General features: G+C 43.6%; 53 protein-coding genes and 1 other RNA gene (1 of these 54 running past the window's edge). 6 read left to right on the forward strand and 48 right to left on the reverse strand.

Annotation, left to right across the window (positions count from 1 at the left end; translation table 11 throughout):
• The 18 genes from ruvX to K6T91_05020 form a co-directional block, all read right to left on the reverse strand.
• Positions 1-161: Holliday junction resolvase RuvX (ruvX, locus tag K6T91_04935; GenBank protein ID MCL6472140.1), on the reverse strand; the 161-nt coding region annotated here is incomplete at its 3' end.
• 129 nt (positions 162-290) lie between these two features.
• Positions 291-2930, reverse strand: a complete 2640-nt coding sequence (gene alaS / locus K6T91_04940; protein ID MCL6472141.1) for an alanine--tRNA ligase — start codon at positions 2928-2930, stop codon at positions 291-293.
• A gap of 6 nt (positions 2931-2936) precedes the next feature.
• Positions 2937-4037: an AI-2E family transporter gene (locus K6T91_04945; protein MCL6472142.1), complete on the reverse strand. Its 1101-nt coding sequence runs from the start codon at positions 4035-4037 to the stop codon at positions 2937-2939.
• 4 nt (positions 4038-4041) lie between these two features.
• The gene (locus tag K6T91_04950; GenBank protein ID MCL6472143.1) at positions 4042-4836 is read right to left on the reverse strand and encodes a SigB/SigF/SigG family RNA polymerase sigma factor; all 795 of its coding nucleotides are present in this window, start codon (positions 4834-4836) and stop codon (positions 4042-4044) included.
• Between the two features lie 41 nt (positions 4837-4877).
• Positions 4878-5255 carry a hypothetical protein gene (locus tag K6T91_04955; GenBank protein ID MCL6472144.1) on the reverse strand — a complete coding sequence of 126 codons (378 nt, stop codon included), beginning with the start codon at positions 5253-5255 and terminating at the stop codon, positions 4878-4880.
• A gap of 196 nt (positions 5256-5451) precedes the next feature.
• Entirely contained in the window at positions 5452-5805 is a 354-nt protein-coding gene (locus K6T91_04960; protein ID MCL6472145.1) for a DUF948 domain-containing protein, read from the reverse strand.
• A gap of 685 nt (positions 5806-6490) precedes the next feature.
• Positions 6491-6675: non-coding RNA, 6S RNA (gene ssrS, locus K6T91_04965), on the reverse strand.
• 60 nt (positions 6676-6735) lie between these two features.
• Positions 6736-8481, reverse strand: coding sequence for an aspartate--tRNA ligase (gene aspS / locus K6T91_04970; protein ID MCL6472146.1), 1746 nt, complete (start codon positions 8479-8481; stop codon positions 6736-6738).
• Between the two features lie 352 nt (positions 8482-8833).
• Complete coding sequence (hisS, locus tag K6T91_04975; GenBank protein MCL6472147.1) at positions 8834-10120, reverse strand: histidine--tRNA ligase; 1287 nt, start codon at positions 10118-10120, stop codon at positions 8834-8836.
• Between the two features lie 40 nt (positions 10121-10160).
• Positions 10161-10784, reverse strand: a complete 624-nt coding sequence (locus K6T91_04980; protein MCL6472148.1) for an MBL fold metallo-hydrolase — start codon at positions 10782-10784, stop codon at positions 10161-10163.
• Positions 10785-10912: 128 nt separating this feature from the next.
• Positions 10913-11356 (reverse strand): D-tyrosyl-tRNA(Tyr) deacylase, encoded by a 444-nt coding sequence (gene dtd, locus K6T91_04985; protein ID MCL6472149.1) that lies wholly within the window; start codon positions 11354-11356, stop codon positions 10913-10915.
• 47 nt (positions 11357-11403) lie between these two features.
• The gene (locus tag K6T91_04990; GenBank protein MCL6472150.1) at positions 11404-13665 is read right to left on the reverse strand and encodes a bifunctional (p)ppGpp synthetase/guanosine-3',5'-bis(diphosphate) 3'-pyrophosphohydrolase; all 2262 of its coding nucleotides are present in this window, start codon (positions 13663-13665) and stop codon (positions 11404-11406) included.
• A 298-nt stretch (positions 13666-13963) separates the two neighbouring features.
• The gene (gene secF, locus K6T91_04995; GenBank protein MCL6472151.1) at positions 13964-14908 is read right to left on the reverse strand and encodes a protein translocase subunit SecF; all 945 of its coding nucleotides are present in this window, start codon (positions 14906-14908) and stop codon (positions 13964-13966) included.
• Positions 14901-16220: a protein translocase subunit SecD gene (secD, locus tag K6T91_05000; GenBank protein MCL6472152.1), complete on the reverse strand. Its 1320-nt coding sequence runs from the start codon at positions 16218-16220 to the stop codon at positions 14901-14903. Before secD ends, secF begins: the two co-directional genes overlap by 8 nt.
• Before the next feature lie 11 nt (positions 16221-16231).
• A complete protein-coding gene (locus tag K6T91_05005; GenBank protein ID MCL6472153.1) occupies positions 16232-16894 on the reverse strand; it encodes an HD domain-containing protein in 663 nt (220 codons plus the stop codon).
• Positions 16895-17175: 281 nt separating this feature from the next.
• The gene (gene dprA, locus K6T91_05010; GenBank protein ID MCL6472154.1) at positions 17176-18246 is read right to left on the reverse strand and encodes a DNA-processing protein DprA; all 1071 of its coding nucleotides are present in this window, start codon (positions 18244-18246) and stop codon (positions 17176-17178) included.
• A 176-nt stretch (positions 18247-18422) separates the two neighbouring features.
• Entirely contained in the window at positions 18423-19982 is a 1560-nt protein-coding gene (locus K6T91_05015; protein MCL6472155.1) for a YifB family Mg chelatase-like AAA ATPase, read from the reverse strand.
• Between the two features lie 589 nt (positions 19983-20571).
• Complete coding sequence (locus K6T91_05020) at positions 20572-20850, reverse strand: hypothetical protein (GenBank protein MCL6472156.1); 279 nt, start codon at positions 20848-20850, stop codon at positions 20572-20574.
• 141 nt (positions 20851-20991) lie between these two features.
• Here K6T91_05020 and K6T91_05025 point away from each other — a divergent pair, with 141 nt between their 5' ends.
• Positions 20992-21432, forward strand: a complete 441-nt coding sequence (locus K6T91_05025; GenBank protein MCL6472157.1) for a universal stress protein — start codon at positions 20992-20994, stop codon at positions 21430-21432.
• 219 nt (positions 21433-21651) lie between these two features.
• A complete protein-coding gene (locus tag K6T91_05030; GenBank protein MCL6472158.1) occupies positions 21652-22146 on the forward strand; it encodes a universal stress protein in 495 nt (164 codons plus the stop codon).
• Between the two features lie 179 nt (positions 22147-22325).
• Here the strand turns inward: K6T91_05030 and K6T91_05035 are convergent, their stop codons facing one another.
• The 11 genes from K6T91_05035 to K6T91_05085 all read right to left on the reverse strand — a co-directional run bounded on the left by K6T91_05035 (position 22326) and on the right by K6T91_05085 (position 31589).
• Positions 22326-22673, reverse strand: a complete 348-nt coding sequence (locus tag K6T91_05035) for a YraN family protein (protein ID MCL6472159.1) — start codon at positions 22671-22673, stop codon at positions 22326-22328.
• 148 nt (positions 22674-22821) lie between these two features.
• Positions 22822-23523, reverse strand: a complete 702-nt coding sequence (locus tag K6T91_05040; GenBank protein ID MCL6472160.1) for a MerR family transcriptional regulator — start codon at positions 23521-23523, stop codon at positions 22822-22824.
• A gap of 45 nt (positions 23524-23568) precedes the next feature.
• Entirely contained in the window at positions 23569-24027 is a 459-nt protein-coding gene (locus K6T91_05045) for an FHA domain-containing protein (GenBank protein ID MCL6472161.1), read from the reverse strand.
• Positions 24028-24073: 46 nt separating this feature from the next.
• Positions 24074-24319, reverse strand: coding sequence for a hypothetical protein (locus tag K6T91_05050; protein MCL6472162.1), 246 nt, complete (start codon positions 24317-24319; stop codon positions 24074-24076).
• Between the two features lie 90 nt (positions 24320-24409).
• Positions 24410-24715 (reverse strand): hypothetical protein, encoded by a 306-nt coding sequence (locus tag K6T91_05055; GenBank protein ID MCL6472163.1) that lies wholly within the window; start codon positions 24713-24715, stop codon positions 24410-24412.
• Positions 24716-25141: 426 nt separating this feature from the next.
• The gene (gene gcvPB, locus K6T91_05060) at positions 25142-26593 is read right to left on the reverse strand and encodes an aminomethyl-transferring glycine dehydrogenase subunit GcvPB (GenBank protein ID MCL6472164.1); all 1452 of its coding nucleotides are present in this window, start codon (positions 26591-26593) and stop codon (positions 25142-25144) included.
• Entirely contained in the window at positions 26577-27932 is a 1356-nt protein-coding gene (gcvPA, locus tag K6T91_05065; GenBank protein MCL6472165.1) for an aminomethyl-transferring glycine dehydrogenase subunit GcvPA, read from the reverse strand. Before gcvPA ends, gcvPB begins: the two co-directional genes overlap by 17 nt.
• Before the next feature lie 2 nt (positions 27933-27934).
• On the reverse strand, positions 27935-28315 hold the full coding sequence (gene gcvH, locus K6T91_05070; GenBank protein MCL6472166.1) for a glycine cleavage system protein GcvH: 381 nt from the start codon (positions 28313-28315) through the stop codon (positions 27935-27937).
• Positions 28316-28363: 48 nt separating this feature from the next.
• Positions 28364-29461, reverse strand: a complete 1098-nt coding sequence (gene gcvT, locus K6T91_05075) for a glycine cleavage system aminomethyltransferase GcvT (protein MCL6472167.1) — start codon at positions 29459-29461, stop codon at positions 28364-28366.
• 231 nt (positions 29462-29692) lie between these two features.
• Complete coding sequence (locus tag K6T91_05080) at positions 29693-30964, reverse strand: trypsin-like peptidase domain-containing protein (GenBank protein MCL6472168.1); 1272 nt, start codon at positions 30962-30964, stop codon at positions 29693-29695.
• 385 nt (positions 30965-31349) lie between these two features.
• Complete coding sequence (locus tag K6T91_05085) at positions 31350-31589, reverse strand: carboxylesterase family protein (GenBank protein ID MCL6472169.1); 240 nt, start codon at positions 31587-31589, stop codon at positions 31350-31352.
• Positions 31590-31907: 318 nt separating this feature from the next.
• On the opposite strand from K6T91_05085, the gene K6T91_05090 reads away from it, so the two are divergent.
• The 3 genes from K6T91_05090 (at position 31908) to K6T91_05100 (ending at position 36147) form a co-directional block, all read left to right on the forward strand.
• The gene (locus K6T91_05090) at positions 31908-32270 is read left to right on the forward strand and encodes a MarR family transcriptional regulator (protein MCL6472170.1); all 363 of its coding nucleotides are present in this window, start codon (positions 31908-31910) and stop codon (positions 32268-32270) included.
• 101 nt (positions 32271-32371) lie between these two features.
• The gene (locus K6T91_05095) at positions 32372-34123 is read left to right on the forward strand and encodes an ABC transporter ATP-binding protein/permease (GenBank protein MCL6472171.1); all 1752 of its coding nucleotides are present in this window, start codon (positions 32372-32374) and stop codon (positions 34121-34123) included.
• 119 nt (positions 34124-34242) lie between these two features.
• Positions 34243-36147: an ABC transporter ATP-binding protein/permease gene (locus K6T91_05100; GenBank protein ID MCL6472172.1), complete on the forward strand. Its 1905-nt coding sequence runs from the start codon at positions 34243-34245 to the stop codon at positions 36145-36147.
• Between the two features lie 100 nt (positions 36148-36247).
• Here K6T91_05100 and K6T91_05105 read toward each other — a convergent pair whose 3' ends face one another.
• The 3 genes from K6T91_05105 to K6T91_05115 form a co-directional block, all read right to left on the reverse strand.
• Positions 36248-37414, reverse strand: coding sequence for a D-alanyl-D-alanine carboxypeptidase (locus K6T91_05105; protein ID MCL6472173.1), 1167 nt, complete (start codon positions 37412-37414; stop codon positions 36248-36250).
• 64 nt (positions 37415-37478) lie between these two features.
• Positions 37479-38654 (reverse strand): nicotinate phosphoribosyltransferase, encoded by a 1176-nt coding sequence (locus K6T91_05110; protein ID MCL6472174.1) that lies wholly within the window; start codon positions 38652-38654, stop codon positions 37479-37481.
• A 124-nt stretch (positions 38655-38778) separates the two neighbouring features.
• Complete coding sequence (locus K6T91_05115) at positions 38779-39321, reverse strand: macro domain-containing protein (protein MCL6472175.1); 543 nt, start codon at positions 39319-39321, stop codon at positions 38779-38781.
• Positions 39322-39579: 258 nt separating this feature from the next.
• Here K6T91_05115 and K6T91_05120 point away from each other — a divergent pair, with 258 nt between their 5' ends.
• A complete protein-coding gene (locus K6T91_05120; GenBank protein MCL6472176.1) occupies positions 39580-39891 on the forward strand; it encodes an STAS domain-containing protein in 312 nt (103 codons plus the stop codon).
• 3 nt (positions 39892-39894) lie between these two features.
• Here K6T91_05120 and K6T91_05125 read toward each other — a convergent pair whose 3' ends face one another.
• From K6T91_05125 to dsrA, 16 genes are all read right to left on the reverse strand, one after another.
• Positions 39895-40326: an ACT domain-containing protein gene (locus K6T91_05125; GenBank protein MCL6472177.1), complete on the reverse strand. Its 432-nt coding sequence runs from the start codon at positions 40324-40326 to the stop codon at positions 39895-39897.
• 116 nt (positions 40327-40442) lie between these two features.
• The gene (locus K6T91_05130; protein ID MCL6472178.1) at positions 40443-41744 is read right to left on the reverse strand and encodes a phenylacetate--CoA ligase; all 1302 of its coding nucleotides are present in this window, start codon (positions 41742-41744) and stop codon (positions 40443-40445) included.
• Positions 41745-41919: 175 nt separating this feature from the next.
• Complete coding sequence (locus K6T91_05135) at positions 41920-43734, reverse strand: VanW family protein (GenBank protein MCL6472179.1); 1815 nt, start codon at positions 43732-43734, stop codon at positions 41920-41922.
• Positions 43735-44194: 460 nt separating this feature from the next.
• On the reverse strand, positions 44195-44884 hold the full coding sequence (locus K6T91_05140) for a DUF881 domain-containing protein (GenBank protein MCL6472180.1): 690 nt from the start codon (positions 44882-44884) through the stop codon (positions 44195-44197).
• A gap of 22 nt (positions 44885-44906) precedes the next feature.
• On the reverse strand, positions 44907-45245 hold the full coding sequence (locus K6T91_05145; protein MCL6472181.1) for a small basic family protein: 339 nt from the start codon (positions 45243-45245) through the stop codon (positions 44907-44909).
• Positions 45246-45977: a DUF881 domain-containing protein gene (locus K6T91_05150; GenBank protein ID MCL6472182.1), complete on the reverse strand. Its 732-nt coding sequence runs from the start codon at positions 45975-45977 to the stop codon at positions 45246-45248.
• A gap of 261 nt (positions 45978-46238) precedes the next feature.
• Positions 46239-47639, reverse strand: a complete 1401-nt coding sequence (locus K6T91_05155; GenBank protein MCL6472183.1) for a phosphoglucomutase/phosphomannomutase family protein — start codon at positions 47637-47639, stop codon at positions 46239-46241.
• Positions 47640-47716: 77 nt separating this feature from the next.
• Positions 47717-50221 carry a mannose-1-phosphate guanyltransferase gene (locus K6T91_05160; protein MCL6472184.1) on the reverse strand — a complete coding sequence of 835 codons (2505 nt, stop codon included), beginning with the start codon at positions 50219-50221 and terminating at the stop codon, positions 47717-47719.
• A 26-nt stretch (positions 50222-50247) separates the two neighbouring features.
• Positions 50248-50910 (reverse strand): MBL fold metallo-hydrolase, encoded by a 663-nt coding sequence (locus tag K6T91_05165; protein MCL6472185.1) that lies wholly within the window; start codon positions 50908-50910, stop codon positions 50248-50250.
• Between the two features lie 97 nt (positions 50911-51007).
• Positions 51008-51553, reverse strand: coding sequence for a CDP-diacylglycerol--glycerol-3-phosphate 3-phosphatidyltransferase (gene pgsA, locus K6T91_05170; GenBank protein MCL6472186.1), 546 nt, complete (start codon positions 51551-51553; stop codon positions 51008-51010).
• 47 nt (positions 51554-51600) lie between these two features.
• Complete coding sequence (locus K6T91_05175; protein MCL6472187.1) at positions 51601-52053, reverse strand: SRPBCC family protein; 453 nt, start codon at positions 52051-52053, stop codon at positions 51601-51603.
• Positions 52054-52086: 33 nt separating this feature from the next.
• Positions 52087-53361 carry an aminotransferase class III-fold pyridoxal phosphate-dependent enzyme gene (locus K6T91_05180; GenBank protein MCL6472188.1) on the reverse strand — a complete coding sequence of 425 codons (1275 nt, stop codon included), beginning with the start codon at positions 53359-53361 and terminating at the stop codon, positions 52087-52089.
• A 164-nt stretch (positions 53362-53525) separates the two neighbouring features.
• Positions 53526-55211, reverse strand: a complete 1686-nt coding sequence (locus K6T91_05185; GenBank protein MCL6472189.1) for an FAD-dependent oxidoreductase — start codon at positions 55209-55211, stop codon at positions 53526-53528.
• A gap of 100 nt (positions 55212-55311) precedes the next feature.
• Positions 55312-55563: a hypothetical protein gene (locus K6T91_05190; GenBank protein MCL6472190.1), complete on the reverse strand. Its 252-nt coding sequence runs from the start codon at positions 55561-55563 to the stop codon at positions 55312-55314.
• Positions 55564-55575: 12 nt separating this feature from the next.
• Positions 55576-56652 (reverse strand): dissimilatory-type sulfite reductase subunit beta, encoded by a 1077-nt coding sequence (dsrB, locus tag K6T91_05195; GenBank protein ID MCL6472191.1) that lies wholly within the window; start codon positions 56650-56652, stop codon positions 55576-55578.
• 96 nt (positions 56653-56748) lie between these two features.
• Positions 56749-57671, reverse strand: the 3' portion of a protein-coding gene (gene dsrA, locus K6T91_05200; GenBank protein ID MCL6472192.1) for a dissimilatory-type sulfite reductase subunit alpha. It continues 256 nt past the right edge of the window; the window shows 923 of its 1179 coding nt (coding positions 257-1179); its start codon lies beyond the right edge, outside the window; it ends in the stop codon at positions 56749-56751.

The raw sequence follows: 57671 nt of genomic DNA on the forward strand, positions 1-57671 counted from the left end.
TTTTCGACATCATATTCATCGATGAGTTGCTTTATCTTTTGCACATCGGTGTCTTTTTGAGACTTCTCTATGACTGTCAAAGGCTGTGCCGTGCTACCTGTTGGATCTGATACCGCTACGCCTATGCGGCGAGCACCAAAATCAAGACCAAGTATTCGCATAATAAAAAATTGTTACTCCATGCTACCGTTATTAGTGCTGCGTTTTTGTCGGCAAGTGAAGAGGGGACCCTCAACTATCCTCTCCTCGGTGGAGAGGAGTTAATAAACTGCAGCACCATAGCACGAAACCTACTTCTTAATCATATCCTGGATTAACCTCCAGGCTTCTTCTAGCGCCTGCGGTACTCCTTGCGGTTTTTTGCCACCGGCCTGCGCTAAATCCGGTCGCCCGCCTCCGCCTCCGCCAACTAGCGGTGCGATTTTCTTGATAAGGTTGCCAGCGTTAAAACCGGCCTTAACCATATCTGGTGTAGCAGCGGCTATCACCATGACCTTATTATCGCTGGTGCTAACGAGCATCAGGACAGCGGTCCCCGCCTTTTCCCTTAGCATATCCGCATATGAGCGCAGGCTATCCATGTCAGCTGCCTCTACTTGTTTAACTATAACCTTTGTTCCGTTTACCTGCCTGGCTTCCGCTAAAATCTTGTTTACACTTTCGCTAACAAGCCTCTTTTTTGCAGCCTCAATTTGTTGTGCCTGCTGTTTATTTAATAGCAATAAGCCCTGTACCTTCTCAGCGACCTGGGTCGGGTCGGTCTTTAAAAGCGACGCCGTCTCCATGAGCTCGTCCTCTTCCTTATAAAGATACAACAGTGCGGCGCCGTTTGTGACGCCCTCTATACGCCGGGTATTAGCCCCTACACTGCCTTCACTTGTTATCTTAAAAAGGCCTATCTCGCTCGTGTTGCCAACGTGCGTACCGCCGCAAAGTTCTTTACTGTAGTTGCCCACTTCTACAAGTCTTACAAACTCACCGTATTTCTGGTCAAATAACGCGATCGCGCCTGTCTCACGCGCAAAATCATATGATGTTACAAACGAACGAACTGGATCGCTAGCAAAAATTTTCTCGTTTACAAGCTGTTCTACCTGTCTTAATTGTTCCCTCGAAACAGACGCAAAATGCGTAAAGTCAAATCGGAACCTTTCTGCCTCAACCAGCGACCCCGCTTGCTTTACATGATCTCCCAGTATGCGACGTAGTGCCCAATGGAGTAAATGTGTCGCTGTATGGTTTCTTCTGATCGATTGCCGCCGCCCTACCTCTATTGCAGCCCTCGCGCTTTGATCAATCACAACCTTGCCCGACACAACTTTACCAATATGGGTGATGACTCCATCAAAAGGCTCTTGCGTGTCTTTTATCTCGACCTTTCCGCTCTCGGTCTCAATGATGCCTTTGTCGCCGACCTGGCCACCCTTTTCAGCATAAAACGGAGTCCTGTTGAGAACTATCTCAACTTCATCCCCGGCCACTGCTTCCGTTGCGACTGCATTTTTCTTAATGATCGCTTTAATAGTGGCCTGGACCTCATCGAATTCGTATCCTACAAAATCGCTTTTCCCAAACTCTTCACTTACTTCCTGGTAAACCTCAACGTGCCGCAGCTCGCGTTCACCTGCCCACGCAGCCCTTGCCCTCTCCCTTTGCTCTTCCATCAGATTCTGGAATGTAACCTCATCGACGCCCAGGCCGTGGTCCTGCGCAATCTCTATCGTCAACTCAATTGGAAACCCGAATGTGTCATACAGGCGAAAAACGAAATCTCCGGTAAGATTGCTCCTGCCCTCGCTTTTTGCCAGCGATATCGCCTGGTCTAAAATGTTTAAACCTTGCTTTAAAGTATCCATAAACCTGGTCTCTTCATGGCCGGCAATCCTCTGTATAAATAACCTATTATCCGCTATCTCAGGATAGGCATCCTTCATTGTCTCAATAACGCTGTCTATGATTTGGTTGATAAACGGCCTTTCAATGCCGAGCAGCCTTGCATGAAGCACCGCCCTTCTTAGAATCCTTCTTAGCACATAGCCGCGTCCTTCATTTGAGGGCAGAACACCATCACTGATCATAAATGTAACCGCCCTGGTGTGGTCCGCTATAACTTTAAGCGATACATCTCGTTCGGGATTTTCGTTATAGGTTACACCGGCAACATCGACGACTCTCTGCACTATTGGCCACAGAACATCTGTTTCAAAGTTTGTCCTCGCTCCCTGCATGATTCTTGCGATTCTTTCGAGCCCGGCTCCTGTGTCGATATTCTTCTTTGGAAGCGGGTTAAGATTGCCCTCTTCGTCCCTGTTATACTGCATGAAGACCAGATTCCAGACTTCAAGATAGCGGTCGCAATCGCAACCTACAGTGCAGGTAGGTTTTCCGCAGCCAAATTCTTTTCCAAGGTCGTACATTATCTCTGAGCTAGGCCCGCATGGTCCAGTTGGTCCCGCCGACCAGAAGTTATCTTCTCCCATGCGGAATATGCGGTCATTACTTAATCCTATATCATTCTTCCATAAATAAAACGCTTCGTCGTCGTCTTCAAAGATGGTCGCGTAAAGCCTTTCAACCGGTAGTTCAAGATATTTTGTTACGAATTCCCAGGCCCAGCTTATGGCTTCCTTCTTAAAGTAGTCGCCGAATGAGAAATTACCGAGCATTTCAAAGAATGTTTGGTGCCTGGCAGTTTTGCCAACGTTCTCTATGTCGGTAGTTCTTAGGCATTTCTGTACGGTTGCTGCCCTCGTAAAGTCTACCTTCTTCTCGCCTAAAAATATAGGCTTAAACTGCACCATTCCCGCTGCAGTCAAAAGAAGCGTTGGGTCATCCGGCACTAGCGAAGAGCTAGGCAAAATTTTATGGCCTCTTTCCGCAAAAAAATCAAGCCAGATTTTTCTTATTTCAGCTGAACTTAACCTTTTCATAACTCCTCATACCTTTGATGCTTCCAGGTCGCAGACATCCGGTTCTTCAGTTCTTTTATTGTTGCGCTCCCTAAAATGCAGATAGAGAGCCTTTCCTACCGCCGCCAACGGTATGGCTATAAGCATCCCTATCACGCCAAGTAATGTCTCCCCCGCAAGCAGGGCAAATATCACAACTGCCGGATGCAGGTTCACCTGGCTACTCATTATACGGGGTGATATAAACATACTGTCAATTTGTTGCACAATTAGCAATATAACAATTACTACGACTGCCAGCTGCCATGATGTCCCAAGGGCAATTATAACTGCTGGGGCTCCTCCAAGAATAGGCCCTAGGTATGGGATAATATTAAATATACCGATTATAAAACCGAGAAGCACTGCATAATCGACGCCAAGAGCTGCGAGCGCAATGCCAGAAAGAATCGCGACACTCAGGGCCACGAGCGCCTGTCCTTTTAAAAAGCCTCCGACTATGCAGTCAATTTTTTTAATGATTTCCATACCCTCGGTCCTATGCCGAGCCGGTATCATCTCGCTTATATTAGTTCTGATCGCCTCATAATCTTTAAGAATATAAAAAGCAATTATCGGTGCGAGTACGAAATTTAGAACGCCACCAAAGATGCTCTTTGTCATCATAGGAATTGAAGAAGCCAGCCGCTGTAAAAATCCTTTAAATGAGTTGCTTAAGCTGGTTAGTAGTTCAGTTGCCTGTTCACCTTTTAAGAATGGATGGTCTCGGACAAGGTCATTGATATAGCCATTTGCGACAGTGACGTAACTCGGAAGCTTGGAAATAAAACCATTGGTTTCTTTATAAAGAATTGGGCCTACGTACATACCAAAAAGAGCCAGTATCAGGATCAGCCCCAAATAGGACAGAATGAGCGCGATAATCCGTGGCACGCCTTTGCTGCTTAGAAAATTCACTGCCGGCCTTAAGACATACACAAAAAAAAGCGCATATAAAAAAGGCATTAGAACAGAATATATACTATGCAGCGCATAGATTAAAATGCCAATAAGGACTATTATTCCCACCCACGCCCAGGCTATGATCCCTGCGTGCTTTATGCGCTCTATGCTGTCCGGCTTTTCCAATATTCTAAGCCTCCCGGTCTTGTAACATCCGCTCTCGCAACACTTCAAGAGTTCTTCTTAAAAGCCTTGAAACATGCATCTGCGATATTCCGAGCTGTTGGGCTATCTCTGTTTGCGTAAGGCCTCGGAAGAATCTTAAATACAGTATTCGCTGTTCCTGTTTGCTAAGCTTAGATAAAGCCTCAGATAGACAAGTTCTGTCTTCAATACCGCTCAATTCTTTATCATCTTCACCAATATACTCTAAAAGAGAAAAACTATCATCAGAATCTGAGGATAAATCTCTGTCTAAAGATACAAAACTATATGCTTCACTTGTTTCCATAGCCTCGATTACTTGTTCCGATGAGACTCCAATATGCCCTGCAATCTCAGAAATTGTCGGCGCTCTCTTCAACTCCTGTGTTAGCGTATTCATAGCCTGAGTTACAAGCAAACTCAGTTCCTGAAGTCTTCTCGGTACCTTGACAGCCCAACCTTTGTCTCTAAAATACCGCTTTATCTCGCCAACAATGGTTGGAGTAGCGTATGTTGTAAACTCAACCGACCTTCTGACATCAAAGCGGTCGATTGCCTTTATGAGACCAATTGTGCCCACTTGGATGAGGTCTTCAATCGGCTCTCCTCTATTCTTAAATCTTCTTGCCAGGTACTCGACAAGATTCATGTACATTGAAACAAGTTCATCCCTTAATTCGGGCGCCTTCGTCTTCTTATATTCTTTAAAAAGATCTAAGGTCCTGTCTTTATCCCAGGCTAAAGTTTTACTATTTTTTCTCTTTTTGCCTTGCCCGGCCAAAACTAGTTTGCCCCCTCTTGGTTATCAGATTTTCTCCCTCTTTATTTTTGGATTTTCTTGACCATACGAAGATTGCTTATACCGCCAGACTTAAGCCACTTAACATCATCCATCACAGAATTTAATATAGAAAAGCCAAATTTCTTGCTCTGTTGCTCTTCTAAAGATTCAATTTTGCCCAATCCAGTAACCAGAACTTCTAGGCGGTCTGGATAAATTTCAAAAATAACGTCAAATCGCTTTTGCTCAGGGTCGCTTAGGGCCAGTAGATAGGCTTCCTCTAAGGCTATTTTTATATCCTCAAGGCTATCTACAGTAAACTCCATACGGCTAGCAATACCCGTTATTGCGAGCCTTAGAAGCCTCGCATACTCTTTTTTTGCCGGTAGGCTTAATTCTACCTTATCTACATCGCACATTTTTCCACCATCACCTCAACCATAGAAAAATCGCAAAGCTCTAAAGCCTATTACGACTTTGCGTTAAATTTTAGCCAGATTATTCATCACAAGAATTGCTATGAGCCCTTGAGGATTTTAATCTTTGGCCAGCATGCTTATTTATATCCAAAAATCATATTCATAAATCGGTTAGCGCAAGCAGCTTTCCAAAGAATTATCGTCCAACAAGCTTCTTGATTGCTTCTTTAGCTCCAGCCGATATACTTGCGACCGTTATTAGAGGGGATGATATCGCCTCGTGAACAATCCTTGTTGTGGCACTTACCTTATCACCGATGTCCTTGACGCTCTTAGTTATCTCGGTTATGCTTCCAAGTTCACCGTTTAGCTGCCTGACGGTATCGTGCAGATCTATTAGCAAGGGGTCGAGTTGTTTATTAACATTAACAACCAGGTCATCTACGTTTATCAGCGTCCTTTTAAATTGTATTATCGCAGATATTGCAAAACCGATCAGTACCAGTGTCGCCGTTGCAACAACCGCAGTGATCACTAATAACGGCGTCATGTGTCCCTCCTGCAAGAATTCTAGCATACGGATTTTTTTATTTCTATAAATAAAAAACCGGCTGCTAAGGCTTTTTCAGGCATTAGCAGCCGATTGCCTGGAGTGGATTCGTTAACTAAAAAACCCCGTCGACCAATTATGCTGGCATGAGCCAAATTCGCACAAACGATAATCAACAGAGCACATAAAACACTTTTGTTTACAGGTCACCAGCGTTGATAAATCTGAAACCGCATGGCGTCTCACTATCTTAGTTTCAACATACTGCCTGTCATTTGAAATATGAACCTTGCTTGGGCTCTCATCCTGCATCGAAAACCACATCCATTCTAAGTTGTCAAGATCGATTAGCAGTTTAAAGCGCTTCGATGCCTGGCTCGTGCCTAGAAAAAAGCTGGGTTTAGTGTGGAAATGTACTATTTACAATCCAATGTTGCGACTTTGATTTTTATGCAATTAATAACCAGGTATTCCACTGCACATTTTCCTTTGATACTCTTATTATCGGTATGTCTGAGCTATTCTTTAGGGAAATATAGGCGTTCTACCAGGTGATATGGTAAATTATACCATTGCAGTAGCAACTTTTTTCTCTAGTAACATAAAGAGAAAAGGGATAAAGAGAAAGGAGCCGGTTTAATCCGGCCCTAAAGTTTCTTGCGTCCTTTTGTTATCTGATCCTCAAAAAAGCCCCGCCTTGCCGTTTCACGAAATACATATTGAAGCCCGCTCTCCGCAGGTGGGTGATCGCCTACCTGCTTTACGAGTCCCCAATCTAGGAGGCTTTCGCGCCACAGGTGAGAGAAGATCTCCCTATGTAGTAGTGTTGGCTCAAATATACACTACGTTCCACGTACAAGGCAGAGCCATATTTGTTACCTCTAGACCCATTCTATCATATAGAATGCGATGTATGTCAATATTGCTCAGCTAACTAAGTTTTATATGAACCTCGCGTAACTGCTGTTCAGTTACAGTATCAGGTGCACCGGTCATCAGATCAGATCCGGTTTGCGTTTTTGGAAAGGCAATTACCTCACGGATTGTTTTCTTCTGCAGAAGTACCGCTACTAACCTATCTAGACCAAACGCTAACCCGCCATGCGGGGGTGCGCCATATTCAAATGCCTCGAGCAGAAAACCGAATTTTTCACGAGCCTGCTCCATATCTAAACCAAGAAGGCTAAATATTTTTTCCTGTAGCTCCTGGTCGTAAATTCTGAGGCTTCCGCCGCCAACCTCAGTACCATTAATGACCAGGTCGTAGGCATACGACCTTACTTTAAGCGGATCGGTATCAAGAAGTGGTATATCCTCTACCCTTGGCATTGTAAACGGATGGTGGTTTGGCGATAGCCTGTTCTCATTCTCATCCCAGTCAAAAAGCGGGCAATTTACAAGCCACATAAGCTTAAAATCGTCGGGTTTAATTAGGCCAAGCCTATCGGCCAGCATTTCTCTCAGCGAACCAAGCACCATTGAAGCTTTCTTAGGCTTATCTGCAACAAACAGCATCAGATCCCCAGGCCTGGCTTTAAGCCTGGCCATGATAGTTTCAAGTTGTTCCTCGGTGAAGAATTTCGCTATTGGAGACCTTATGTTGCCCTCTGCTTCGATTGCGATCCAGGCAAGGCCTTTTGCGCCGAGGTTTGTTGCATGTTTGGCTAGTTCATCTATTTGGCTACGGGAATACATGCCACAACCTGGAGCAGAGATTCCGCGAACCGCTCCACCGCTCTTTACCGTATCGGCAAAAACCTTGAAATCAGCTGTCTCAGCAATGTCGCTTATATCCTCAATCTCCATAGCATATCTAAGGTCCGGTTTATCGGTTCCATATCTTGCTATTGCCTCGTCATAATCCATCCGTTGAAATGGCGGGTTTATGTTAATGCCAACAACCTCAAATACCGCCTTAACCAAACCTTCTACCAGTGCAAGTATTCCTTCCTCTTCCATAAATGAGACCTCTATGTCGATTTGCGTATGCTCTGGCTGCCTATCCGCCCTTAAATCCTCATCCCTAAACGCTCTGGCAAGTTGATAATACCTCTCAAAGCCCGCAACCATCAGCACCTGTTTGAAAAGCTGGGGTGATTGCGGCAGCGCGTAGAAATGATGGGGTATGAGCCGGCTTGGGACGAGGTAATCTCTTGCACCCTCCGGAGTGCTCTTTGTGAGCATAGGTGTTTCAATTTCAATAAATCCATTATCGTTCAGGTAGTTGCGTACCCTTTGCGCGATGTGATGCCTCATTATGATGTTGCGCTGCATTTCTGAACGCCGAAGGTCAAGGTATCTGTACTTTAGTCTTAAGCTCTCATCAGTAGGACTGCCGTCAATTTCAAATGGAGGCGTTTTAGATTTGTTAAGTACCTTAATCTCTATTGCTTCCACCTCAACTTCTCCGGTAGGCAGGTTGGGATTGACAGTCCCCGCAGGACGCTCCTTTACCTTGCCCACCACATAGAGAACGAACTCGCTTCTCACCTTTCTTGCGGCATCAAAAGCACCAGTGTGCGCCGGATCGGCTACAATTTGAACAATACCGCTACGATCCCTGAGGTCAAGAAATATAAGCCCTCCATGGTCGCGCCTCGTGTGAACCCAACCGCAGAGAACCACTTCTTCTCCTATATTATGCCTACTCAGAGTTCCACATGCGTTGGTACGCATAGAAAACTTTGATAAATTATCAACTCTTGCCAATTTATCCATCAAAGACCTCTTTCTGTTAAAAAATAATGCCTGCAAGGCACAGAAAAACCTATATTCTATGATACTTGACTTAATTAAAATTGACTAAAACAATCGCTATCAGCTTCTAGCATTTATTTCACTTTGCTTAATTTCGCTATCTTTAGGCCTATAGCCTGTTCTGAAAGAAACCAACTTAACCATTGCAGCCTTTTTACCTGTTTGGGCCAGGATATTTAACGCTGCAAAGCATGCTGAAGGCACAAACTTTGGGCTAAAGCCCTACACTACATTTATAAGCTCAAACTGCAATTAATCAAGATTTTTGTAGCTAACGACCAGTTGCTATTGGCTGCTTTTTCAATATCTCAGCTAACTTATCTACCAGCTCATTCAAACCAATTTCAAATTGTTCACCGGTGCTCATATTCTTAACCGGCACTACTCCTGCCCCAAGTTCTCTTGAGCCAATAAAAACCGTATACCTGAAGCCTCGTTTATCTGCATATTTAAGCTGGCTCTTTAGGCTGCGGCCCATGTAATCGATCGTTGCACTGATTCCTTTGCGCCTTAACGCATATAAAACATTTATTGCCGCCGATTTTGATGCATCATCAGCAATTGCTAGAAAGACATCCAGTTTGTAATCGGTTACCTCAAATACTCCTTCTTTCTCTACGGCTAACGAGAGCCGCTCCGTGCCTATTGCAAAACCTATACCCGGAGTTGGGGGGCCTCCGAATTCCTGCACCAGCTTATCGTATCTTCCACCGCCGCCGATTGCGTTTTGCGCCCCAAGAAGCGGGCTTACGACCTCGAAAGTAGTCTTTGTATAGTAATCCAGCCCGCGAACTAGCTCTGGCTTCACTATATAGCTAATGCCCTGCATATCCAGGTAATGCTTGACTTCGTCGAAATGTTGCCTGCAAGTTTCATCTAGAAAATCGATAAGCTTAGGTGCATCTCTCATAACTATCTGGCAACTCTCGTCTTTGCAGTCAAAAAGACGAAGCGGATTGATATCTATCCGCTTTTGGCAATCTTTGCAAAGCTCTGCACGATGCTCCTGGGCAAATTCTCTTAAAAGTTTAATATATGTGGGCCGATCTTTCTCGCACCCCATGCTATTTATGTATAGAATCAATTCTTTTAAACCCACCGATTTAAAATAATCTATCATCAGCAGGATAGTTTCTGCATCTATTGCGGGGTCATCCGAGCCGATAGCTTCAACGCCAAGCTGCCAGAACTGACGGTATCTTCCAGCTTGGGGACGCTCGTATCTAAACATTGGCCCTGCGTAGTAGAGCTTTACCGGCTGGGGTAACTGGTTCATATTATGCTCAACATAAGCCCTAATAACTGGTGCCGTGCCCTCGGGCCTAAGCGTCAGGCTTCTGCCCCCCTTATCTTCAAAGGTGTACATTTCTTTTTGAACAATATCTGTCGATGTCCCTATGCTGCGCAAGAACACCTCAGTGTGTTCAAAAATAGGTGTTATAATAGATTCATAGCCGTATATTTTAAAAAGCTCACTTGCTTTGCTTTCTAAATACTGCCATCTAATTGCTACATCCGGCAGAATATCAATCGTACCTTTTGGTGCCTTATATCTCAATCTATTTCCTCCTCAAGAGGCAAAAAATTAAAAGCTTTATTTATGTAACGTATGGATTGTGTTTTTTCTCATCGCCAACCGTAGTTGAAGGGCCGTGACCTGGATAAACCTTCACCTGGTCAGGATACTTATAAATCTTTTCTTTTATAGAGTTTAACAATGTTTCGGTCGAACCACCAGCCAAATCAGTCCTTCCAACCGATCTATAGAAAAGGAGGTCTCCTGTAAAAAGACAATCTCCAATGTTAATGGTTACGCTTCCTGGGGTATGCCCCGGGGTATGAATAATTTTAACATCTAGGTCTCCAACCTTAAGAGTCATGCCATCGGTTAGCTCGAAGTCAGGCTTAAGTGTTACATCCTCTCCCTCGCCAGCCATGAAGGACATGCTAAGCCGAGGGTTTTCCAGCATAACCATATCGGCTTTATTAATGCCAATCTTTGCACCAGTTTTATTGGCAATCGTCGACGACACGGCAAAATGGTCCCAATGACCATGCGTTAACAAAATATACTTTAAATCGAGGTTTTCCACAGCTATTGTATCAAGGATTATTCCTGCATTGCCTGCAGGATCTATGACTATGGCTTCACCTGCATGCTCAGAAGCAACGACATAACAATTTGTATCTAAATCACCAACAACTAATGTCTCTAAGAACATATATCAGTCCTCCGTGCTTTTCGTTTAGTAATAAAGTTATCAATTTTTATGGTGACAACGCTAACGTCTCATGCTGCCAACGTCAGCAAATAAAGATATTGGCTATTTTGCACATCAAGGCTTCGGCACTAAAAATTCTTTTTACTATCCAATAAAATGGTTACAGGACCATCGTTTACTATATTAACAGACATTTGCGCCTGAAACTCTCCCTCTTTTGTCGGCACAGCTTCGCTGAACTTTTTAAATGCTATATCGTAAAGACTTCTTGCCTCGTCTGGCGGGGCAGAATCGGTGAAACTTGGCCTCCGGCCTTTTCTCACATCTCCATAGAGCGTAAATTGCGGTATCAGCAACACTTCTCCACCGGTATCTTTAAGCGAGAGGTCGAATTTTCCGTCTTTTTCGAAGATTCTCATATTTACCGTTTTCTCAACTATATAGTCTATATCGCTTTCTGTGTCATCTCTGCCAACGGCAAGCAGGACTACAAGTCCTCGCCCTATTTCGGCTAGACTTTTCCCATCTACATTAACACCTGCTTCTGAAACCCTTTGTATAACCGCCCTCACTCTTGTTAATCCCCTGAATTCTGGCCTTGATATCTTTACTTTATACCTTACTCCCTATTCTTTCGCTCCTGCCACTTTGGTACAACTTTTTCCCGCTTTGGCTGGTTTGGCTCTACTCGATATACGTCGTATACCGCCGGCACTTTCTTTATGTTACCAATAATTGTCTGCAAATGACTTAAATTACCTATCTCAAATATAAACCTGAGCGCTGCAACGTGATCTTTGGAAGTTGACACCGAGGCGGATAGTATATTTACGCCGGCATCGCCAAGTACCGTGCTGATATCCCTCAATAACTTTGTCCTATCAAGTGCTTCAACCTCGATTTCGACTTGAAATGCGGCCGGCTGCTTTGTATCCCACGATGTCTCTATCATGCGCTCAGGAAACATATCCATTAGCTTCTTTGCATTCAGGCAATCTGCTCTATGCACCGAAACACCGCGTCCCCTGGTGACAAATCCAACTATGCTGTCATAAGGTACTGGATTACAACAGTGGGCAATCCTCACCAGCATATCGTCGATGCCCTTTACCTTTACTCCAGTCTTACCAGAAGTTCGCCGTCTCTTTTGCGGCTTTTTGATTTGTATCTCTTCGATACCATATTCTAGCTCAGATTTCTCTTTCTCTTTTTCTTTATCCTTATCCTTATCCTTTTCCTTTTCATATGCCTCAGCAATCCGTGTTGCCACCTGCTTAGCCGATGTTTTCCCAGCCCCAATATTAGCCAGTACATCTTCTATTCCTTTAAAGTTGAGCTCTTTCGCTATTTCCTCAAGGACACTTGTTGCAGCATTTGATTTGAGACCAATCTCTAGCTTTCGAAGCTCTTTTTGAAGAATTTCCCTACCGGTGGCTTCACTGTCTTCTCTATTCTCTTTATTAAACCACTGTTTAATTTTGTTCCTTGCTCGGTTTGTTTTTACTATCTTAAGCCAATCCTTACTTGGACCGCTTATGGTCTTTGAGGTTAATATCTCGATAAAGTCACCGGTATGAAGCTTATATTCCAACGGCACTATTTGATTGTTGACCTTTGCGCCAATACACCTATGCCCAACATCGGTGTGGATTGTGTATGCGAAGTCTAGTGGGGTTGCGCCCGCGGGCAGATTAATAACGTCGCCTTTAGGCGTAAACACATAAACTTCATCCTCAAAAAGGTCTATTTTAAGCGACTCCATGAATTCGCGTGGGTCCTTTAACTCGCTTTGCCATTCAAGCATCTGGCGAAGCCAGCTCAGCCTCTCATCTAATTTATCGCCCTTAGCTCCTTCTTTATATCGCCAGTGCGCAGCAACACCATACTCTGCAGTTCTATGCATTTGCTTCGTTCTTATTTGTATCTCAAGCGGCTTACCCATAGGGCCAATTACAGTTGTATGAAGCGACTGGTACATATTAAACTTTGGCATTGCAATATAATCCTTAAAGCGGCCCGGTATTGGCGTCCACATTGCATGAATTGCACCTAAAGCGCCATAGCAGTCTTTAATTGAATCGACAATAACCCGCACAGCGAGCAGGTCATAAATCTCACTGAACTCACGTCCGCGCTTTGTCATCTTCTCGTAAATGCTGTAGAAGTGCTTGGGCCTTCCACTTATTTCAGAATCAATTCCAAGAGCTCTGAGCTCTTTCTTCAATGCATTAATCGCACCTTTTAGAAACTCCTCGCGCTCGGCCCTACGCTCGGCCACCATCTTTTGGATTTGCTCATATTTCTTGGGCTCCAGCACTTGGAAGGATAGGTCTTCAAGTTCCCATTTCAAAGACATGATTCCGAGCCGATGTGCAAGAGGTGCGTATATCTCGAGAGTTTCCTGTGCCTTCTTGATCTGTTTACTTCGATCAAGATGACTTATTGTGCGCATATTATGTAGACGATCAGCCAGCTTTATAATTATAACCCTTATGTCCTTAGCCATTGCTATAAACATCTTCCTCAAGTTCTCAGCCTGCTCCTCCTCACGGCTTTTGAACTCGATCTGGCCAAGCTTTGTTACACCATCTATAAGCGCAGTTACATCCGGCCCAACTTCTTTTTCGATATCGGAGAGCGTAACGTCCGTATCCTCGATAACATCATGCAATAGAGCCGCAATTATCGTTGTTGTATCCATGCCAAGGTCAGCCAGGATGTCTGCAACTTCCAACGGGTGTGAAATAAAATCTTCACCAGATAAGCGATACTGATCGATGTGGTATTTGCGTGCAAGCTTGTAAGCTTTTCGGATCGCATCGACATCTACATCTGGGTTATATCGTTTTATTTTACTGATCAAACTTCTAATTCTTGCCATTTCACCCTCATCCCAGTAATAAAATTTTAGCAGATGTGACCCGTGATTATAAGGAATCAGGCTTTTACTTATAATCGGCATTTCGCTTAATTAAAGTTAAGCCTCATAGCTCCCGCCACGGACCCTGTTCTGAGTGAAGCGATCAAGCGGTTTTTAAAATCTTTGGGCCTTCAAGAGGATAGTAGATAAAAATGTCACATTGCCTGCTGCTAGGTGGGGCTTTAGCCCCGCATACACTTTGAAAGAAAAAGCCCGCTGCGAATGCGGGCTTTTCGGTTACTAAATTGTGTATGCTTACTTAGGATGCCGGAGCTACCGCTTCTTTACCATATTTCTTCTTCAAATTCTTGTAGTAAGGTTCTGCTTCTTTCCAAACGACAAAGATTGGTGAAGCAAAGAAAATCGAAGAATAGGTGCCGGATAGAATACCAACCATCATAGCAAATGCGAAATCCTTAAGCGTCTCGCCGCCAAAAAGCATTATGGCAGCAACAGGCAAAAGGGTTGTTATCGAAGTATTTATCGATCTCATGAATACCTGGTTTATAGATTTATTGGCCATAGCCGAATATGTAGTCTTAACAATATTAGTTGAGTTTTCTTTTATCCTGTGAAAAACAACAATCGTATCATATAGCGAGTAGCCGAGGATGGTAAGAAGCGCCGCGATCATGTTCGGGTTGACCTCTCTACCAACAAGCGCATAAACCCCTGCCGTTATTATTATGTCGTGAAAGAGTGCCAGTATTGCTGCTACAGACATTTTAAACTCGTAGCGAAACGCTATAAACAGCAGTAACCCTACAATGGCTGCGACAAGGGCATAGATAGCTCGCTCCGTGATATGAGAGCCCCAACTAGCATCAACTGTTCTTGTCTGACGGTCAACAACGCCAAATTTATCATTTAATGCTGCAGCCATGCTTTTTTCTTCAGACGTGCTTAGCTCTTTAGTTCTGATGAGCATTTGGCTACCTTTACTTATCGAGCTCTTGGCATCGCTAAATGTTGCTTTCTCTATTGGCTGTATTTTGCTGTCCTTTAGGCCCAGTGAATCCAGAACTGACCGAACTTGCTCAACTGATACTGACTGCTTGAACTGTATGTCGGTTGCACTTCCACCTTTAAAGTCGATGCTGTAGTTAAAGCCGACCCCCAAAATGCCAACGATGCTAAGAATTATCAACAAGCCTGATAATGCAAACCATATGTTCTTCTTTCCGAGGAAATCAATATTAAGCACCCTCGGCCACCTCCTTTATTCTCGGCATCCGAAGCAGCAGCGCTGGGCTCTTAACCGGCCATATCTGCGCCAGGAACCCGAGCACCGGCCTTGTAAATAACAACATTATTACAACATCAATAGTTAAACCGATAATCAGGGTTAATGCAAATCCTTTTACTGGCCCTATACCAACAAAGAAAAGAACTAGCGCTGCAAGAAAAGTTACGATATCCGCATCCAGGCTCGTTCTAAAACCATGCCAGAATCCGGAATCAACAGCGGTTCTAAACGTCTTTTTCGAGCGCATCTCATCTTTTAATCGCTCGAAAATAATAATCTTTGAGTCTGCTGCTACACCAATGCTTATGATCAAACCCGCTATGCCGGGCAGCGTAAGCGTCCAGCCGTAAGTCCTCCCAATCGCTGATATAACTCCAAAGACTAGCGTCGCGTATGCGGTTAAGCCTACCCAGGTTACCAAACCAAGTCCCTGGTAGTACAGCAACATGTACAGGGCAACAAGGGCAAAACCAATGGCGCCTGCAATGATACCTGCTCTAAGAGCCTCTGCGCCAAGTGTTGGACCGACGCTTTGCGCCTCAGATATGTCGAGGGTAACAGGAATTGACCCACTATTTAACACCAGGGCGATTTCTTTAGCCTCATCAATTGTATTAATACCAGTAATTTCGGCTTTTCCATCAGGAATTGCTGTTTGGATTGTCGGTGCGGTTATGATTTTTCCGTCAAGTACTATTGCAAGCTTTTTCTTGACGTTTTGCGCGGTTATCTGGGCGAAGGTGTTTGCTCCCTCATCATTAAACGAAAGAGTAACTATAGGTTGATTGCCAAGGTTACCGCCGTAGGTCGCTTTCGCATCTGTTATCTTATCACCGGTCAATAGAACCGGACCAAGAACTGGTTTATTCTGTTTCAATAGCGTGTTCATTTGGCCCTCGTTCATTGACTCATACTCTTGGTTTACGATAGCAAACTGAAGCACGGCCGGTTTTCCTAAGTATTCTTTGGCTTTCTCAGGATCTTTAATACCGGGAAGCTGGACCATGATATTTCGTGGCCCTTCACGTTGTATTTCTGGTTCAGCCACACCCAGTCCATCGACGCGGTTTCGAAGAACATATTCCGCCTGCCTCATCTTTTCATCGGTTACTTTTGAGCCGGGTGTGTCTTTGGCCGTATATATAATACTCAAGCCACCTTTCAGATCAAGCCCTAGCTTTGGCTTTGTGGTCGTAATCATTGCAGCCGCTGCTATGACCAGCAACAAAAGCACGCCCAGGCTGATTGCATGTTTCTGCTTATCTGTCAATTCTGTCCCCCCTACAAGAGTTTAACGCCATTTATAACCAAGCCAAACTGGCAGCCTAAAAATTCAGCCGCCCTACGGCATATTACCATACGAGATAGAAATATTTCAAAATACTCCATAACCTGGCTTATATTTGTATCGATATCGATTTCAAGTTCGATTAACTTTCTCTCGTTGTCCACTCTTAAAAATGATCTTTGGGCTGCAAGGTTGACTCTGTCATGGATGTCGCTAGTTAGCGGATTCGGGCTCCTGACACGGCTTCTGTGGACATCGGTCTTATCCGCCATGATAACAGCAGCTCCGATTGGGCTAGTTGCTATGCCATACTCTTCCTCATGGTTCCCAATTGCGTTCATCACCAAAACCATCTCCTCGGGAGCCATTCCAAGCCTTATAAATATTGATTGGGCTATCATAGCTGCAGATACCGCATGAAAACTCCTGCCAACAGAATTGCCGATATCATGCAGGTATCCGGCCATTCCAGCAAGCTCCGCTTCACGCTCGGGGTAGCCAAGCCGTTTTAGGACGTTCATTGCAATATGCGAAACCAAATCGGCATGACGGAAGCCATGCTCAGTAAAGCCTATCATTTCCATATGTTTGTCCGCCTGTGCAATGAACGCTTTAACATAAGGATCTTCTTTAATTTCTTCTAACGTTACAGGCATATTTTGCTTTCTCCGTCTCAAAGTAGTTTTCCAAGCTGCGATAAAAGGTTATAAGGGTACTCCTGTCATTATACTATTTGATATATGCGTTGTCAGCGAATTCTATGAATATGCAAAATATGACAGGCGCATGCCTGCCTATCTAAAATAACTGGCACCGCATCCGACAAAAATGACCGATTTTTACAGGCTATAATATATGCGACGGGGTACAATATATGCGCCTCTAGTATCGCTGGCATCGGGGGATACTTTTCTACTGGATTATGCGGGTTTATGTTTTATCTTATCCTCATGTAGGAACCGGATAAGTCTCTCTTTACCAATCCATTTACCTCCAGAGAGACGATAAGTGCTGAAACTGAAGCCGAGCTTTCGCTAAGGCATCCAGCAATCTCGTCGATTCTTTTACCATTCCATCCTATTATGTCAAGGACAGCCTTCTCCCGCGGGGTAAGAATTTTGCTTTTACTGCTTTCCACATGCTCAAACCCCAGTATCTCAAGAACGTCTTTTGCATTTTCCACAAGGTATGCGCCCTGTTTGATAAGTTTATTAGTGCCTTTACTATTAAAGCTTTTTGCGTGTCCCGGAATAGCAAATACGTCGCGGCCGTACTCCAGCGCAAAGTCGACAGTAATTAAAGCCCCGCTTTTTTCTGCTGCTTCAACGATAACTACACCATCGCACATTCCTGCTACAATCCTATTTCTCGCTGGAAAATTCATGGCCAGAGGCGGAGTACCCAAATGGTATTCGGATATTAATGCGCCATGTTGCCTGATTTTGTTAAAAAGCCTACCGTTTTCAGGAGGATAAACAATATCAAGGCCGCAACCAAGTACCGCGAAGGTTGTCCCACCTGCATCCAGCGCTCCCCAATGTGCTGAGGTGTCGATTCCACGGGCAGCGCCCGAAACTACCGCAACACCGGAATTAGCCAAGTCCAAGGCAAGCTCATGCGCGATTGTCATTCCCGCAGCAGTAGCACGACGTGATCCAACTACAGCGACTGCTGCATTATATTGTCGCAGCCGACCTTTTACAAACAAAGCTTTAGGCCTATTGCTCACCTTTATAAGCGGATAAGGATAATCCTTATCCTCATCAGTTATAACCTGAATTCCCGCATCTTGAAGCCTTTTATATTCAATATCAAGGTCGATTAAATCTCGAACCGAAACAGCTTTATCCGCTGAGCTTTCGCTTAAGCCAAGCTCCATTAGGTCTCTTTTGCTAGCACCCCAGAGCTCCTTTGGTCCGCCCGCAGCTTGCGATAAAACATATTGCTTGTTTATAAAAGCGGGAATCATCTTAATACCGATCCAGTATTTCTTCGGGTCATCATCCATGGCTTTAACTCCTGCATTTATACCGAAATGTTTTTCTGTAAAAAGGCAAATTGCAAGTTCATACCCTTTATATTTAGATAACTGTGATGCTGCAGGGCTAGTTGTTCTTTAGATATATAGCAGCTTAAATTACCCTCGTCACATCTTTATTAAAACAGTAAATCGGAAAACAAGGATTAAAAATATTGTCTATCAAGGGTCCGGTATTGAACGGCTTCAGCAATATTCTCAACATCAATTAAGTCTTTTTGTGCCAAATCGGCGATAGTTCTGGCGACCTTTAATATTCTCTCATACGCTCTACCACTCAGACCTAATTTATCAATAGATGCCTCAAGAAATGATGATGCCTGCGGCGTTAACCTGCAGAAGTTTTTAACCTCACGTGCTTTCATCTGTGCATTGGTCAGAATCAACTGCCCACCATGTCCATTCTTGCTGTTTGGTCCATTCGCTGCAGTAAAACGCTTTATTTGCAAGGACCTTGCCATATCAACCCGCTCTTTTATCCTCGAAGAAGGCTCGCCTTCTTCGCATTTCAAAAGCTCATCTTTTGTTAAACGCGGCACTTCTATATGTATATCTATTCTATCCAGCAAAGGACCAGAAATTCGTCCTCTATAGCGCTGTACGCTGTATGGCGTACAGATACATTGCTTCACCCTATCGCCAAGATGCCCACACGGGCAGGGGTTCATACTTCCGACCAACATAAATCGGGCAGGGTATGTTAACGAGCCCGCAGCTCTTGAGATCGTTACTTTACCTTCCTCGAGGGGTTGCCTTAAAACCTGAAGAACACTTTTTGAAAATTCCGGAAACTCATCAAGGAAAAGAACGCCGTTATGTGCAAGCGATACCTCTCCTGGCCTGGGATAACTGCCGCCCCCAATAAGACCAGCATGGCTGATCGTGTGGTGGGGTTCCCGAAAAGGACGTTTTGAAACCAAAGATTCATTTGGTTTCAAAATTCCAGCGACAGAATATACTTTCGTCACCTCAATCGACTCGTCAAGAGTAAGGCGCGGCAGGATCGATGGAAGCCTGGATGCGAGCATTGTCTTGCCGGATCCCGGCGGTCCAATAAGTAAAATGTTATGGCCTCCGGCCGCGGCAACCTCAAGCGCCCTTTTAGCGAGCTCCTGACCACGAACATCAGAAAAATCAAGATTGGCAGTACCGCTATCTGGCAGGGTTATTTTTCGCGGCTCGGGCCATATATCTGCTTTGTCCCGAAAAAAATCTACAAGCTGGTTTAGGTTATCAACCGGAAGTATGTCTATCCCATCTACTACGGATGCCTCGGGTGCATTTACTTTTGGAACGATAATACCCCTCATGCCATGCTTCTTTGCGCAAATGGCCATTAATAGAGCACCATTTATGCGCCTTATCTCGCCTGATAACGATAACTCTCCGGCAATTATATAGTTCTGAAGTTTATCCCCGGGAATCTGCTCGGTGGCAGCAAGGATACCCATAGCTATAGGCAAGTCATAAACCGGGCCCTCCTTTTTAATATCGGCGGGCGCAAGGTTTATAACAATTCTGCGCAGCGGAAATTCGTACTCCGAATTTGATATGCCACTTTTAACTCGCTCCTTGGATTCCTGAACAGCGGTATCTGCCAGTCCGACGATACTTACTCCAGGCACACCCATAAAAACATCGATTTCTACATCAACTAGAATGGCATCTATGCCGACGATCGCTGCAGAAAAAACCTTTGCAAGCATAGCTCCTCCATAGTGTGCACTTGTGCTTATGGTCAAAGATAATGTTAGCCATTCTCTAGTTGATATGCAAGACTTTGCTCTGTAAAAGAGCCATTTATATACGATCCTGCCAAACTAATAAAATTCTCTTATTAGAATAACTAAAGTTTTACCATTATTTACCGATAGATAAATTAATTGCATCCCTAAAAAGACTGAGAATAACATAGCTAATGCTATGCGGCCGATGTGGCCCTCAGTCTTTTTAATTTCGGGAATTTTTAAATCGCCAGTAACTCACCAGCATTTTGTTCCAAAACCATTTCGCTGCTGTTAGGGCAAGCTAGAAGAGCGGTCAAATTATTCCTTCCTTGTAGTCCCCTTTAGACCGTCATATATTGGCGTATTACATACGAAACATCAAGTCTGAAAAAACCAACAGGTGGCAAATCCAAGTTTATTAAAAATCATTTGGAAATCCCTAAAGTCCCGTCCTAACGTGCCGATAAGTAAAGTAGTCAAATCAGTCCCTTTAAATTTAAAAGGCTTCCCGCAAGGGGGCCTTTTAAATTTAAAAGTTCAATCCTTTACATTGCCGGCACATAATCCTTTAAAACCCAATCGCCTCAATTTCATCAATTGCTATGGCAACGTATTTGTGCGGAAGACCCGATACATGTTCTTCTGCCGCCTCCGCGATTGATGGCGTTCCGACAATCTCATGGAGCTCCTCGCCTATTGCCGCTACCTTTGGATCTGCAATCATTAGCGTTGTGACATTGATCCTGCCTACACGTCCAATGTAAACCCGGTTTTTTGTAAAAATACTGGCCTCAAGACCTGCCAGGCCTTGAGATTCAATAATTTCGCGCAGCTCGCTCTCTGTCATAGTTCCTCCCTGAATAAGCCGGTTTTTGAGGATAAATACCCTAAATGAAAGCTTTAAGAACGGCCTTTGGCCTCGCGATAAAACTAAAACTTTATATGAATACTTAGCGACTTTTCTTTCGTTTTTTGCTAATCTTTTTTTATGGAGCTAAAGACCGGGAATTTAGGATTTGGCGAAAACAACAATATTGATATCAAGATAAGGAAGATTCTTCTGGCAACGGACGGTTCTATACCCGCCATCGAGGCAACGCAATATGCGGTTGCATTGGCTAAAATCATGGGAGCTAGGATAAAAGCCATTTTCGTTGATTCCAGCGGCGAAAAGGAAATACGCCCCAGCGCGGCAGGTCTTGCTGTAGCTCAGCTCTATGCCGAAGAAAATGGCATCATATGCGAGACTAATATTGTCAATGGACAGGTAGCTAAGACTATAATTGAGACTGCCCATGATTATGGTGCCGACCTGATAATCGTAGGTAACACAGGCCGAACCGGAATAAGACGGCTTTCTATGGGCAGCGTTGCCGAGGCTGTTGTAAAGAATTCGCAAATCCCTGTACTTGTCCTCAAAGGCAGTTAAAGCTGGCCTGTAATGCTAACGCATTGTTGCCAAGCCTTTCGCCTTGGCATAGCGCCGCTCACATTTCCGAATAACAGTCTATTTGACCCATTCACTCCTGCATTGCACCGTTTACGGCTTTTTACTACCCTGAATACTTTCTAGGCATTATGCTATAGATGGTTGTCGAGCGCAGTACCGGCTTAGGTATCTTCGCAATAAGGATCGATGGAGGCTTTTTTGACACAGAAAGCTTTAAATCCTGCGGATGTTTTTAAGCCTGCAGACGCACAGGAGCTTTATATCGATCTTAAAAAGATACTTCTGGCAACCGATGGGTCTAAGACCGCGATAAATGCAACAAAATACGCAATCGGCTTAGCAAAAATTTTTAAAGCCGAAGTTAGAGCGGTTTACGTTTGCCAAAACGGAGAGGCGCAAAACCCTCCCGAGAGCATTAATGACTGTCTTGAGGCAAGCGCAAATGGAGACCCAGGATATCACGGTTTGATTATTGCCGGGGTCTATGCTTTGGAAAATAACGTGACCTGCGAGGAAGTAGTCCTTAGAGGGAACATATCAAAAAATATTATTGAAAACGCTCGGCAATTTTCACCCGATTTGATAATAATCGGCAACTCTAGTAAGTCTGGAATACGGCGATCGTTAGGTAGCGTAGCAGATGCCGTCATGAAGGCAACTGATGTGCCTGTCTTGGTAGTAAGTGATTTTTAATAACTTAATATTGTGGGATGGTGGGCAGGTGCTTACTCCCCAAAAGGCTTTTAGCCAAATAAATGCTTTTTCCTGTACCTTAAGACTAGCTCCCGATAGACCCTTAAGGATCCCCTTTAAACCGCGCCTGCCCATTTCTTTTTTAGGCATAATGAATGAAGCAACTCTTCTTTTCGTACTTAAAAAGCGTTCTCTATGTGCTCTATCTTCGGAGTTGACCCCTCTGCCAAGACGCAGATTACATCAAAACGGATGGAATCAAACTTATGAAGATCTTTTAACCTCGCAAGATATATATCGGCTATCTTCTTGATCCTTCTCTGCTTCGGAACTGTAACAGCTTCGATCGGATGTCCATATAACCTGCCCATCCTTGTTTTTACTTCGCAAAATACAAGTGTCTTTTTGTGTCTGGCGACTATATCTATTTCGCCAAGTTTAGTGCGAAAGTTTTGCTCTATGATGTGATACCCTTTCCTTCGTAGGTGAAGCGCAGCCATATCTTCTCCGGTTTTTCCAAGGCCCATCTGCCCCTCCCTGTCTCCTATAAAAATAGGGCGGATATAAATCCACCCTAAAATCAAATAGCCCTTAAACTGCCTTTAACAAACCTATATATACCTACGCTTTAAGCTTTTTCTTATCCGCATTATAGCGCAGCGGCCGGGCTGCGTATCAATCGACTTTAAGTAATTCTTTTAGCTTCTTATTCAAAAGTAGCGACCTTAGCTGGTCGGCAAGGTCGTTTAGGTTTTCTAGCTCTTCTTTAATCCTAGTATTTTTGTCATCGCTTTTTTGCCTGGTCATTGGATAGAGTATTTGCTGAAACAACGCGGCTTCTTTTTCGGCATGCGTTAGATACATGCGAAGATGTCTTGGCTCTATGCCGTATTTAGACATCTCTCGAGCAACTATCATTATCTTTATATCGGTTGAGTTATAGCACTTTCCCTCTGCAGTCCTTACCGTCTGAATAATTCCGAAACTCTCGAGCATCTTAGCCATCTCCGGCGCAAGGCCTATACTGCTAATAGCTTTTTCTGTAGGCACAGGCTCACCGTCAGAAGATAAGGATGCTCTATCGCTCTCCCTTGCTATTTGCTTTATCTCGGGCGTTAGCTGACCCATATCCATCATATCAAGGTTTTGCCTTATGACGTTTAGAGGAAGGTATTTTTCTTGCTGTAAGCGTAAAGCCAGCTCTAGCCTTTCAAGATCTTCTTTCTTAAACTTACGGTAACCGCCGGCGGTTCTTTCGGGTTTTATAAGCCTCTCTTCTTCGTAGTAGCGAATTTTGCTGATCGATAAATCTGGAAATCGAGGCTTAAGGTGATCTACTACTTCTCCTATTGTCATATAATCTCTCTTCGGCGGCATATCCTTCCTCCTCTCAAAAAAAATTAACTAGATCTTCCTTAATGTTTACTTCCTTGACAGGAAAACCAGCTTGAACTTGCCAATTTGTAACTCGTCATCCGATTTTAGCAATGTCGGTTCATCGATTATTATTTGATTTACATACGTGCCGTTTAAACTGCCAGCATCCTCAATGCTTACCGAGTCCTCAGAAACAGTGATTTTAGCATGATATCGAGAAACTGTTATATCATCCAAAAATATGTCGCTTTCTGGATCGCGGCCAAGTGTTATCTCGTCTTTTGTTAGGGTGAATTTCTGACCGATATACGGCCCTTTCTTAACAATCAGAATAGGACCCTCTTCGGTTGAAACATCTATATTATCAAGCCCTTCTTCTATGTCTATGCGCGGCAGCGAAAGAGTCGTCTCTAGCTTATCAGTTTTATCATCTAAAGCCGCCCCACACTGCTGGCAAAATTCCAGCCCTCTCTCAACTGTGCTACCGCACTCTTTACACCGCATTTCTAATCCCCCAACTTGCTTGGGATATTGAGCTTAAATAGTGAACCTAATGCTGCAAGCTCGCTTTTATTCTTTCCTCATAAGCCTTGAGTACTTCCTTGTTTCTAAGGACGTGCTCAAGATGCTGATTCTCAATCTTTGACTTTACGTATGAATCCTCCAGTATGTCTTTTAAGTGTCTTCCACTTCTTAATTCCCGAATCATGTAATCGGCTATTCTCTCCTCGAGAATGTTCTGCCCAACTTCCTTAAACAACTCATAAATTGCTGCTCTAATCTTTGATTCAGGCACTATAACCCCCTTTTTATAGGTTGCCGCCAATTTCTGATTGTCTGAGCACAAGACGAACCAAGACGATACCGAATTGCTCTGCGTAACTAATTAAAATATATCTTCGTCGGATACATCGGCTTTTGATACGCTCGTCAGACTGCGTGCCAGTATCTCGCTTAGACGGTCGACATCTGCGCCTGAGATAACACTACCGCCACCTTCACGCTTTTTCTTAAGTCTTGAAACCAATTCTGCTCTTAAAATATCAATTTTGCCGTGCAGAACCCTGCGCCTGAATGATATTCTTTCTTCCTCTTCGCAAAGCTGATCGAGAATTTCCCTCAGCTCCTCGTCTGATTTTTCTTTCAGGTCTACCAACACGTTGTTGAGGTCTAGTTCGCTATGTTTGCCCATATCTCATCCCTCGTTAAAATCTTGTAATTCCAAGTCTACCATATGGAATTTGTTCCTCCTAGATATTCGGCCGCTATAGGTTCTCTCGGTAAAATTATGGTTGTTTTTTAGCTTTACCCAAGATTTTTGTGTTCAGCTTTTTAAATGCCTCAGTATTAATTTAGTGATAGCTTGCAATGATTAGCTATAATCTAAAGATAAACTTGAGAGTTTAAAAAATCTAGTGTTTTTTAAAATTATTGAAAAATTGTTCTCTGTGCCTAAGTCTTGGTGTACCAAAGTACCAACATTCGTATTCTAGGCTGCAGTCTGCAAGTACTCTCATACCGCAGTTAAGAAATATTAATTGCATTAATTGCCAACTGATACCTTAAACAACTTTACTTGAATTTCGCGCGTTCGTACCCTGGTACATTAAGGTCCTCACTACACGGAAGGTTCCCACTTAAGTTTTGGGTGTCTTGCTGCTTTAGCCTCATCTAACCTTGATACTGGCGTTGTGTGTGGGGCAGTTAGAACAATATCTGGATTAACTACCGCCTCTTCAGCAATCTGCTTCATTACATCGACAAAATTATCCAGCGTTTGCTTGCTTTCAGTCTCGGTCGGCTCTATCATCAAAGCTTCATCAACTATAAGCGGAAAATATATTGTCGGTGGGTGGATATTGAAATCAAGCAGACGTTTTGCTATATCTTTTGCTCTTACTCCTTGCTTCTTATAGCGGTTAGCCGATAATACAAACTCATGCATACATGGTGTGTCATATGGAAGTATGTATGTCCCCTTAAGCCTCTCTTTTAAATAATTTGCATTTAAGACCGCGATATCGCTTACTTTGCTTAAGCCCTCTTGCCCGAGGGACCGTATATAGCAGTACGCTTTTACCATAACCGCGAAATTACCATAAAACGCCTTCATCTTTCCTATTGTAAGCGGACGGTTATAGTCAAGGTAGTATGCACCAACAGCCTCATCTCGCTCAACCAAAGGCACAGGAAGGAAAGGCTCAAGCTTCTCAGTCACCCCAACCGGACCAGACCCCGGTCCCCCTCCTCCATGAGGTGTTGAAAAGGTCTTATGCAGGTTGTATTGCAGCACATCAAAACCCATGTCACCGGGGCGCGATTTGCCAAGTATTGCGTTAATATTCGCTCCATCGCAGTAGCTAAGTGCGCCGACAGAGTGCGCCATCTCGTTTATTTTAAGTATATTTTTATCGAAAATACCAAGTGTATTTGGATTCGTTAGAAATATAGCCGCGACCTCTTCATCAAGTAACCTGCCCAGGTAATCTATATCAACAGCGCCAAATTCATTGGATGGTACCTGAACCACCTTGTAGCCAAGCATAGCTGCGCTTGCCGGATTTGTGCCATGAGCTGAATCGGGTATTATTACTTTTGTCCTGTGATCACCGTTATGCTCGTGATAAGCCCTTATCATTGCCATGCCGGTTAACTCCCCTTGAGCACCCGCTGCAGGCTGCAGGCTTACCCTACTGACGCCGCCTATCTCTGCCAGCCAGGCCGAAAGCTCATACATGAGCTTGAGTGCACCCTGAACTTGAGACTCATCCTGATACGGGTGAATGTTTGCAAAACCTGGTAGGCTGGACAATAATTCATTTATCTTTGGGTTGTATTTCATGGTGCAAGAACCCAATGGGTAAAAAACTGTATCAACCGCAAAATCCATATTTGATAAGTTGGTATAATGTCTCGCTATTTCTCCCTCAGTAACTTCCGGAAGCTTAGGGGCTTTGTCTCTTAGCATTTCTTGCGGCACCAAATCCTCTAACGCTTTGCTTTGTACATCAAGAGGCGGCAGCGAATATGCTTTTTTACCAGGCTTACTTATATCAAAGATCGTAGCCATCTAACATTTCCATCGCTTGCACTAATCTATCTATCTCTTCTTTTGTTCTTTTCTCGGTTACACAAAACAATACGGTATTTGGGTACTGTGGATATAACCGACCGATATTAAGGCCACCGATTATATTTTCACTAATGAGGGCCTTATTAATTTCTTTAATTGGCACTCTGCTCCTCAGTGTAAACTCTTTAAAGAAGTGAACATTTGAGAATGGCTTGAGGTAATTTATTTTGTTTAGTCTTTCGTACGCATAATTGGCTTTTTGAAGGCACTGGTGCGCGACCTCAGTTATTCCCTCAGGACCAAGGTAGCTCAGATAGACAGCAGCAGCTATTGCGTTTAAAACCTCGCTTGTTGTTATGTTAGATGTTGCCCTTTCACGCCGTATATGCTGCTCGCGTGCTTGCAGCGTTAACACATACCCAGTCCTTCCCTTTGTATCATTAGTGGCGCTAATAAGGCGCCCAGGTACGCGCCTTATGTATTCCTTGCGGCAGGCAAAAAGACCAAGGTAAGGCCCTCCAAAGTTTGCTTTATTGCCAAGACACTGCCCTTCTCCGACGGCCACATCCGCTCCGTAATCGGCAGGCTTCTTCAGGATACCAAGCGATATAGGATCAACAGAGGCGATAAACAGCGCCGGATAACGATCGGTAATGCTGCCGACCCCTGGCATATTCTCAATATACCCGAAAAAATTAGGGTTCTGTATTATTACACAAGCACTATCTTCGCTTATCATGTCCTCAAGGGCTGAAATGTCTGTTTGTCCATTATTCATAGGCACGGTTTTTATTGTTGTATTTAACCCGCGCGTGTAGTTTTGCAAAACACTGCGGTACTCAGGATGGACAGCTTCACTTATGAGAACTTCTGATTTCTCTGTGATATCACGTGCAAGAAGCGCCGCCTCCGCTACAGCACTTGCACCGTCGTATAGCGAAGCATTTGCAACATCAAATCCGGTTAGCTCGCAGACCATAGACTGATATTCAAATAGCGACTGCAATATTCCTTGGCTTACCTCCGGTTGATATGGAGTGTATGGTGTATAAAATTCTGGAAGCGATATTATCGCATCGACTATTGCCGGGATGAAGTGGTCATACGCTCCGCCTCCTAAAAAAGACACATAATCATCAAGTGAGAAATTCTGACTCGATAATTGTTTAAGTTCTTTTACCAGCTCGTACTCGCTTATGCCAGAAGGTATATCGAGGGGTCGATACATCCTGGCCTCATCTGGTATTGTCAAGTCGAACAACTCATCAATCCTTATTATACCAAGGAAGTTGAGCATATCTTTGATGTCGTCATCTGTGATAGGTATGTACTGCAAGCTTACAGCTCCTCTACATATTCGTCATATGCCTTAGCATCCATTAAGCTGTTTATCTCATCCGGATCGCTAAGCTCGATCTTAAAAAGCCAGCCATCACCATATGGTTGTTCGTTTATAATTTCTGGATTATCTATCGCATTTTTGTTGATTTCTATAACTTTGCCGCTAACGGGTGTATGTAAATCAGCTGTTGACTTTACCGATTCTATCTCGCCAACTATATCGCCAGCCATTACCTCCTCGTCAATATCAGGTAAATCAAGGTAAACAATATCTCCAAGCGCATCCTGTGCGTAGTCCGTAATGCCAACAGTAGCAATACCGTTTTCAACTCTTACCCACTCGTGCTCCTTATAGTACTTTAGATCTTCTGGCGTCATTACCAATCCCCCCTAATATCTACAACATAAACGGCGCTGTTTGTGGTGCTATGCTACAGCTGAAACGCTTCTTTTCTCTATAAAAGGCCTTTTTGCAATATGACCTGTCAATGATTTACCTCTAACTATTATGTTGATAGCCATGTCATATTCTGCATAATCGCTCTTTACATAACCCATGCCGATGCCCTTTCGTAAAATTGGTGAAAATCCACCGCTTGTTACTTTTCCTATCTCGCCGTTAGAGGGCACCGTTATAATCGATCCTTCTCGCGCTATGCCAGAATCTAAGACAAAACCTACCAATTTTTTTTCTGCGCCTTTCTCTAGCTGAGCATACAGGGCTGATCTACCTATAAACTCACCTTTGTCAAAATATACGAACCTTAAAAGCCCCGCCTCTATCGGCGTTATCCTAGCTGTTAACTCATGGTCATAAAGTGGATAACCCATCTCAAGCCTTAACATATCTCTGGCTCCTAGCCCCGCGGGTTTCACTCCAGCAGAAATTAACGCCTTCCAGGCCGAAATTGCGGCTTTAGGATCGCAGAGAATCTCGAATCCCTCTTCGCCGGTATATCCCGACCTCATAACCGTAAATTTATTTCCCAGTGCGCTTATGTTTCTAACCGAGTACTGTTTATACCTGGCTGTATCCTCTTTAAAGACAGCACGCAAAACATCGGGAGATTTTGGACCTTGAAGTGCTAATAGGCATAATTTTGTAGTAAGGTTTCGTATCTGCAACGGTGGAAAATCGTATTTGTTATCATTTAACCAGGCCATTATAGTTTGAATTCGCGATGCGTTAGTTATAATTAAGAACTCGTTCTCTTCCAGACGGTAGGCAATATCGTCGTCTATTATGCCGCCAATGCTATTGCAAAAAAGAGTATACGCACCCCTTCCAATTTCAATCTTCGCTACATCGCTTGTCGTTACAAATTGTAGCAGGTCATTTGCTCCTGCACCTTTAACGTTGATTTTCCCAAGGTGAGAAACATCAAATACACCGCTTGACGTTCTTACTGCCATGTGCTCATCTATTATCTTTGAATAGTAAAGGGGTAGTTCCCACCCCGAGAACTCTGTAAATTTCGCTCCCAGCTGCTGTTGTTCGTGGAAGAGTGGCGTTCTCTTTGCCATGTTTCCCCTTGACTCTTGTTCCTGGTTAAGCCCTGCATGATTAACATAAGCATTCCCCTTTTTACAAATCGTTAAAACGGTACGCGGCATAATACATTTTAATTAGTCATTCCCTATAAAGAGCGATAAAATGAGAAGGAGATAGCAGCTTGACTAAGCTACTATCTCCTTGTATTGCTTCGAGGTGCTATTGAAAACCCATTATGCATAAGCGCAATGCACAAAATGTAGTTATTGTTTTGGCTTTTCAGCGAGCGTAACTGTGACTTTGCCCTCTTGTCCATTTCTGATATAAGTTATCTCTATACTATTCCCAACGTCTTTCTGGCGAATTGCCGCAATAAGTGCATCCATATCCTTGATTGGCGATCCGTTGACAGCGATTATTATATCGTTCTTCTGCAGGCCGGCTTTTTCTGCCGGTCCGCCTGGTAAAACTTGAACAACCAAGACTCCTTCTTTAGCATTAGTCTTAACGTTATTGCCTGCGGCTAACAGGTCGGCCGCATTACCACCTTGTATGCCTATATATGGATGGCTTGCTTTGCCTTTATTTATTAACTCATCGGCAACCTTTTTTACGGTTTCAACTGGGATTGCAAAGCCTATACCTTCATTTGCGCCTGTATCCGAGATTATAAGCGTATTTATACCTATAACCCTTCCTTTTGCATCGCTTAAGGCACCCCCGCTATTTCCAGGATTAATCGCCGCGTCAGTTTGAACAAGATCTGTATAAGTTGTACTGCCACCACCTCGCTCATTTGGAACCGTTACATTCCTATTTAGCGCGCTTATTATCCCTGAAGTCACTGTGTGCTCAAAGCCATATGGATTACCAATGGCAATAGTGGGGTCACCAACTTCAATATCTTTAGTTGAACCAAATTCAGCAGCAGGCAAGCCAGTCTTGTCTACCTTAATAATTGCAAGGTCTGTCTCTGGGTCGGCGGCAACTAGTTTAGCCCTAACTTCATCAGATCCAATCGTGACAAAGATTTCATTTGCTCCTTCAATTACATGATTGTTAGTTATAATGTAACCATCGCTTGTATAAATAACACCAGAGCCAACCCCATTCATAACGCCGGAATGAATCGCATCCCGTGGACCCTGATTTACGCTAACATTTACAACCGATGGTCCAAGTTTCTTTGCGACTGCAGCAGCTGGTGTAGTCAATTCGCTTACTTTAATAATTTCCTTTGAGGCAGTGGTTGTTTGCTGAGGTCGTGGCCCGCTAAAGACAGCTCTGGGCGAGCTTCCGTACACATATGGTAGCGCATATGCTACAATGAGCCCGCCAACGACTGCACCTATTAACCCAACAGCCAGCATAATGCCAATAAGTTTGCGTCCCAACCCAATATCTCCTGTACCTTTATCATTTAGATGTATAGATCTCCTATGCTCTTCTGAGCCTGGCATCACGTTCTCTCCAGAATCGCTAAAACCGGTACGCTCATGGCGGTTCCTTGCTTCCATACCCATACCCTCTCCCATTTTAATCTTCCTAAAAAAGAAAGTTACCTTTTAAGCAGCAACTTATAAATATAATATCCGGAAGATATGAAGAATTTATGAAAAGCCAATTATGAATTAGTGAATACGGTTTTACGAAAGATTGGGTTGCCGAGCTGGCGACAGGGATCGGTTAAATTAACGCACCCCTTTCCGCAATGCCGGCTCCCATGATCGAGGGTCATCCACAACCTCTGAAGTTATGTTAAAGCGCATGGCAGGCACCGAAAAGACCGTTTGCTACTGGAGAGCGCCAGGCAAACTCGTACATGTATGTACGTGACTTGTAGGTGACGTGAGCGTCCGCAAGGCGGATCGCGGGAATTCTGCACCACCAGTCGGTCTGAATTGCCGCAAGCAAGTCGTCCTACGTTGCGCGTCCTGAGGGGATAAAACCCTCAGCGGGACCACCAGCGGCTTGGAATTGTTGAGCGACAGGGCCATCATAGAGCGCATCTCTAACACCCGCCCAGGGCTCAACTGGCTGGGGCGCCCGAAGCCGGTTCACGCCAAACGGCGGTGCCACGTAAAGAATGCCCCCTAAACGTGTACACACCATCGACGACACTGCAATGAGCCTTGCCGTACCTGGTTTTGACAAATGCATCCATGTACATGCCTCCTTCAAAGCGTTTGGTTAACAGTGGAGCCATATCGAGGTACAAGGTTAGTATGCATGGCTCTCCATGGCTTTTTCTATCTTCCAAGCGTCTTTACATACAAAACAAATAAAATTGATATTTATATTCAGGAGAGAAATTAACCTGCATCCATCAATTTTTGCAATTAACAAACCTTCCGCTTGGTTGCGCTCTCCCTAGGAAGCATAAATACCTTGATTAGAATCGCAGACCTATTTATACTTTATTAAGTAAATAATTTAGCAAATAAGCATTTGAGGATTTTAAGCTCTAAGGCAAGAGAATTGGATAAAGAACAAATCATAGAGCAGGCGCATGCGCTTGGAAAGGCGCTACATACATTAAAGCGCTTGGATTTCACAAGCAGGGATGACTTGGGATTAAAAAATTCCGAGAAATATTTTCTGTGGCTTCTTTTTACTATTAACAATGGAAAACCCACAATTCCTTCAGATATAGCAAGAAAAGCAGGAGTTACTTTAGCAGCAATAACCCACCATATCAACTCTCTCGAGAAACAGGGATATATAGTCAGATCGCCGTCACCTCAAGATAGGCGCATGGTCTTTATCAGCCTTTCTGATAAGGGTATGGAGATGGTTTCTTCTTTAAAAAAGCTACTTCGAAAAGATATGTGGACTTGTTAAATACCTTGGAAAGAAAGAAAGCGCTGAGCTAACGGATTTGATTTTTAGAGTGGCAGTTTATTTTAAACTAGCGAACAAATCAAATAGGAGCAATGCTTAACATGGCAAAATTATTGAAGCACCTGAAGCCCTATGCCCTACAGGTTTTTGCGGTATTCACTCTAGTGCTTGGGCAGGTAATGGCCGACCTAGAACTGCCTGACCTAATGGCGAAAATTGTTAATGAAGGGATTATTGGTCAAGACAATTCCGTTATCTTAAATACCGGCTTTTGGATGCTACTCATCGCCCTGTCAGGGGCAGCATGTTCTGTTGGAGTTGGCTTCCTTTCATCACGAATTGCCACAGGCTTCTCAATGAATCTGAGGGAGAAGGTCTTTTCAAAAGTAGAGGGCTTCTCCCTTAAGGAATTTGATAGGTTCTCGACCGCATCTCTTATAACCCGCTCAACAAACGATATCCAGCAAATACAAATACTGTTTGTTATGCTCTTAAGAATGGTACTTACTGCACCACTTATGGGTTTTGGTGCCATTATTAAAGCATATGACGCTGCCCCATCAATGACGTGGATAATAGCCCTTGTTCTTTTAGGAATGGTAGGTATTACGTTGGCTCTCTTTTCCATTGCAATGCCAAAGTTCAGGCTCTTGCAGGAGCTTGTCGATAGACTTAACCTGGTAACACGGCAAAATCTTACTGGTCTTCGTGTCGTTAGGGCCTTCAATGCGGAAAAGTTTGAGGAGGCAAATTTTGAGCGGGCAAATGCCAACCTCACTAAAGTAAGTCTTTATGTTAACCGTCTCACAGCAGCCATGCAGCCCATGATGATGCTTCTTCTTAACTTTATAGCTATTACTGTTATATGGGTCGGTTCACATGAGATCGATGCGGAGCACCTTATGGTTGGCGACATGATCGCTTTTATGCAGTATGCAATGCAGGTAGTTTTCTCCTTCTTGTTCATTTCTTTTATTTTTATGATGCTTCCGCGCGCCCTGGTATCAGCGCAGCGTGTGGCTGAAGTTATTGAAACAGAGCCTACTGTAAAAGATCCGGAACACCCAATCGCCTTCCCTGCCAACATGCGAGGGGTTATCGAGTTTAAAAACGTTAGTTTCTATTATTCCGAAGCCGATAGCCCAGTTTTGAAGGATATCTCATTTACAGCACATCCGGGAGAAATAACTGCTTTTATTGGTAGTACCGGAAGCGGAAAATCAACCCTCATTAACCTTATCCTGCGTTTTTATGATGTATCCGATGGCCAAGTGCTAGTCAACGGCATTGATGTTCGACTCGTTAAGCAAAAAGACCTTCGCGATATGATAGGTTATGTTCCGCAAAAAGCAGTCCTCTTCTCGGGAACCGTATGCAGCAACATAAAATACGGGGCGCCAGAAGCCTCAGACGAGGAAATGCAAGAAGCTGCAAGAATAGCGCAAGCTTCAGAGTTCATCGAAAACTTTGATACCAGATTTGAATCACCGATCGCTCAGAGCGGCGCAAACATTTCCGGCGGTCAAAAACAGCGTCTTGCAATTGCACGAGCCATTATCAAAAAACCGCAGATATATATTTTTGATGATAGCTTCTCCGCTCTTGATTTTAGAACCGACGCAGCACTTCGGGAGGAACTTAGCAAAGAGATAAAAGGTGCAACCGTCCTTATAGTTGCGCAAAGAATAAGCACAATCATAGACGCTGATAAAATCATCGTCCTTGATGAGGGCAGGATTGTTGGTACCGGCACACACACAGAGCTAATGAAAAGCTGCGACATATATAGAGAAATCGCCTTCTCTCAGTTATCTGAGGAGGAGCTAAAAAGCACAGTGGAGAGTCCAGTATGAGTAAAAACGATCGTATTGCCTCAAGTATGTCAAGACCCGTTGGAAGACACAGTCCATTTGGTGGAGGCATGGGCCATGCAATGAGGGGTGGCGAAAAAGCGAAAAATTTCAAAGGCACAATGAGCAGTCTTATTTTGTACCTGCGCCCGTTTTGGGTCTCAATTATTATAGTTCTTATTTTTGCGATTGCCAGCACTATATTTTCTATCGTAAGCCCTAGAATACTTGGCAATATGACAAACCAAGTAGTTGATGATTACACGAATAGGTCAATCTATGACCAGGTCATCTCCAGACTACCCAAAGGTGTTGTGCTGCCTCCTGGAACAACCGGAGCGGATTTGCTTAAAAAGGCTCCACCAGAATTAGTTAAAAAAATTCCCGCCGATAAATTAGATAGAATAAAATCGCTCGACTTTTCGAAGCGTCCAACTATTGATTTTCAAAAACTTGCAGACACTGCCTTGTTTTTAATAGGTCTATATTTATTAAGCGCGCTGTTCAGTTATATTCAGGGATGGATTATGTCGGGAGTCACCCAGAAGGTCACCTATCGATTTAGACGAGACATTTCAGAAAAAATCAACCGCATTCCACTTAAATATTTTGACACAAAGACGCACGGCGACGTTTTAAGCCGCGTGATCAACGACGTTGATATAATAAGCCAAACGCTTAATCAGAGCATGATTCAAATAATAACTTCAATTACAATGATTATCGGAATCCTTGGCATGATGTTTTCTATAAGCTGGCTCATGACTCTGGTGACCCTCCTTACTCTCCCGCTTAGCTTTATTTTTATCAGTAAAATCGTAAAAAGGTCACAAAAACAATTTCGGATCCACCAGGCAACCTTGGGTAACCTCAACGGTCATATTGAAGAGATGTATGCAGGGCATAATGTATTGAAAGCCTTTAATGGCGAGAAGCGCTCCATTGAAAAGTTTCAGTCCATTAATCAAAAACTTTACGATAGCGCATGGAAATCTCAGTTTCTATCCGGCATGATGTGGCCGATCATGAGCTTTATTAGCAATTTGGGTTATGTTGGTATTGCAGTAGTTGGAGGCTGGCTGGCTATCAGAGGCACAATAAACATTGGTGACATACAGGCATTCATCCAATACGTGCGCCAGTTCAACCAACCTATCACCCAAACAGCAAATATAGCAAATGTACTTCAATCAACTGCCGCTGCCGCTGAGCGCGTATTTGAATTTCTCAGTGAAAAAGAAGAGGATTCTGATCCCGAAAACCCGGTAGAGCTTGAGATGGTAAACGGCGCGGTGGAATTTGATAATGTAGTGTTTGGCTACAGCCGCGATAAAGCAATCATAAAAGGATTTTCCGCAAGCATAAAACCAGGTCAAAAGGTGGCTATAGTCGGCCCAACCGGCGCGGGAAAGACAACGCTAGTAAATCTTTTAATGCGTTTCTATGATATCTGGCAGGGCTCGATCAAAATCGATGGTATAGATATCCGAGATATGCGGCGTTCGAGCTTGCGTAACATATTTGGGATGGTATTGCAGGATACATGGTTGTTCAACGGTTCTATAAAAGAGAATATCGCCTACGCTAAACCAAATGCAACCGATGAAGAGATAACTGAAGCGGCAAAAACCGCCTATGTCGACCGCTTCGTACGCTTTCTGCCAAACGGATATGATATGAAACTCAATGAGGAAGCCGATAACATCTCGCAGGGTGAAAAGCAACTTATTACGATAGCTCGTGCTGTTCTTGCAAACCCGGCCATCTTAATACTTGATGAGGCGACAAGTTCCGTTGATACAAGAACTGAAGTGCTTATACAAAAAGCAATGAATAATTTGATGCGCGGTAGAACAAGCTTTATCATCGCACATAGATTGTCAACCATTAGAGATGCGGACTTAATCCTTGTTATGAACGATGGCAATATTGTCGAACAGGGCACTCACAACGAACTTCTAGCGGCAGATGGTCTTTACGCTTCACTTTACAACAGCCAGTTTACCTTGATGACAAACACCGGGTAAGCTGATTGCCAGCAATTTTATGGGCAATCATTTGTGAATTGTGCAATCAAGACATTGAGTTGGCTGCGTTCTGGAAAGGCTCGCTGTGCTCATTATATCCTTAATAAATTCTTTTCAAGAAACGGTGCCAATAGAATCTTATGACCTGTATAAAGGTGGGTTTTTTCACGCCTCTGTCTGCTACTAGCCTTACATGCGCTACAGGATAATCTGACTGATAAATAGTTAAATTACCTAAGACAGCTCCCTTTTTTACCGGAGCTTTTATGTTCTTTTTGATATCTGTTTTTGCAAAGGTCTTGAACGAACGCCTAACCGTTGCTGTCACGTCGGATTCTGCCACCAGATTTAACTTCTGCCCATAGTCGAGCTTTATGGTCTTAAGTATGGCTCCCTTCTTCACTAGCTTTTTCTGTTCAAACTGGGCAAAGCCATAATTAAGCAGACTAGCCGATTCATCAAATACAGCATCCTGGGACTTTGAACCAAGTACAACGGCTATTAAAGAAACGCCTTCTTTCGCAGCTGAAGATACCAGGCAGTAGCCGGCCTCGTTTGTGTGGCCTGTCTTTATACCGTTAGCACCCGGATAGCTCCAGAGAAGTTTATTGCGGTTAATAACAACCGCTGGCTTTGAGCCGTCCCTTGTAAGAGTATCTTCTTTCGTGGCAACTATGGCTGCAAAAGTTTTATTTTTCATCGCATGCCTCGATATTATTGCTAAGTCGCGCGCGGTCGAGAAATGCGCTGTTGAATTTAGCTCATGATTGTTGATTAATCCATTTGGGCTTGTGAAGTTTGAATTCTTAGCGCCGAGCTCCAACGCTTTCTGGTTCATCAAACCAAGGAAGCCCTCAACCGAACCACCAACATATTCGGCCACAGCTATAGCTGCATCATTTGCCGAGTTAAGCATAAGAGCACTTAAGAGATCCCTTAGTTTAATTTTTTCACCCGGCGATAGCTTCATCCCATTTTCCCGTGCCAACACAACATTCTCCCCCACTGTGACGGTTTCATCTAATGATTTTTTTTCGATTGCAAGAATAGCCGTCATTATTTTAGTGGTGCTGGCAATAGCACGCCGCTCGTCGGCATTTTTTTGCCAAAGAATATCTCCGGTTTTTTCGTCTATTAATATTGCGGAAGGGGAATTTATTGTGGGCGCTACTGTTGCATTGGCTACTCGTTGCGTTACGATGAACGCAGGTGAAGTGAAGGCGATTATAAAAAATATTAGCGTGATTAAAAATAACGTGCGTTTCATCTGCCTGCTTGCTTAGGTCTTTTAAGCACAATAAGATTATTTTAGCAAACAAAAATCTCTAATTTTAAAATGTTTCTAACCGGGCTAGCTGTTGTAGTACGTACTCGCGGATCTCTCTGGGTGATGGAAGGTCCCGGACAATCTCGCCCGATCTAATAAGTGGTTTTAGCATTGCAACCCAGCTGCCTCCACATACGCACGGTTCTTCTGGTTTTTTATCTTTTGGGGTTAACTTTGAGCTAAAGCAATTTTCGCATCTCCAAAGTTGTTTTGCCCCGGACATCTTACCGCGTTTGGCAAGCGGCTTGCCTGCAATCTGCACAAGGTCAAATGAGCAGTCGACCACTGGAGCAGAGCTTATAAATGTGCCAACTCCATATGCTTGCGCAAACTCATTTAGCTCTTTAATCTTTACGTCATCCAACCCACCGCTTGCAAATATCTTTACAAAGTTATAACCTCTTAAATCAAGTTCCCACCTTACTTCCTGCATGATCTTACGGAAATTTCCTCTCCTTGAGCTTGGGGTATCAAGTCTTACTGCGTAGAGATGCTCTCCGAGTGTCTGTGCTGCAGTTAGTGCGCCGAACTTCTCATCCTCAAACGTATCTATAAGCGCGACTCTTTTAATTGAAGGATCGATAACTTCATCGAAAGCTTTGTAGGCAGTTGCTGGATCTTCGAAGACCAGGATTAAGGCGTGCGGCATTGTTCCGGATGGCTTCTCTCCAATAAGTTCTGCGCTCTTAATTACCGCCACCCCATCACAGCCTCCAATAAAAGCATTGCGCTCGATCATGGGGCTTATTGCAGGGTGCATACGTCGTGCTCCAAAGCTTATCACCGTTCTTTCACCGGCAGCAAGTTTGCACCTAGCTGCCCGCGTCGCTATGCCTGACGCCTGGCATATAAGGCCTAGCATTGATGTTTCATAAATTGCAAAATCAGTGTATATTCCACTTACGTTCAGCATAACATCCTCGGCTTTAAAAAGTGTGCCCTCATCCAAGGCATCTATATCTACATTTTTTCCCTCGAATAGACGTGCCATCTCTTCCACGCCCGCAAAAACAGCCCATGGCCACGAATCTGGAAGTGTATGGGCTACGGCTTCTCCAATAACATGTTTTCTTATCCCTTTTGCTTCAAGTACTTTTACGTCTCTTGCAAAATATACGTCAGTGATCTCGCCAGCCTTGATCTCGTCTTCAGTTGCTATATAGAATCGCCGGTTATCCAAATCTTTGCACCTCAGAATCGTTCATTGTTCATGGCTTTAATGGTTGGCAATGAGTAAATCGCCTCATCTCTCCTCTAAGGAGAGGCACTTTTATCCGAAATTCTAAATTTTAATTATAAATTTCTTAAACTCTTGCCCCAGCCAGATCTTTTTCTGCTCTCGCCAGGAATTCGTTATAAGCTTCATACCCATAAAGTACCAGCACAATTTCATCAAGCGAGCTTTCGCCACGGTTTAAATGCTCTTTTATTATTTTATACATAACCCTTGCCGCTTCATTATACGGAAAGCCTCCAACTCCTGTTCCGAGAGCAGGGAATGCTATTCTCTTGATTCCTGTCCTTTCGGCCACATTAAGTGCAGAAAGCGTTGCTTTCCTGATTTTTTCTGCGTCTGTAATCAGGTTGATACCCATCACCGCAGCGTGTACAACGTAGTTTGCTTTAAGCTTACCTGCTGAAGTAATTATCGCATCCCCTACATCTATCGGTCCCTGCTTTACGGCTTCGTCTTCTATCTCCTGGCCACCTTTTTTCTTTATTGCCCCGGCTACACCCGTACCCATATACAACTGGTTGTTAGCCGGATTGACTATTGCGTCAACCTCGCAATCGGTTATATCGCCCTGTATAATTAAAATTTCAGTACCGCCAACCTTATATATCATAAAGGCCCCCTACTCCCCCAACCTTTTAACAACATATTATAGCAGGATACATATTTTGGTCACTAAGCAAATCCCAAAAAATATTTTTCGTTATCGGACAAGATTCGCTAATGTCGCTAGATGCTCCGCTTAATGCTATATCAATTCCATAGACTGGTTATTTATAACCATTGTCAATGGGTATAAAAGATCTACCGCAGCAATATATAAGCCCAACTTAAAAGCTTGAAATTCAGTCTACTGCTAAGATGGAGCTTTATGAAGATATCCGAGAATTTCAATTGCCAGGTAATTAAACTTGAATCTGAACTTTTAATCAGTCTTCAGGGAAATCTGGATATGTATACTACTTCTATTTTGCAGGAGACCATCTGGCGTTACCTTGAGCCAAGCATCACCAAAATCACTATCGACTGCGGTTGGGTTCAATATGTTGATAGCTCATTTTTACAGCTCCTGACCAGGCTATCCACACTCGTCGATAAAGTGCGGATTATAAACGCCAGCAGGACAGTTAGGAGAATTTTTACAATTACAAGCCTTGATAAAACGTTTATCGAAGACGATTAGCATCTAGAGCTCATGAAGGTCACTTGCGCTAAGTAGCTTCACTCCCGAGTTTTGCAACACATCTATTGCTCTGGCTGTATCTTCAAGACGCATGATATCAACCGCTACATTGCGCTCCGTGTCTAAAAAGCAATACAGGTATTCAACATTTAACTTATTATCATTTAGTATCCCCAGTACGTTTGCGAGACTCCCCGGTCTGTCCTCCAGTTCGACCGCAACTACATCAGTTTCACTCACCGTGAACTGATTTTCTTTCAAAATCTCAACAGCTTTACCTGGCTTATTAACAATCATTCGCAAGATTCCAAAGTCAGAAGTATCTGCTATGAAAAGCGCCCTGATATTTATATCGTTATCGGCAAGCACCTTTGTCACATCGGCAAGGCGGCCTTGCTTGTTTTCTAAGAATACTGAAATCTGCGTTGCCTTCATAAAACACCTCCACATCAGCTCTAGGATTAAAGTACAAACCTTTAGCCCTATTGTTAGGCAGCCCTAAAGGACTGCACTACCAGATTAACAATCAAAAATATCCTTTGCTCCAAGCTCTAGCTTAGATTTCTCTTATCGATGACTCTCTTTGCTTTGCCTTCGCTTCGCTGGATTGTCTTTGGCTCAACGAGCTTAACGCCAACTGAAATATTTAGAATGCTTTCAAGCTCTTCTCTTATTTTATTCTCAAAGGCCTCCAGTAATTTAACTTCATCAGAGAAATACTTTTCGTTTACTTCAACCTGAACCTCAATAACATCAAGCTGTCCGACTCTATCAACTACTAGCTGATAATGAGGCTCTGTCCCGTCAATCTGCATCAACACATGTTCAATTTGAGATGGAAAAACATTAACCCCTCTTATGATAAGCATATCATCAGTTCTACCAGTTACTCTATCCATCCTGGCAACGGTCCTGCCGCATGCACACTCCTCGAAATGCACAGCTGAAATATCCCTTGTCCTATATCGGATTACCGGTATTGCCTCTTTTGTTATTGTTGTAAAGACAAGCTCTCCTCTTTCACCTGGAGGCAACCTCTTACCAGTCTCGGGATCTATCACCTCTACTATAAAATGGTCTTCTCCAATATGAAGACCATTTTTCTCCGGACACTCATACGCAACGCCTGGCCCAATGATCTCACTTAAGCCATATATATCTAGCGCAAGTATACCGAGTTTCTCTTCGATCTCACGCCTCATACTATCGGACCATGGCTCGGCGCCAAATACTCCCGCTTTGAGTTTCAGGTCTCCTTTTTTGATGCCCATCTCTTTAGCAACTTCCGCAATATAAAGCGCATATGATGGGGTACATGCCAATATTGTACTGCCAAAATCCTGCATTATCGTGATCTGTCTTTTTGTATTTCCGCCCGATATCGGTATTACCGTTGCACCAAGCCTCTCACCGCCGTAGTGGATGCCAAGGCCACCGGTAAATAAGCCATATCCATAAGCGTTGTGTACAACATCTTCTTTTGTTGTACCTGCAGATGCAAGGGTTCTCGCCATTAGCTCTGCCCAAGTTTCTATATCTTTAGCCGTGTAGCCCACAACTGTTGATTTGCCAGTTGTACCGGAAGATGCATGCACTCTAACTATATCCTTCATGGGAGCCGCAAATAATCCAAAAGGATAGTTATCTCTCAAATCAGTTTTTAAGGTGAAGGGCAGCTTTTCAAGATCATCGAGAGTTTTTATTGAATTGGGTCCTATTCCCGCTTCATCCAAGCGCTTTTTATACATGGGTACGTACTCATAAATCCGCTTTACGGTATCTTGCAATCGTTGTAACTGCAACTGTTCTAACCGATCATGCGGCATAGTCTCGATGTCTTTGTTCCAAATCATAAACTAACTCCTTACTTTCAAGCTTCGCGCCGATTTATTCATCGTTGCACAGTAAATAGGCACAATCTTCAAAGCCTTACTATATAATAGCTAAATTATGCCAACAATTCTAGTAATGACCTGGTAATACAGGAGAATAACGCCTGGCCAGCCCTGTGGCAGCATGTGTTACATGTTAATCAACAACTTCGACTGTGCTTGTAGCCTCAGGCACAGGAGGTGGAGGACCGCCAGCGCCAGTTCCAACCCTAATTATGGCTTTCTTGGGTACATATTTGCTTACAAATTTATCTTGCCTGGTCACAGTGCCATTTTTATATACCGTTCTGTAAACGATAACCTGGCATCCTCTCTCCCCTTCTTCTTCCTGCTTGGTAACACCCTGCGGCAGCGAGGGGTCTTCTATTATCTGTGGTGCGACATCCCTAAAGTTACTTGGACCCTCTGTGGTATATTCAACCTTTACACCCTGGTTAGTACTATAAAAATCAATGGTAATGGAGCTAGCTGTTGTTTTAACTTTTATAAGAATATATGCCGATGTATCGTTTTTGAATTTCAAATCTGGGCCGCCCCATGATACTGTCGCATCTCTCCCTAATGGGTAATGGCTTATATAGAAACTATGGTTATGTCGCTCAATAACCTCATATCCTCCAAAAAATATTGCGTTAAATAGAGTCGTGCCTACTTGGCATACGCCCCCGCCAAGCGAAGGAACGAGCTTGCCGTTTATAATAGCCGGAGCTTCTTTATACCCTTTTTCAGCAGTTCTCGGCCCCATAGCCCCATTAAATGAAAATATCTCTCCAGGTGCGACTATTTTCCCATCCAAAGTACTTCCCAGTAACCGAATATTATGAACTCGCGACGCCTGCGCCGGGTTAAAGAAAGTTGTAAAGCTAGATACTTTCTCCTTGATTCCCATTTTACTAGCTTCTTCGGTGGTTAGCTTGGGCTTAGCTGTCTCCATCGAAAGCAATACTTCTCGTTTCTTTTTGCTCTTGCTTGCATCCAAAATATCATCGTATGCCTTGCTTAAGTTAACTTTTAACCCATCACTGCTTGGCACTATTGTCACTTGGTCATTTTCTATTTTAAACTGAGCGTCTTTGGCCTCTATTACAACACCCTTAGTAACTTCTTCAAGATACTTGTTTATTTTATCCTTATCAAAAACAACAGTTAGGCTCCAGTGGTCACCTTCCCTTACTTTGCTGAAATCTATCCATTCTGCAATTAACCTGACAGAAACCTCCCATTCGTGCTCTTTATATTTGAGAGATAGGGGAGCCTTGACCATCTCCCTTACCATCTTTTTGGCTGAGTTCAGGTGGGCCTCAGTTATATCTGGCTTCAATACCCTAGTCGGTACTTCTATGCGCTGAACTCTTTTTGACGTAAAGGCGTTGATTATCTTATCGGACAGCAGTTTTTTCTCAACTGCAATACCATTCCTGTGGGGAGTCGTAGTAACCCGGCCTTCGATAACTTTAATCTGCGCATCTTCAGCTGGATTATCGATAAATTTAGATATTTTACCAATAATCCTATCAAGCTTATCCTGCCTGTAATTAAAGGCAATCCCAACATCTCTTGCCACAAACCATAAGGAAAATCTTTCTGCAATCGACTTAAATAAGCCGTCTCTGCCTATTTTAAACGCTTTATCAACTGTGCCTCTTTCATCAACTTGAAAGTCCAGGTCTTTTGCGTTTATCATCCATGCCTTGCCCTTGTATTCTATCTTTATTTCTCTATTTTCTAACTTATCGGCAAACTTACTTACAGAAGCTTTCGCAGCATCCTTATCCTGCCTTCCAATATAAAGACCGGCAACGCTAATGCCATTATGGACTTTATTTAAAGAAACAACTGCATCTAAGACGCCAAAGAGAGCGAGAATTACGAGTATGGTGGCAACCACGATTATCGCTATTCTTGAAGATTGATCCTTAAGCATCTTTCTCATGCTATCGCTAATATTCATCTACTCTCCTCAGCTACATTTTATTATTGAACGCTACCATTTTAGCGCCTCATTTCCAGCAAAACTCTTTTCACTAGTAATTGCATTGCAGCTCTCAAAAGCCTAGGAAAAAATATAACAACCATTAACACATATGCAAAAACCGCAGTGCCGCCTTTTGAATTCTACGCAAGGCAGATTCTAAAAAGCTGATAACATGCAGTAAGTAGAGGCTTAGTAGTCTTCCTGCTGCAAAGCAGGGCTATAGCTCTACACTTGTCTTCATTATCTAAATCCTCAAGTCGGTATAAAACCCCTTACTGCTTTTATTTGGGCAAAGCTTGCTCTTTACATATGCAAGCGGGAACATTATGTCTCGTCAATACTGCAAAAGATTTTATTTTATTCCTGTGATAACAGCCCCTTGCATAATTGGACACCATTCCATTATAATAGCGCCTTTTATCAGCTCATAATCCACCTAATTAGCAGATATTACTGGGTTAATCTGCAAATCGTCTTCTTTATTTAAATAAAAAGATACGCCAGAGAGTGGTGTTAACTTATCTCTTACGCCACCATTTATGGTTAAAGCATCATATAGCATCTGTGAATCCCCAATTGCAAGTATCTCATATGGCGGCGTTATCAATTTTTGGTCTACGAACATGCCTTTTGATTGTATGATTCCGGTGTGGGAAACAACTCTAATGCCATTTATTGATATGGCCTCTGCTCCACCACCCCTTAATTCCGATACAATGTCTACAAGGTCGCTCGACGTTAAAAGACCGTTCTCGTCATTTATCCTTACTCTGATACCTGGTCCCCGTACCTCCGTAATCCCGGCTAAGATTTTAAGGTTGTTTATGCTTTTAGACGACTCATTTAATATCGTCGAGCTATCTTTATTAGCACGCTCTATTTCAAATAGCTGTAGCTTTAAGCTTGCTGTTTCGGCCTTAAGCATATTTATTTGGTTGTTTAGGTTGCTGGCAATTTCTCCAAGGTCCTCTTCGGTTGCAGCCTGCAAAGCTTGGCCAGCTGTTTGCTGCACACGTATCTGCATAACGATCAAAAAACCGATCACCATTGTTACTGCTGCAATCGCTAATTGTGTCCTCTTTGCCTGGTTATTTAAATCGTTGATGAACCGCCATAACATATTCACGTTTAACGACTCCCAACAGCACTTACTCCCAATGACGTTTTTGGAAATAATGCCTTCTTACAAGAGCCAGGTTCTGGAATAGCCGCACACCAAATGCAACAACAGCTGCAAGGTATAGGTCCACCCCTAGCTTGTCACCCATATATACAATAAACGCCGCCATCAGCGTATTGCTAAATATTCCTGTAAAAAAGAGTTTTTCGTTGAATTTCATCTCCAGACTTGCACGTAGACCACCGATAGCGCTATCAAGAGCAGCCAGGACAGCGATACCTAAATACTTCGACCAGTTTATAGGAACAGGAATATTTAGTATCAACCCTAGGATAATTCCCAATATTAATCCAATTAGAGGTAGCAATTAATCTCCTCCTTCTACAACTTTTGCTTTATCTACCAGCAACCCACCATTATATCCTTTTATTACTAAGGAAGGACTTCTTGTTACCGATTTCTTTAAACCATAGAAATTCGCTATTTCGTTCATGAACCTTCTCGAGTTTATATCTTCATTTAGAGCATTTTCCAGCTTTTCTGGATCACCAATCGCTTTTATTGTATACGGTGAACTAAGGCGTGTCGAATTTATTAAGATGAAAGTGCCCGCACATCGAATTGCTGAGGTAGATATCAATCTCTGGTCGTTAACTGAAATAGCTTTGGCCCCACCACCCCAAAGGCTATTCACCACTATCCTTATGTCATAATCGTGAATTATGTAATTGTTTGGATTTGGATCATCCTTTGGATACTGCGGATTATCTGCAAGAGTCACGATAATACCCGGTCCCTTCTCCTGGACTAGGCCTGCGGCCATCTTAACTTTATCGAGCTCTTTGGTATACGTGGAAAGAATACCCTGGTTTTTTGCCGCTAGCTCCTCATATCTGGCAATCTGGGCTCGCTGATCCTTTATTTCGATCTCCAGTTTAGCTTTAGACTTTTCAAGCTCGCGAACTGTTTTAATAAGATCTTGTTTGCGCAGCGTATTTAGCGCTTCCCGGTTTCGCTGCTGCGTATTAAACGATGTTGCCAATAATATCCCTAGCACTATACATACAAGCGTGATTGAAAGGTGCCAATTTCTTTTCAATTAAATTCACCTGAGAGTAATTTCGATAAATTTCAGTATATACGATTGGCTGGTTAGTTAGAATATGCAATAACCTGCAATAATGGTTTGGTAGTACTAGTAGACCTACGGTCATATGAAAACCACGGTATTGGGATACTTTAGTAATGTGTGAGCCTAGGTTTGGGTTAAGTCTTTATATGATAATTTTCAAGGTACCAAGGTCAAAGAATACAAGACATTGGCACTTTTGTACTTTAAAACTTCCAGGCCTGAAGGTAATTACATCAGCAAGCTCGCAATATCCTTAAACCGGTCTTTTTCCTTTGATTCACTATATATTCGAATCAATGGTTCGGTTCCTGATGGCCTTACTAAAACCCAGTCCCCGCTCTCTAGAACAAGCTTTACCCCATCAATTGTTTTTATATCCACAACCTTATCGCCTACTAATTCCCGTGGTGGGCTTTCCTTTAAACTCTTTAGCAGTTCATCCTTGCGTTCCTGTGTAATATGAACATCAATGCGTTGCGTGTAGAATCTGCCGTAAGTAGAATATATATCTTCCATTATCTCAGTTAGCGGCTTCTGCTCATGGGCTACTATTTCTGCTAGTAGTAGGTCTGCAAGCAACCCATCCTTTTCTGGTATATGACCCTGGATACTCAAGCCACCGCTTTCTTCTCCACCCAAAACCACCTGTCTCTGCATCATAACTTGTGCGATATACTTAAAGCCGACAGGCACTTCAACTACCTCAGTGCCAAATGCTTCTGCTATTCTGTCTAGAAGATGCGTGGTTGCAATGGTCCTAACGAGAATTCCTTTCATGCCTCTGTTTTTAAGAAGCTGAACCGCCACAAGGCTTAAAACCTGATTTGCTGTCAAATAAGTCCCATCATAATCCACCACACCGAACCTGTCTGCATCTCCATCCAAGGCCAGCCCCATGTCTGCTTTTATCTTTATCACTTCATCTTTAAGCTCTGCAAGGTGCCTTTCGCTTGGGTCGGGATACGATCCACCGAACAAGACATCTCGATAGTTATGTATCGTCTCTACTGAGCATCCTGCCTCAGCAAGCAGCACATCCATAAGCCCTTGAGCAGCTCCATACATTGGGTCAAGTACCAGCTTGAGTCGCGCCTCTCTTAGCTTTTCGAAATCTACAAGATTTGTTATATGCTCGATATATTTTGGAAACGGTTCTGCTTTTCGCAGTTTCCCATTTCCATCAAGTGGGGAAGTCAGTATGCGCCCGCTTTCCTGGATGGATGAAATGTGCTTTTCGATTCTGCCTGTTATCTCCGGACTCGCAGGCCCCGCATATTCAGGAATAAATTTTATGCCATTGTATTCGGGTGGATTATGGCTCGCTGTAAGCATAATCGCTCCAGCGGTATTATATATCTTTATAGAATACGCGGTTATGGGAGTAGGCATTGCACGGCTCGGCATATATACCGGGATGTCGTTTCCTAACATTACAGAGGCACACTCGTTAGCAAACTGCTCTGCAAAGAAACGCGTGTCGTATCCGATTATAACCCCTTTGTCCTGAAGATTCTCTTCTATAAGGTAATCTGCAATTGCTTGAGCAACTATCCGAACGTTTGGCAATATAAATGTATCATTCATTACCGCACGCCAACCATCTGTACCAAATTTTATGACAGTATCCACCATATGATCTCCTGTTCGTCTAAGTTCATTAAGCAACTGCCTTAAAATTACTTCGGCACTTCCAATTTCGGCACTTTTTATTCTCCGGCCTGGATTACTTCATCCACGAACTTAATTAGCTTCTCCACTTCATAATCGGCATCTTTTTGTGTTTTTCCCTCAGCATAAATACGAACGATCGGCTCATCCGGGTCTGGCAGGACAAGCCCCCAGCCACCGTCGCTATATATCTTTACACCATCAATCATCTCTGTTTGATAGTCTTTAGCAACTTCAAGTATGCGCCTCATGACAAGCCCTTTTTTATCCCAGGGACAAAATGTATTATCGCTTGCCAAATGGTATGTCGGCAAGCTCGCCACAAGCTCAGAAATCGGTCTATCTGAAGATGCGAGATATTCCATTAGCTTAAAGAATGTTACGACTCCATCGTAAGCCGGCAGAAATTTTGGAAATATATAGCCCCCTCCTTGTGCGCCTACAAAAATCACATCGTCTCGAAGGGCTGCCTCCATCATCGCTCTCGCGCTTACCTTAGTTCTTAGAACATCTCTTCCAAAGCTTGCCGCTATGTCCTCAACTTGCGATGATGCTGTAAGCGGAACCGCAATCTTCCCTGCATCCTTTTCATGCTGGCATGTCAAATAAATGAATAAATGAAGAGCGTCATCGGGTGAAATCGACCGTCCGCGGTCGTCAATAAGCATGACTTTTTCACCCCCGCTGTCTATCATTATGCCAAAGTCTGCTTTAAAAGTTTCAACTATCCTTGATAGTTGCTGAACCGCGACGCCAAGCTGCTCAGGCGATAAAGTCGTTTTATATTCGCTTGTATAGGTGTTTAAACCCACCACATCGCAATTTAGCTTCTCGAGCAAATGCGGCATTAACAGAGTTGTGCTTCCATATGCATAGTCTACCACAACCTTGAATCGCCTCTGCCTAATCTTTTCAGCGTCAACGACACGCAATATCGAATCTCTGTATATCTCAATTGACCTCTGCGGAAATTTTGTCTCCCCAATTTCCGAAAAGAACACCCGTCTATAGTCCTGGCGATAGAAGTATTTCTCAATATCTCGCTGTGAGCCCTCTTTGATATCAATACCGTGTGAATCAAAGAAATGTATTTCCATTGATTGCTGATCAAACGGCGATGTCCTTATGTGCAATCCGCCGACTTCCTGCCCAGTCTGAATCAAAAACCTGTTCACCGATGATGGGGCAATCCTTAAATCGCTGCAGTCGACCCCGGTCGAGTTTAAGCCTGCAATCATAGCTCTCTTTATCATACGTGCGGCACGGCTGGCATCCTGGCTAACAACTACTGAGGAGCCCTTCTTTAATGTAGTGCCATATGCCATAGCCAGCTTCATGGCAAGCTCCACAGTTATATCGATATTTATCAGGCCGCTTACCCCTTTTGCACCAAAGAGGCTTCGCATGCCCCTGGATTCCCAAATCAAGTTAGTATTTACCACAGCACTCTCGTCGACTCTCTTGAACGGATAAATCTTTACATCATGGTTGATGACAGCACCCTCGCCAATTACAGAGTCGTCACCTACCACTACTCCCTCCTCAATGCGAACGCCATTTTTTATATCACAGTTCTTGCCTACAACTGCACCATGTATATGCGATTGAGAACCAAGATATGCATTGTCCCAGATAACACTCCTGTGCGTATGGGCCTTACTTTTCATGACCACGTTATTTCCAATTACCGAGTACTCGTCAAGCTCCGCACCCGGCTCTATCTTTGCATTTTGGCCGATTACCACAGGGCCCGATATATCTACGGAAAGGTCAACATCGGCACCATCGCCTATCCAAACATTTTCCCTCATACGGATACCGGGAGGCTGAATCTTCGCTTTCATATCCAGAATATCCCTGTGCGCCTGCATATATTGCTCAAAATTTCCAATATCGCACCAGTAGCCGTCCATAACGCAACCATATAACGGCGCACCCTTTGCCAAAAGCATTGGGAATAGGTCCTTACTAAAATCGAAAGGCTCTCCTTTTGGTATATATTTAAAGATCTCCGGCTCCAGCACGTAGATTCCGGTGTTCACGGTGTCACTAAAAACTTGACCCCAGGTAGGCTTCTCTAAGAACCTTTCGATCTGACCCGACTCCTCCGTGATAACAACTCCAAACTCTAAAGGATTTTCAACACTTTTAAGCGCTATTGTCACCATTGCGCCTTTCCTTTTGTGATAATCGATAAGATAGCTAAGGTCAAAATCTGTTAGCGCATCTCCACTTATAACAACAAAAGGCTCATTTAGAAAATCCTCTGCTTCCTTAACGCTTCCTGCCGTGCCAAGTGGAAAATCCTCTATGGAGTAGTTCAGGTTTACGCCCTGGTCAGCACCTTTACCAAAATAGTTCTTTATCAGCTGCGGAAGAAAGTGAAGTGTAGCGACAATATCAACAATCCCGTGCTCGCGAAGTAGTTCAAGGATATAATCCATGCAAGGCCTGTTCAGAATCGGAACCATTGGTTTTGGTTGGTTACTTGTTAAAGGCCTAAGCCGACTACCCTCACCACCAGCCATTACTACTGCCTTCATAACTACCTCCTGGTTATGATAATAAGCTATTGTACATATTCCATTATCCAAGCCTCTGTATTTCTGGGAATATTTGCTGCGGAAAGCTCTATAGTGCTGCCTTTGCGCTTAACAACATCCATCTCCTCTAGAAACGGTTCAGCTGTATCTATTTCAAAAGCGCAGTGTGCTGTCTTATAATGTATTGGTATAGCAATCTTTGGCTTTATAATTTTTACAACCCTAGCTGCTTCTTTACCATCTATTGTATAAACACCGCCAACAGGAATCATTAATACATCAACGCCCAGCAATGCACCAACTTGCTCATCTGTAATTGGTTGCCCAAAATCGCCCATATGCGCTAATGTTATGCCGCCTACGTTGTACTTAAATATGATATTCTCGCCTCTCTTTTTACCTCTTACTTCGTCATGGAAGGATGGAATTCCTTCTATAAGGATACCTTTAATATTAAATTTCCCTATGCTGTCTATAACCTCTGGAGAGCCGTTGATAGTCGAGATATTATTATGGTCGCGGTGATGGTGACTTATTGTTACTATGTCTGCCGAAATCTTAGGAGGGGTGTATCCTGTATATTCCTGGTACGGGTCAGTTATGATTCGAATCCCTCGATTATCTTCAATTAAAAACATGGAGTGCCCAAACCAGGTAATTTGCGCACTTTCGTTTGATTGGTTGCCCATAAAATCACCTGTCCTTTGCTGTATGATAAGTATTATGCGTGTTACAGGGTTATGTTTACAATTCTAACTCTATTGCCGCTAGATTTAATATACGTATCTAGGTATGCCTTATGGCAGCTATACCGACCTTCAGATAATTTAAGCCAGATTTAAGCGAGAGAGCTACCCCAACGTAAAACAATAAGACGCCTATCTTCGTTATCCAACCGAAGGTTTGACCTACATTAATCAGCAATATAAACGCGGATAACATCAATACAGCGGTAGCAAGCTTTCCTTCATAGGTAACCCTTATCCGTTTACCCAGGTTAGCTATATATACCCATCCTAAAACCATAACTAAATCTCTTCCTATTACAATAAGGATTGCCCAAAGCGGGACATGTGAACTTATTTTTATATAGAGGATTAAAAGAACGGAAGCAATAAATATCCGGTCAACAACCGGGTCGAAGATTTTTCCAAATTCCGTGACTTGATTCAGCTTCCGGGCAGCAATTCCATCAAGCCAATCGGTTAATGCAGCTATTCCGAACACCGGCGCTGCCAGCCAACTAATCCCTGCTGCACCTAATGCAACATAGGTAATGACGGGTATTAGCAGTAATCTTAATAGGGTTAATATGTTGGGTACATTTAGCATGAGATGTAGCTTACCTCTAAGCAGGTAATTAATTTTTAATAGCTTTATTATGCCTCTACCTGTGTCTTATCCTCGGCCCTCTTCTTCAAATCAGTCAGCATCTGTTTCATATTCTCTCGCAGCTTCTTTGCAAGCAGCGGGTGAATCAAAGGTGCGATCATCGGGATTCCAAACTCGAAGTAGATACTGAAGATAACTTTTGTCACCGACCCATGATTCTCAAGCTGCCAGAACCCTTTCATTATCTTGAGGTCACCCTCGATTTGCTCAAAATCAATCCGGTTTTCTGCTGGTTTAATAAAATCTTTCTCGATCCACCTAATTACACGCCCATCTACTTCGTTTATCCACTCCGATACTGTCCAGCCATCGCCCCTCTCAAGTATGTTTACTTCTTTTACGTCTTCCATAATCTCTGGATACTTCTCAAAATCCGTGATTATTGGAAAGAGTTTTGACGGATCTATGCTCATCTCGATGGTCTCTTCAACTAGTGGCATATTATTCCTCCTAAGCCTTAGATGAGATATACATTATAATAATGTTCTGGCTTGCTCCATTGCCCGCTTTAGGCTGCTAAGCATGAAATCAATCTGCTCATATGTAATAATAAGGGGCGGCTCCAATCGAACTACCTTTGGATTGTTTAGCATATGAAGCACAAGTATATATTCTTGCTCCAACTCGTAGATAGTGCTTCCTGCTAGCCCTTCATCAGCAAACTCAATGCCAATCAATAAGCCTTGCCCACGCACATCCTTTAATACATCTGGATAATCTTCTTTAAGCTTATAAAGTTTTGAGAGCATGTATTCGCCTTTTTCTGTGGCCTGTTTCGGCAAATCTTCTTCTAAAATGACGTTAATTGTAGCAATTGCTGCGGCGCAGGCAAGCGGATTACCTCCGAATGTCGATGTATGAAGAAGCGGATCAGCTACAAATGGAGCAAACGCTTTTGGAGTTGCTATAAAAGCTCCGATTGGCATAACGCCACCTCCAAGCGCTTTTGCAAGAGCCATTATATCAGGAGTAACGCCTTCATGCTCACAGGCAAACATCTTTCCGGTTCTGCCAAAACCGGTTTGTACCTCATCTAGAATTAATAAGACCCCTGTCTCATCGCAGAGTTGCCTTACCGCCCTTAAATAACCGCTAGGCGGTACATTGACTCCACCTTCGCCTTGAACCGGCTCAAGTATAACGGCTGCGGTATTATCGTTAATCGCAGCTCTTAACGAATTGATATCCCCAAACGGAACATGATCTACCTCTGGAATAAGCGGCTTAAAAGGCTCGCGATAGGCAGGTCTTCCTGTTGCGCTTAATGAGCCAAGCGATTTTCCGTGGAACGCGTTGTCCGCTGCGATAATCTGTGTCTTACCCGTAGCGGCTCTTGCAAGTTTTAAAGAGCCCTCAACTGCTTCAGTTCCGCTGTTACACAGGAACGTGTATGTCAGCTCACCCGGTGTTACTTTTGCCAATAATTCACATAGGTCTGCCATCGGTTTGTTCAATATTGTTCTCGCGCTTGTCTGAGCAATTCTTTTTATCTGGTCTTCAACAGCTTTAACTACTTTAGGATGGCAATATCCTAAATTGTAAACACCATGTCCACTTAGAAAATCAAGGTACTTGTGCCCATAAACATCGTACATATAGGCACCTTCTGTCTTAACTTCAAGCGTGGTGCCCAAGATTCTCATTAATTGTGCAAAACCAGGGTTGACATACCTTTCGTATTTATCAAGAGTTTCTTCTACCAATTTATCAGCTTCCTCTATTGATATCCCTTCGATATCTTCAATCATTTCTTTCAAGTCGCGCCCCCTTGGTATTTTTCCGTTTTTTAGGTTAGCTTTTGGTTTATGAATCCTGGCTTCTTTCCTTTATATTATATCTGATTTCTCGACAAAGAAGAAAAGCCTGCCTAATTTTAAGGCAGGCTTTTATTAATTTCTTTTGTCTAACTACACTACTGCATATCGATGTAGTTGCAAGGACATTCTTCTGCACATTTCTTGCAGCCTACGCAGGCATCGAGGTTCATCTTGTAGCGCGGCCCGAATTCATTCTTTTCGGGCAACTTCTTGAACACACTGTACGTGCAGAAGTTATAGCAATTTCCGCAATCGAAGCACATACCACAGCTTAGGCACCTCTCGGTTTCAGCATTGGCAGCTTCCTGGGTAAGCGTAGATACAACCTCGTTGAAGTTGCTTATCCGGTCTGCAACTGCTATATGCGATTTCTCAGCCCGTGGCATATTCGTATAGTAACTCATTGCCATAGTTGAATATCTTACAACCGGTGGCAGATACTCCTTCGGCAGGTCCTCGCCCTTAATGTAGGCATCGATTGCTTTCGCTGCTTTATGGCCAAGGCCGATTGCCTCGGTTACCGTTCCAAGCTTGTTAGTGACGTCACCGCCTGCAAATACTGCCTCGTCATTTGTCTGGCCAAACGCACTCTGCGTTGTAATCCAGCCATTCTCATCAAAGCTCTCAAGACCTGTGAAGTCCGGACCTTGCCCTATAGCCGGAATAACCATATCCGCTTCTATAACGAACTCGGAGCCTTCGACCGGAACTGGCCGGCGGCGCCCGCTTGCATCCGGCTCACCAAGCTCCATCCTTATGCACTTCAACCCGGTTACTTTATCACCATCGCGAATTACTTCTACTGGAGCAGCAAGGAACTCAATATGAATGCCTTCATCCTCAGTGTCCTTGATTTCCTCATCAAGTGCAGGCATTTCCTCTTTGGTCCTACGGTATACAATCTGCGGAGTAGCTCCTAACCTAAGGGATACCCTTGCAGCGTCAACCGCGCTGTTGCCACCGCCGATTACAAGAACTTTTTTACCTGAGAGATCGATACTCTCGCCTGCGTTAATTTTATGCAGGAATTCTACGGCGTTCATAACGCCTTCGCCTTCCTCGCCAGGTATGCCAAGGTTCCATCCTACATGCGCACCGATACCAAGGAATACAGCTTTATATTCTTTCTTTAGATCATCTAAGGATACATCCTTGCCGATCTTTGTGTTGTACTTAATCTCAACGCCAAGTTCTTGAATCTTTGCGATTTCGGCATCAAGAATATCGTCTGGCAGCCTGTATGTTGGAATACCATACCTCAACATACCACCAGCTTTATCGAATGCCTCGAAGATAGTTACAGCGTAACCCCTTCTTGCAAGTTGATACGCGCAGGAGAGTCCTGCCGGACCGGAACCTACAACCGCTACCTTCTCTGAACGCGACTCATCTGTTATCTTTTCAAACTTTAGATTGTTTTGAATACCGTAATCGCCAAGGAATCTCTCTATCTGGTTTATTGAAACGGCCTCATCTTTTTCTTTCCTATTGCATTCGCTCTCGCAGAAATGCGGACAAACTCGCCCTAAGGTAGCCGGCATCGGGTTTGTATCGGTTAATATCCTCCATGCCTGCTCATATGACTGCTCGTAGCTTCTACCGAAATATTCGGTCTGGGCGATCGACGTTAAAAACGATCTTATCGCATTGCTGCTCGGGCAGGCATTCTTACAAGGCGGAGTTTTTTCGTTGTATTGCGGACGCAAATATGCATCTTCGCCCTGACGGCTATAGCTAACTGCACCAATCGGCCGCTTTCTCGTTTTAAGTACTACCGCCATATTTCCCTCCTTTTTTACCTCAGGCGATACCACACCTCACCCAAGGCTTGGTTCAAAATCATTGACCTATTGCCAGTGTGTGTTCGCCTAAGCGAGCTATTTATTGATTTGCAGAGCCTTCTACGCGCGGAAGCTCTATTGAACTTCCGCCATAGTAGCCATATACACACCGGCCGGAGTCAATAAGCATCTTTATAGCATCCTTGCAATCCTGCTTGGACACCTTGTCCCCGTATTTTGATGTCATTGCTTTTGTCAGGTCAGTTGATTTTAATTTCTTCTGCCCCGCACTTTCGGCAACTAGCTGATACATTTCATCAGCAATTTGCTCAATTGAAATTTCTCCAGCCATGTTAAATTCCTCCTAATACCTATTCTGTAGCGACCTCTTGTAGGTCGTACCGGCGTGCCTGAAGTCATCGAGATGGTACTTGGTAAACTCAATACCAGTAAGATCGAAGAACTTCGGCCACCCTATCCTGTGTATCCACTCGCCAACACGCTCATATGGTTTTGCGTTCTTGGCATATACTTCAACAATATTCTTTACTGCTTCCGTAGCCTCAGGCCATCTCGGTGGATTATTCGGCAGGTAATGAACTGCCAACTTGGTAAACATTGGCTCTGTCCTCGCGTTAGAGATTTTTCCTCCAACCCAGATCGATACACCGTCATTTAATGCATCTGCAATTGGCATTGCCGGGCACACTGTGTAGCAGTTGCCGCAGTACATGCACTTATCTTCATCAACCTTAACCGTTGCCCTTCCCTCGATTGAGGTTGGCCTTATTGCGTTGTTCGGGCATGACGCAACAGTTGTCGGAATCTCGCAGAGATTCGGAAGCGATTCATGATCAATCCTCGGAGGCGTCCTGTGAACACCAAGGATTGCAATATCAGATGCGTGAACAGCGCCACACATGTTAAGGCAGCATGCCACCGCAAGTCTTACCTTGTGCGGAAGCTTCATTGATGTAAAGTAATCTGACAGTTCATCCATAACAACCTTAACCAAACCAGATGCATCGGTTGCTGATGAATGGCAGTGCACCCAGCCCTGAGTATGAACAATGTTTGATATCGATTTGCCAGTCCCACCTACTAGAGTGAACTCACTTAGCTCATTAATTAACGGATCAATGTTGTCCTTGTTGGCTAACAGGAACTCAACATTGTTTCGACTGGTAAACCTCAGGTAACCATCAGCATACTTTGATGCTAATGCCGTTAGCTTCCTCGCAAAGTTAGTTGAAATCAACCTTGGGGAAGCGGCGCGCACTGTATATATCACATCGCCAGATTCCGCAGTATGAGCAAGCACGCCTGGTTTCAATATCTCATGATATTTCCACTGGCCATAATTTTTCTTGATAATTGGATGCAAGAACTGCTCATAATGCGGTGGGCCTATATCCGTTCTTCTTTCTGTCGTTGTCGACATTTATTTTACCTCCCATTTCATAAAATATTAATGCTTATCTAAATCCCGTAGACTTAGCTAGCGTTCAATTAACCACCTGCATGCTTTCATATAAGTCTACTCTTCTTCGTAATACTCCTCGTAGAAGATGTATGGATTATCCCTCGGCTCTTTGATCATCTGCGGTATTGGCTCCAGACCGATACCCTCTATGAAGTTCGCTAGGCCAACACGCTCAACACACTCACCGATTCTCTCTCTGTTTTTGCCGTGTTCATCCCAGAACTCCCATATTCTTTCGATAAGGTCGTGCAATTCCTCAAAGTCGTCCATTTTCATGAATGGAACCATGACCGAACCGAAGAGAGCACCCTCAACAATAGGAGCCTTTGCACCAAGAACGATAGCTGCACCACGTTCTTTTCCTACTTTAAGAGCCTTTGGTAGCGTGTTAATGCAGTGCATGCACTTCACACAGTCGCTATTGTCAATTTTGATCTCCTTGCCCTCAACACTTATGCATTTTGTTGGGCATTTATCAACTACAGCACCCTGAATATCCATACCTGAGTCAACGTACTCTGCAAACGCAGCCTGATCTACTTGGATATCGTCTTTCCAGATTCCGATAATACCCAAATCTGACCTTGCTATAGCAGCCGTACAGTCGTTTGGGCAACCAGACATTTTAATCTTAAACTTATAGTTAAACATTGGCCTGTGAAGCTCGTCTTGATACTTATGGGTTAAATCATATGTTAGAGCCAAAGTATCATAACAAGCATTTTGACACCTTGCGGGGCCTACGCAGCAGCTCGGTGTCCTAAGGTCAGAACCAGAACCGCCCAGATCCCAATCCTTTGCTGTTAGAGCCCTGAAAGTAGGTTCGAGCTCGTCAGTAACTGTTCCAAGAAACACAAGGTCACCGGTTGATCCGTGCATGTTAAGAAGTCCTGATCCATGCTCATCCCATATATCAAGTAGCTCGTTTAGAGCATCAGCGGTGTAGAACCAACCCGACGGCTGGTTAACACGGACGG

Source organism: Bacillota bacterium (assembly GCA_023511485.1).
GTDB lineage: Bacteria > Actinomycetota > Aquicultoria > Aquicultorales > Aquicultoraceae > CADDYS01.

Excerpts from the sequence above, each read along its gene's own strand:
- dprA (MCL6472154.1), bottom strand. The coding sequence starts at position 18,246 with ATGGATGATGACCCGAAGAAATACTGGATCGGTATTAAGATGATTCCC.
- K6T91_05130 (MCL6472178.1), bottom strand. The coding sequence starts at position 41,744 with ATGATTTGGAACAAAGACATCGAGACTATGCCGCATGATCGGTTAGAA.
- K6T91_05120 (MCL6472176.1), top strand. The coding sequence starts at position 39,580 with ATGAAGATATCCGAGAATTTCAATTGCCAGGTAATTAAACTTGAATCT.
- K6T91_05105 (MCL6472173.1), bottom strand. The coding sequence starts at position 37,414 with ATGAAACGCACGTTATTTTTAATCACGCTAATATTTTTTATAATCGCC.
- gcvT (MCL6472167.1), bottom strand. The coding sequence starts at position 29,461 with ATGGCAAAGAGAACGCCACTCTTCCACGAACAACAGCAGCTGGGAGCG.
- K6T91_05045 (MCL6472161.1), bottom strand. The coding sequence starts at position 24,027 with ATGCGGTGTAAAGAGTGCGGTAGCACAGTTGAGAGAGGGCTGGAATTT.
- K6T91_05020 (MCL6472156.1), bottom strand. The coding sequence starts at position 20,850 with ATGACAGAGAGCGAGCTGCGCGAAATTATTGAATCTCAAGGCCTGGCA.
- K6T91_05040 (MCL6472160.1), bottom strand. The coding sequence starts at position 23,523 with ATGCCGCCGAAGAGAGATTATATGACAATAGGAGAAGTAGTAGATCAC.
- K6T91_05025 (MCL6472157.1), top strand. The coding sequence starts at position 20,992 with ATGGAGCTAAAGACCGGGAATTTAGGATTTGGCGAAAACAACAATATT.
- pgsA (MCL6472186.1), bottom strand. The coding sequence starts at position 51,553 with ATGCTAAATGTACCCAACATATTAACCCTATTAAGATTACTGCTAATA.
- gcvH (MCL6472166.1), bottom strand. The coding sequence starts at position 28,315 with ATGACGCCAGAAGATCTAAAGTACTATAAGGAGCACGAGTGGGTAAGA.
- K6T91_05100 (MCL6472172.1), top strand. The coding sequence starts at position 34,243 with ATGAGCAGTCTTATTTTGTACCTGCGCCCGTTTTGGGTCTCAATTATT.
- K6T91_05125 (MCL6472177.1), bottom strand. The coding sequence starts at position 40,326 with ATGAAGGCAACGCAGATTTCAGTATTCTTAGAAAACAAGCAAGGCCGC.
- K6T91_05160 (MCL6472184.1), bottom strand. The coding sequence starts at position 50,221 with ATGAAGGCAGTAGTAATGGCTGGTGGTGAGGGTAGTCGGCTTAGGCCT.
- K6T91_04960 (MCL6472145.1), bottom strand. The coding sequence starts at position 5,805 with ATGACGCCGTTATTAGTGATCACTGCGGTTGTTGCAACGGCGACACTG.
- K6T91_05185 (MCL6472189.1), bottom strand. The coding sequence starts at position 55,211 with ATGGCGGTAGTACTTAAAACGAGAAAGCGGCCGATTGGTGCAGTTAGC.
- alaS (MCL6472141.1), bottom strand. The coding sequence starts at position 2,930 with ATGAAAAGGTTAAGTTCAGCTGAAATAAGAAAAATCTGGCTTGATTTT.
- K6T91_04980 (MCL6472148.1), bottom strand. The coding sequence starts at position 10,784 with ATGTTCTTAGAGACATTAGTTGTTGGTGATTTAGATACAAATTGTTAT.
- K6T91_05005 (MCL6472153.1), bottom strand. The coding sequence starts at position 16,894 with ATGCCTGTAACGTTAGAAGAAATTAAAGAAGATCCTTATGTTAAAGCG.
- K6T91_05015 (MCL6472155.1), bottom strand. The coding sequence starts at position 19,982 with ATGCTTGCAAAGGTTTTTTCTGCAGCGATCGTCGGCATAGATGCCATT.
- K6T91_05135 (MCL6472179.1), bottom strand. The coding sequence starts at position 43,734 with ATGAATATTAGCGATAGCATGAGAAAGATGCTTAAGGATCAATCTTCA.
- K6T91_05035 (MCL6472159.1), bottom strand. The coding sequence starts at position 22,673 with ATGGGCCTTGGAAAAACCGGAGAAGATATGGCTGCGCTTCACCTACGA.
- K6T91_05080 (MCL6472168.1), bottom strand. The coding sequence starts at position 30,964 with ATGGGAGAGGGTATGGGTATGGAAGCAAGGAACCGCCATGAGCGTACC.
- K6T91_05115 (MCL6472175.1), bottom strand. The coding sequence starts at position 39,321 with ATGATATATAAGGTTGGCGGTACTGAAATTTTAATTATACAGGGCGAT.
- gcvPB (MCL6472164.1), bottom strand. The coding sequence starts at position 26,593 with ATGGCTACGATCTTTGATATAAGTAAGCCTGGTAAAAAAGCATATTCG.
- dsrB (MCL6472191.1), bottom strand. The coding sequence starts at position 56,652 with ATGTCGACAACGACAGAAAGAAGAACGGATATAGGCCCACCGCATTAT.
- K6T91_05165 (MCL6472185.1), bottom strand. The coding sequence starts at position 50,910 with ATGGGCAACCAATCAAACGAAAGTGCGCAAATTACCTGGTTTGGGCAC.
- K6T91_04990 (MCL6472150.1), bottom strand. The coding sequence starts at position 13,665 with ATGGCAAGAATTAGAAGTTTGATCAGTAAAATAAAACGATATAACCCA.
- K6T91_05190 (MCL6472190.1), bottom strand. The coding sequence starts at position 55,563 with ATGGCTGGAGAAATTTCAATTGAGCAAATTGCTGATGAAATGTATCAG.
- K6T91_05085 (MCL6472169.1), bottom strand. The coding sequence starts at position 31,589 with ATGCATTTGTCAAAACCAGGTACGGCAAGGCTCATTGCAGTGTCGTCG.
- K6T91_05175 (MCL6472187.1), bottom strand. The coding sequence starts at position 52,053 with ATGCCACTAGTTGAAGAGACCATCGAGATGAGCATAGATCCGTCAAAA.
- K6T91_05095 (MCL6472171.1), top strand. The coding sequence starts at position 32,372 with ATGGCAAAATTATTGAAGCACCTGAAGCCCTATGCCCTACAGGTTTTT.
- K6T91_05180 (MCL6472188.1), bottom strand. The coding sequence starts at position 53,361 with ATGATTGAAGATATCGAAGGGATATCAATAGAGGAAGCTGATAAATTG.
- K6T91_04955 (MCL6472144.1), bottom strand. The coding sequence starts at position 5,255 with ATGTGCGATGTAGATAAGGTAGAATTAAGCCTACCGGCAAAAAAAGAG.
- aspS (MCL6472146.1), bottom strand. The coding sequence starts at position 8,481 with ATGCGTACCAACGCATGTGGAACTCTGAGTAGGCATAATATAGGAGAA.
- K6T91_05055 (MCL6472163.1), bottom strand. The coding sequence starts at position 24,715 with ATGGGCAAACATAGCGAACTAGACCTCAACAACGTGTTGGTAGACCTG.